The 55833-nt window shown below is 64.7% G+C and carries 52 protein-coding genes and 1 pseudogene (1 of these 53 only partly in view); 34 read left to right on the top strand and 19 right to left on the bottom strand.

Annotated elements, in window-relative coordinates; translation table 11 throughout:
* The 3 genes in view from rnc to A9K71_RS16030 are tightly spaced (at most 40 nt apart) and all read left to right on the top strand, a layout consistent with a single transcriptional unit that may run on beyond the window.
* Positions 1–123, top strand: partial view of a ribonuclease III gene (rnc, locus tag A9K71_RS16040; RefSeq protein ID WP_066997455.1) — the 3' end only. The gene continues 594 nt to the left of window position 1, outside the view; 123 of the gene's 717 nt are visible here — the last part of the coding sequence; its start codon lies off the left edge, out of view; its stop codon occupies positions 121–123.
* Positions 108–1040: a GTPase Era gene (era, locus tag A9K71_RS16035; protein WP_197504240.1), complete on the top strand. Its 933-nt coding sequence runs from the start codon at positions 108–110 to the stop codon at positions 1038–1040. Before rnc ends, era begins: the two co-directional genes overlap by 16 nt.
* Positions 1041–1080: 40 nt before the next feature.
* Positions 1081–1974, top strand: coding sequence for an aminoglycoside phosphotransferase family protein (locus A9K71_RS16030; RefSeq protein WP_066997452.1), 894 nt, complete (start codon positions 1081–1083; stop codon positions 1972–1974).
* Positions 1975–1993: 19 nt separating this feature from the next.
* On the opposite strand, the gene A9K71_RS16025 is transcribed toward A9K71_RS16030, so the two are convergent.
* Positions 1994–2803: a type II CAAX endopeptidase family protein gene (locus A9K71_RS16025; protein ID WP_066997449.1), complete on the bottom strand. Its 810-nt coding sequence runs from the start codon at positions 2801–2803 to the stop codon at positions 1994–1996.
* A gap of 286 nt (positions 2804–3089) precedes the next feature.
* Here A9K71_RS16025 and recO point away from each other — a divergent pair, with 286 nt between their 5' ends.
* Positions 3090–3842 (top strand): DNA repair protein RecO, encoded by a 753-nt coding sequence (gene recO / locus A9K71_RS16020; RefSeq protein WP_066997446.1) that lies wholly within the window; start codon positions 3090–3092, stop codon positions 3840–3842.
* Positions 3843–3851: 9 nt separating this feature from the next.
* On the opposite strand, the gene A9K71_RS16015 is transcribed toward recO, so the two are convergent.
* Positions 3852–4316, bottom strand: coding sequence for an NUDIX domain-containing protein (locus A9K71_RS16015; RefSeq protein WP_066997443.1), 465 nt, complete (start codon positions 4314–4316; stop codon positions 3852–3854).
* Between the two features lie 246 nt (positions 4317–4562).
* Here A9K71_RS16015 and A9K71_RS16010 point away from each other — a divergent pair, with 246 nt between their 5' ends.
* Entirely contained in the window at positions 4563–7307 is a 2745-nt protein-coding gene (locus tag A9K71_RS16010) for a DUF2339 domain-containing protein (RefSeq protein ID WP_066997440.1), read from the top strand.
* A gap of 3 nt (positions 7308–7310) precedes the next feature.
* Here the strand turns inward: A9K71_RS16010 and A9K71_RS16005 are convergent, their stop codons facing one another.
* Positions 7311–7739 (bottom strand): type II toxin-antitoxin system VapC family toxin, encoded by a 429-nt coding sequence (locus A9K71_RS16005; protein WP_066997437.1) that lies wholly within the window; start codon positions 7737–7739, stop codon positions 7311–7313.
* Complete coding sequence (locus A9K71_RS16000) at positions 7739–7984, bottom strand: type II toxin-antitoxin system VapB family antitoxin (RefSeq protein WP_066997434.1); 246 nt, start codon at positions 7982–7984, stop codon at positions 7739–7741. Before A9K71_RS16000 ends, A9K71_RS16005 begins: the two co-directional genes overlap by 1 nt.
* Before the next feature lie 245 nt (positions 7985–8229).
* Between A9K71_RS16000 and A9K71_RS15995 the strand changes: the two genes are divergently transcribed.
* From A9K71_RS15995 to A9K71_RS15975, 5 genes are all read left to right on the top strand, one after another.
* The gene (locus tag A9K71_RS15995; RefSeq protein ID WP_066998131.1) at positions 8230–8748 is read left to right on the top strand and encodes an RNA polymerase sigma factor; all 519 of its coding nucleotides are present in this window, start codon (positions 8230–8232) and stop codon (positions 8746–8748) included.
* Positions 8745–9539 (top strand): anti-sigma factor, encoded by a 795-nt coding sequence (locus A9K71_RS15990; protein WP_066997431.1) that lies wholly within the window; start codon positions 8745–8747, stop codon positions 9537–9539. Before A9K71_RS15995 ends, A9K71_RS15990 begins: the two co-directional genes overlap by 4 nt.
* A 207-nt stretch (positions 9540–9746) precedes the next feature.
* On the top strand, positions 9747–10844 hold the full coding sequence (locus tag A9K71_RS15985; protein WP_066997429.1) for a GNAT family N-acetyltransferase/peptidase C39 family protein: 1098 nt from the start codon (positions 9747–9749) through the stop codon (positions 10842–10844).
* 4 nt (positions 10845–10848) lie between these two features.
* Positions 10849–12312, top strand: a complete 1464-nt coding sequence (locus A9K71_RS15980; protein WP_066997426.1) for a RimK family protein — start codon at positions 10849–10851, stop codon at positions 12310–12312.
* 73 nt (positions 12313–12385) lie between these two features.
* Complete coding sequence (locus tag A9K71_RS15975) at positions 12386–12658, top strand: DUF3303 family protein (RefSeq protein WP_066997422.1); 273 nt, start codon at positions 12386–12388, stop codon at positions 12656–12658.
* Positions 12659–12661: 3 nt separating this feature from the next.
* Here A9K71_RS15975 and A9K71_RS15970 read toward each other — a convergent pair whose 3' ends face one another.
* Positions 12662–13576 (bottom strand): LysR substrate-binding domain-containing protein, encoded by a 915-nt coding sequence (locus tag A9K71_RS15970; protein WP_066997419.1) that lies wholly within the window; start codon positions 13574–13576, stop codon positions 12662–12664.
* Between the two features lie 107 nt (positions 13577–13683).
* Between A9K71_RS15970 and A9K71_RS15965 the strand changes: the two genes are divergently transcribed.
* The gene (locus A9K71_RS15965; protein WP_066998128.1) at positions 13684–14574 is read left to right on the top strand and encodes a fatty acid desaturase family protein; all 891 of its coding nucleotides are present in this window, start codon (positions 13684–13686) and stop codon (positions 14572–14574) included.
* A 13-nt stretch (positions 14575–14587) separates the two neighbouring features.
* Here the strand turns inward: A9K71_RS15965 and A9K71_RS15960 are convergent, their stop codons facing one another.
* The 3 genes from A9K71_RS15960 to A9K71_RS15950 form a co-directional block, all read right to left on the bottom strand.
* Entirely contained in the window at positions 14588–16600 is a 2013-nt protein-coding gene (locus tag A9K71_RS15960) for an EAL domain-containing protein (RefSeq protein WP_245299644.1), read from the bottom strand.
* 194 nt (positions 16601–16794) lie between these two features.
* Positions 16795–17433 carry an HD family hydrolase gene (locus A9K71_RS15955; protein ID WP_066997413.1) on the bottom strand — a complete coding sequence of 213 codons (639 nt, stop codon included), beginning with the start codon at positions 17431–17433 and terminating at the stop codon, positions 16795–16797.
* Positions 17433–18296, bottom strand: a complete 864-nt coding sequence (locus A9K71_RS15950; protein ID WP_066997410.1) for a folate-binding protein YgfZ — start codon at positions 18294–18296, stop codon at positions 17433–17435. The genes A9K71_RS15955 and A9K71_RS15950 overlap by 1 nt, the downstream gene beginning before the upstream one ends.
* An 85-nt stretch (positions 18297–18381) precedes the next feature.
* Here A9K71_RS15950 and A9K71_RS15945 point away from each other — a divergent pair, with 85 nt between their 5' ends.
* Positions 18382–19713 (top strand): dihydroorotase, encoded by a 1332-nt coding sequence (locus tag A9K71_RS15945; protein WP_066997407.1) that lies wholly within the window; start codon positions 18382–18384, stop codon positions 19711–19713.
* A 179-nt stretch (positions 19714–19892) separates the two neighbouring features.
* Here the strand turns inward: A9K71_RS15945 and A9K71_RS15940 are convergent, their stop codons facing one another.
* The 4 genes from A9K71_RS15940 to A9K71_RS15925 form a co-directional block, all read right to left on the bottom strand.
* The gene (locus A9K71_RS15940; RefSeq protein WP_066997404.1) at positions 19893–20687 is read right to left on the bottom strand and encodes a hypothetical protein; all 795 of its coding nucleotides are present in this window, start codon (positions 20685–20687) and stop codon (positions 19893–19895) included.
* Positions 20688–20839: 152 nt separating this feature from the next.
* Positions 20840–21097, bottom strand: coding sequence for a hypothetical protein (locus tag A9K71_RS15935; protein WP_066997401.1), 258 nt, complete (start codon positions 21095–21097; stop codon positions 20840–20842).
* Between the two features lie 337 nt (positions 21098–21434).
* Complete coding sequence (locus tag A9K71_RS15930) at positions 21435–21812, bottom strand: TIGR02301 family protein (protein WP_066998125.1); 378 nt, start codon at positions 21810–21812, stop codon at positions 21435–21437.
* Between the two features lie 69 nt (positions 21813–21881).
* Positions 21882–22310, bottom strand: coding sequence for an NUDIX hydrolase (locus A9K71_RS15925; RefSeq protein WP_066997399.1), 429 nt, complete (start codon positions 22308–22310; stop codon positions 21882–21884).
* Positions 22311–22423: 113 nt separating this feature from the next.
* Between A9K71_RS15925 and A9K71_RS15920 the strand changes: the two genes are divergently transcribed.
* Positions 22424–23185 carry an SOS response-associated peptidase gene (locus A9K71_RS15920; protein ID WP_066997396.1) on the top strand — a complete coding sequence of 254 codons (762 nt, stop codon included), beginning with the start codon at positions 22424–22426 and terminating at the stop codon, positions 23183–23185.
* Between the two features lie 101 nt (positions 23186–23286).
* Here A9K71_RS15920 and A9K71_RS30495 read toward each other — a convergent pair whose 3' ends face one another.
* The gene (locus A9K71_RS30495) at positions 23287–23442 is read right to left on the bottom strand and encodes a hypothetical protein (RefSeq protein ID WP_082953737.1); all 156 of its coding nucleotides are present in this window, start codon (positions 23440–23442) and stop codon (positions 23287–23289) included.
* Positions 23443–23831: 389 nt separating this feature from the next.
* Between A9K71_RS30495 and cysS the strand changes: the two genes are divergently transcribed.
* The 9 genes from cysS (at position 23832) to A9K71_RS15875 (ending at position 31612) form a co-directional block, all read left to right on the top strand.
* Complete coding sequence (cysS, locus tag A9K71_RS15915; protein ID WP_066997394.1) at positions 23832–25283, top strand: cysteine--tRNA ligase; 1452 nt, start codon at positions 23832–23834, stop codon at positions 25281–25283.
* Between the two features lie 267 nt (positions 25284–25550).
* Complete coding sequence (locus A9K71_RS15910; protein WP_245299643.1) at positions 25551–25895, top strand: endonuclease domain-containing protein; 345 nt, start codon at positions 25551–25553, stop codon at positions 25893–25895.
* Positions 25892–26278, top strand: coding sequence for a VOC family protein (locus tag A9K71_RS15905; RefSeq protein WP_066997387.1), 387 nt, complete (start codon positions 25892–25894; stop codon positions 26276–26278). Before A9K71_RS15910 ends, A9K71_RS15905 begins: the two co-directional genes overlap by 4 nt.
* Before the next feature lie 18 nt (positions 26279–26296).
* On the top strand, positions 26297–26788 hold the full coding sequence (locus A9K71_RS15900; protein WP_066997385.1) for a GFA family protein: 492 nt from the start codon (positions 26297–26299) through the stop codon (positions 26786–26788).
* On the top strand, positions 26785–27261 hold the full coding sequence (locus tag A9K71_RS15895) for a GFA family protein (RefSeq protein ID WP_082980548.1): 477 nt from the start codon (positions 26785–26787) through the stop codon (positions 27259–27261). The genes A9K71_RS15900 and A9K71_RS15895 overlap by 4 nt, the downstream gene beginning before the upstream one ends.
* Positions 27258–28223: a prolyl aminopeptidase gene (gene pip / locus A9K71_RS15890; RefSeq protein WP_066997379.1), complete on the top strand. Its 966-nt coding sequence runs from the start codon at positions 27258–27260 to the stop codon at positions 28221–28223. Before A9K71_RS15895 ends, pip begins: the two co-directional genes overlap by 4 nt.
* 64 nt (positions 28224–28287) lie before the next feature.
* A complete protein-coding gene (cimA, locus tag A9K71_RS15885; protein ID WP_066997376.1) occupies positions 28288–29904 on the top strand; it encodes a citramalate synthase in 1617 nt (538 codons plus the stop codon).
* 82 nt (positions 29905–29986) lie between these two features.
* Positions 29987–30916: an EamA family transporter RarD gene (gene rarD / locus A9K71_RS15880; protein ID WP_066997373.1), complete on the top strand. Its 930-nt coding sequence runs from the start codon at positions 29987–29989 to the stop codon at positions 30914–30916.
* A gap of 9 nt (positions 30917–30925) precedes the next feature.
* Positions 30926–31612 carry a glutathione S-transferase gene (locus A9K71_RS15875; protein WP_066997370.1) on the top strand — a complete coding sequence of 229 codons (687 nt, stop codon included), beginning with the start codon at positions 30926–30928 and terminating at the stop codon, positions 31610–31612.
* A gap of 4 nt (positions 31613–31616) precedes the next feature.
* Here A9K71_RS15875 and A9K71_RS15870 read toward each other — a convergent pair whose 3' ends face one another.
* Together A9K71_RS15870 and A9K71_RS15865 are read right to left on the bottom strand one after the other, a co-directional pair.
* The gene (locus A9K71_RS15870) at positions 31617–31925 is read right to left on the bottom strand and encodes a CorA family divalent cation transporter (RefSeq protein ID WP_066997367.1); all 309 of its coding nucleotides are present in this window, start codon (positions 31923–31925) and stop codon (positions 31617–31619) included.
* A gap of 41 nt (positions 31926–31966) precedes the next feature.
* Positions 31967–33319 (bottom strand): hypothetical protein, encoded by a 1353-nt coding sequence (locus A9K71_RS15865; RefSeq protein WP_066997363.1) that lies wholly within the window; start codon positions 33317–33319, stop codon positions 31967–31969.
* A 461-nt stretch (positions 33320–33780) separates the two neighbouring features.
* Here A9K71_RS15865 and A9K71_RS15860 point away from each other — a divergent pair, with 461 nt between their 5' ends.
* Genes A9K71_RS15860 through A9K71_RS15850 form a run of 3 tightly spaced genes read left to right on the top strand, consistent with a single transcriptional unit; the run spans position 33781 to position 41620 of the window.
* Complete coding sequence (locus A9K71_RS15860) at positions 33781–35274, top strand: efflux RND transporter periplasmic adaptor subunit (protein ID WP_066997360.1); 1494 nt, start codon at positions 33781–33783, stop codon at positions 35272–35274.
* Between the two features lie 29 nt (positions 35275–35303).
* Complete coding sequence (locus tag A9K71_RS15855) at positions 35304–38405, top strand: multidrug efflux RND transporter permease subunit (protein WP_066998122.1); 3102 nt, start codon at positions 35304–35306, stop codon at positions 38403–38405.
* On the top strand, positions 38402–41620 hold the full coding sequence (locus A9K71_RS15850; RefSeq protein WP_066997357.1) for an efflux RND transporter permease subunit: 3219 nt from the start codon (positions 38402–38404) through the stop codon (positions 41618–41620). Before A9K71_RS15855 ends, A9K71_RS15850 begins: the two co-directional genes overlap by 4 nt.
* Before the next feature lie 297 nt (positions 41621–41917).
* Here the strand turns inward: A9K71_RS15850 and A9K71_RS15845 are convergent, their stop codons facing one another.
* Positions 41918–42208: a muconolactone Delta-isomerase family protein gene (locus tag A9K71_RS15845; protein WP_066997354.1), complete on the bottom strand. Its 291-nt coding sequence runs from the start codon at positions 42206–42208 to the stop codon at positions 41918–41920.
* Positions 42209–42324: 116 nt separating this feature from the next.
* Between A9K71_RS15845 and A9K71_RS15840 the strand changes: the two genes are divergently transcribed.
* Positions 42325–43215, top strand: coding sequence for a LysR substrate-binding domain-containing protein (locus tag A9K71_RS15840; RefSeq protein WP_066997351.1), 891 nt, complete (start codon positions 42325–42327; stop codon positions 43213–43215).
* 70 nt (positions 43216–43285) lie between these two features.
* Here A9K71_RS15840 and A9K71_RS15835 read toward each other — a convergent pair whose 3' ends face one another.
* Positions 43286–43897: a TIGR00730 family Rossman fold protein gene (locus A9K71_RS15835; protein WP_066997348.1), complete on the bottom strand. Its 612-nt coding sequence runs from the start codon at positions 43895–43897 to the stop codon at positions 43286–43288.
* Positions 43898–44013: 116 nt separating this feature from the next.
* Between A9K71_RS15835 and A9K71_RS15830 the strand changes: the two genes are divergently transcribed.
* The 7 genes and pseudogenes from A9K71_RS15830 to A9K71_RS15800 all read left to right on the top strand — a co-directional run bounded on the left by A9K71_RS15830 (position 44014) and on the right by A9K71_RS15800 (position 51624).
* Positions 44014–45609 (top strand): LysM peptidoglycan-binding domain-containing protein, encoded by a 1596-nt coding sequence (locus A9K71_RS15830; RefSeq protein ID WP_066997344.1) that lies wholly within the window; start codon positions 44014–44016, stop codon positions 45607–45609.
* A 133-nt stretch (positions 45610–45742) separates the two neighbouring features.
* The gene (locus A9K71_RS15825; protein ID WP_066997341.1) at positions 45743–46090 is read left to right on the top strand and encodes a metalloregulator ArsR/SmtB family transcription factor; all 348 of its coding nucleotides are present in this window, start codon (positions 45743–45745) and stop codon (positions 46088–46090) included.
* A gap of 7 nt (positions 46091–46097) precedes the next feature.
* The gene (locus A9K71_RS15820; protein WP_066997338.1) at positions 46098–47981 is read left to right on the top strand and encodes an ABC transporter ATP-binding protein/permease; all 1884 of its coding nucleotides are present in this window, start codon (positions 46098–46100) and stop codon (positions 47979–47981) included.
* A 253-nt stretch (positions 47982–48234) separates the two neighbouring features.
* Positions 48235–48574: pseudogene (locus tag A9K71_RS15815) on the top strand (antibiotic biosynthesis monooxygenase).
* 149 nt (positions 48575–48723) lie between these two features.
* Positions 48724–49980 carry a DUF4375 domain-containing protein gene (locus A9K71_RS15810; RefSeq protein WP_179295184.1) on the top strand — a complete coding sequence of 419 codons (1257 nt, stop codon included), beginning with the start codon at positions 48724–48726 and terminating at the stop codon, positions 49978–49980.
* A gap of 87 nt (positions 49981–50067) precedes the next feature.
* Positions 50068–50805, top strand: coding sequence for a phosphatidylserine decarboxylase (locus A9K71_RS15805; protein WP_280940557.1), 738 nt, complete (start codon positions 50068–50070; stop codon positions 50803–50805).
* A gap of 75 nt (positions 50806–50880) precedes the next feature.
* A complete protein-coding gene (locus A9K71_RS15800; protein WP_245299656.1) occupies positions 50881–51624 on the top strand; it encodes a phosphatidylcholine/phosphatidylserine synthase in 744 nt (247 codons plus the stop codon).
* A 227-nt stretch (positions 51625–51851) separates the two neighbouring features.
* On the opposite strand, the gene A9K71_RS15795 is transcribed toward A9K71_RS15800, so the two are convergent.
* Together A9K71_RS15795 and A9K71_RS15790 are read right to left on the bottom strand one after the other, a co-directional pair.
* A complete protein-coding gene (locus A9K71_RS15795) occupies positions 51852–54074 on the bottom strand; it encodes an AMP-binding protein (RefSeq protein ID WP_066997326.1) in 2223 nt (740 codons plus the stop codon).
* A 306-nt stretch (positions 54075–54380) separates the two neighbouring features.
* On the bottom strand, positions 54381–54788 hold the full coding sequence (locus A9K71_RS15790) for a 4-oxalocrotonate tautomerase family protein (protein ID WP_066997323.1): 408 nt from the start codon (positions 54786–54788) through the stop codon (positions 54381–54383).
* 113 nt (positions 54789–54901) lie between these two features.
* On the opposite strand from A9K71_RS15790, the gene A9K71_RS15785 reads away from it, so the two are divergent.
* Complete coding sequence (locus A9K71_RS15785; RefSeq protein WP_066997319.1) at positions 54902–55756, top strand: LysR substrate-binding domain-containing protein; 855 nt, start codon at positions 54902–54904, stop codon at positions 55754–55756.
* The last annotated feature ends 77 nt before the right edge of the window (positions 55757–55833 follow it).

Genomic DNA, 55833 nt, shown 5'->3' with positions numbered 1-55833 from the left:
ACCGTCAGCGTCAAGGTCGGCTCTTTCGCGCCGGCGATCGGCAGCGGCCGTTCCAAGCGGGAAGCGGAGCAGGCGGCGGCGGCTGCGTTGCTGCTGCGCGAAGGCGTATGGAGCGCTGCATGACCGCCACCGAAACCTCCGAAACGCCTCCTACGCGCTCAGGCTTCGTCGCCCTGATTGGCGCGCCCAATGCCGGCAAGTCGACGCTGGTCAATCAGCTGGTCGGCGCGAAAGTGTCGATCGTCACCCACAAGGTGCAGACCACGCGAGCCATCGTGCGCGGCATCGCCACGCATGACAACGCGCAGATCGTTTTCGTCGACACGCCCGGCATCTTCAAGCCGAGGCGGCGGCTGGACACGGCAATGGTCACCACCGCCTGGGGCGGCGCCAAGGATGCCGATGTCGTGGTGCTGCTGATCGATGCCGAACGCGGCATCAAAGGCGACGCCGACGCGATCCTCGACCGGCTGAAGGACGTCAAGCAGCCGATGCTGCTCGTCCTCAACAAGGTCGACCGGGTCAAGCCGGAGACGCTGCTTGCTTTGGCCGCGGCAGCGAACGAAAGAGTGCCGTTCAAGCGCACCTTCATGGTCTCGGCGCTCACCGGCTCCGGCTGCAAGGACCTGCTCGACTATCTTGCTGAGACCCTTCCAGCCGGTCCCTGGTACTATCCGGAAGACCAGATCTCCGATCTGCCGATGCGCCAGCTCGCGGCCGAGATCACGCGCGAAAAGCTTTATCTGAGGCTCCATCAGGAGCTTCCCTATTCCTCGCATATCGAGACCGAGAAGTGGGAGGAGAAGAAGGACGGCTCGGTGCGCATCGAGCAGGTCATCTATGTCGAGCGCGAGAGCCAGAAGAAGATCGTGCTTGGCCACAAGGGCGAGACGATCCGCGCCATCGGCCAGGCCGCGCGTGCCGAGATCGCCGAGATCCTCGAGCAGAAGGTGCATCTCTTCCTGTTCGTCAAGGTGCGCGAGAACTGGGGCGACGACCCGGAGCGCTATCGGGAGATGGGATTGGAGTTTCCCAACTGATCCATGTCGCCCAAAGGCGACGCGGTTTTGGGATAACGACATGCACAGCCCGAAGATGGATATCGACACCGCTCTCGTGCGCCGGCTCGTCGACGCGCAGTTTCCCGAATGGCGGCATCTGCCTGTGAAGCCGGTCGCGTTCGGCGGCTGGGACAACCGCACCTTCCATCTCGGCGACGCGATGGCGGTCAGGCTGCCAAGTGCTGCTCCCTATGCGCTGCAGGTCGAGAAGGAGCATCGCTGGCTGCGCAAGCTTGCGCCGCTTCTGCCGCTGCCGATTCCCGAGCCGCTCGCCATGGGCGAGCCGGCGGCGGGCTATCCCTGGCACTGGTCCGTCTACCGCTGGATCGAAGGTGAGACGGCGAAAGCCGGTCACATCGCCGACCTTCGCGCGTTCGCGGTCTCGCTGGCTGAGTTCCTCGTAGCCCTGAAACGGATTGATCCGACCGCGGGGCCGGCACCTGGCCAGCACAATTTTTATCGCGGCGGCCCGCTGGCCGTCTATGACGACGAGGCGAGACAGGCCATCGCTGCGCTTGAAGGCCGGATCGATACGCAAGCCGCCACTGCCGTCTGGAAGGCGGCGCTTGCTGCCGGCTGGCACGGCTCGCCCGTCTGGTTCCACGGCGATGTCGCCTCAGGCAATCTGCTGGTCGAGGACGGCCGTCTGAGCGCTGTCATTGACTTCGGCACGTCGGGCGTCGGCGATCCCTCCTGCGATCTGGCGATTGCCTGGACGCTGTTCGAGGGCGAGAGCCGCGAGGCATTCCGCGCGCGCATCGCCGTCGATGACGCGACCTGGGCGCGCGGACGCGGCTGGACGCTGTGGAAGGCGCTCATCACCGTTGCCGGTCACGACGCCAACCAGGCCGAGGTCGGGAGGCAGCGCCGGGTGATCGAAGAAGTGCTCGCCGATCATCGCAAATGGGGATGACGGCGCCGAGCAGGCGCCCTCACCGGTCGAGTATCCATGCAGTGGCAAGTCGCTTCGCAGGCCGCCGTACAAAGCTTTCCGTGCCGTAATAGGCAACGATCGCGACCGCGATGACCGCCCAGATCGCGACGCCGAGCCATTGCTGCTGGATATAGTCGCCGTCGACGAACACCTTGGCGAGGAAGCGTACGCTGTTCTGGTGTGAGACATGCATCAGGATGGCCAGCAATACGCTGCCCGTGTTCTGGTAAAGCCAGGTGAAGACGATCCCGGCCAGCACCACGTTGATCGTGCTGTAGAGGCTGAGATCGCCAAGCAGGCCGAGCGGCAAGTGCCAGATTGCCCATATCACGCCGAGGATCAGGCTGCCGGCGAGTGCTGGGCGACGGCCAAGAAGATGCGGGGTCGCAAAGCCGCGCCAGCCGGGCTCCTCGCCCAGCGGACCGCTGAATACGGCATAGAGCGCGATCATGGGCGCCACCTCGGAGAAGGCCGGAATGTTCCCCCACGACGGCTCCGCCGAAGCGAGGAACGGATTGATCAGGATCGAGGCGAGCTGCGTCCCGAACGGCAGGCCGACCGCCACCAAATACCAGATCGGGCGAACGCGCCATTTCACCATCGAGGCGAGGATGGTCTTCACCGAGCCCCAGCCGCCGGCAAGTGCCGCGACGGTGAAGCCTGAGATTGCCGGTCCGAAGGTGAACCAGGGAATGCTCTGGCCATGCGACAGATAGAATGGAATGAACGCCAGCCACGTCAGGCCGAGCGCCAGCGAAAAGAAGATGGTCAGCTGGTGCCCGCGCACCACGCCCAGGAAGGAGCTCATAACGGTCCTCTCATCGGGCCATTGTAGCGAGTGGTCGCCTGCCCGAGAGGTCGACGCTTCGGGAAATAGCCAGCCGAGCCGCTCGGCGGTCTGCGCCGGTTCACCCGGTCAACGCGCCGATATTTGGCGTTGGCACGGCCGAAAAATCCCGAACGGTTTCTGAGAATTTTCCGATATTGCCGCCGCGGCGGCAGCGGCGGATGTTGCCTGCCATCACTGTCGGACAGATTTTGGGTTACGGGCGGCAATCTTGATTTCGCCGCCCAACAGGTGAAAAGCTCGACGTATGGAATGGCGCGACGAGGGAATCATTCTCGGCACCCGCAAGCATGGCGAAACCAGCGCCATCCTCGAGGTGATGACGCGCGCCCATGGCCGGCATCTCGGCCTGGTGCGGGGCGGCCGCTCGCGCAAGCAGCAGCCGGTGCTGCAGCCCGGCAATCGCGTCGACCTTTTGTGGCGGGCACGTCTCGACGAGCATCTCGGCATCTTCCAGGCCGAGGCGATCGAGATGAACGCCGCCCGGCTGATGGACAGCGCAGTCGCCGTCTACGGCCTGCAGACCATGGCCGCGCATCTCAGGCTTCTGCCCGAACGCGATGCCCATGGCGGCCTCTACGAGGCTCTTGCGGTGATGATCTCCCATCTGGGCGATGCCGATGCCGCGGGCGAGTTGGTGGCGCGCTTCGAATTGCTGATCCTGGATGAACTCGGCTTCGGCCTCGACCTCAGCCAGTGCGCGGCGACCGGATCACGGCAGGATCTCGCCTATGTCTCGCCGAAATCCGGACGCGCCGTCTCGCGCGCTGCGGGCGCGGCTTGGCACGACAAGATGCTGGCGCTGCCCGCCTTCCTGCAGCGCGGCACCGGCGTGCGCGCCGATGCCGCGGCGCTCGAGGACGCCTTCCGGCTGACCGGCTTCTTCTTCACTCGCCACGTCTATGAGCCGCGCGGCCTCGAGCCGCCCGACGCCCGCGCCGGCTTTCTCGCGGCTCTGCGCCGGCATCAGGCGGCGGTGAAGGTGATTGCCGGCGAATAAGGCGAGGATCTAGTCGGCTCGCCGTCGCTCCAGAAAATCGTCGAGGATGGGACGCTGGCCTTTCAGGATCTTGAGACCTGCCTCTGGGAGCGAGAACCAGCCGGCTTTGTCCACTTCGGGAAATTCCTTCATGGCGCCCGACCTTGGCGGCCATTCCATGGTGAACATGTTGCTCCTGACGGCATTCACATCGATGTCCGCTTCGACGCTCCAGGCGATCACGATTTTACCGCCCGGCTGCTTGTAGCTGCCGACTGGCTGGAAATCGCCGTCGATCGCGACGCCTAGCTCCTCCTCGGCCTCACGCCGAGCGGCCACGAGATCGTCCTCGCCATCGTCGATCAGCCCCTTCGGGATCGACCAGGCCCCTTCATCTTTCCTTGCCCAGAACGGTCCGCCGGGATGGATCAGCAGGAACTCGAACACACCGGCGGTTTGCTTGAAGATCAGCAGGCCCGCGCTTCGTTGCGGCATCGGTCATCCTCTTGTTAATTCCCGCTAGCGTTCGAGGATAGCACGAGTGGTCCGCGGCGAGCGGCCGGCAATTTGCGGCCCGAGCCTCAGCCGCTTCGACGTATCGCCGTTGGATAAAGCCTGCGGTCGCTGGCAATCGGCGCCGAAACATGCTCGATCTTGCAGGCCGGCAGGGCGCTGATTGGGTAGCCGTCTCATCGCCGCATTTGTCGGCCAAGACTGGCACGGTTTTGAGGGGAAACCGCCATGTTTTTCGGCCTGATCGCCATTGCCGCCGTCATCGCTCTATTCGTTATCATTTCACGCCAGCAGACGCGCATCGGCCTGATCGAGCGCGAGCTTGGCGCGCTGCGCAGCCTGGTGCTTTCGGGTGTCCCGCAGCCCGCGCCCCGAACTGGCGAGGCCGCGGGCGGAGCTGCTGGAAGTGAAGCTCCCGCAGCCGCCACGCCGCCGGCAGGTGAAGCAGCCCCGCAGGCCACAGCTGCCGCGACGCCCGACGAGCCAAAAGCCGAAGCGCCAGCCCAAGCGGGCGAGGGGACTCCGTCCGAACCCGTCGGAGAGGGACAATTGACGCAACCTGCCGCGCCGGCCGAAGCGGCAGTACCTACAAGGGCCGCCCGCGATGTCGAGACGGCCCTCGGCACGCGTTGGGCGGTCTGGGTCGGCGGCATCGCGCTGGCGCTGGGTGGCCTGTTCCTGATCCGCTACACGATCGAGGCCGGCATTTTCGGCCCCGGCGTGCGACTGACCATGGCCGGCGTTCTCGGCCTTGTGCTGCTTGCCGGCGCCGAGTTCATCCGCCGCACCGGCTTCCGGGTGCCGGTGCAGGGAGCTGCCGGCGCCTACATCCCGGCGATTCTGACGGGCGCCGGCGCCTTCATCCTGTTCGGCACCGTCTATGCAGCCTATGGCATCTACGGCTTTATCGGCCCCGCGCTCGCCTTCACGCTGCTCGGCGCGATCGGCGTCGCCACCATTGCCGTCTCGCTGGTCCACGGCCTGGCGCTGGCCGGCATCGGCCTCGTCGGTGCCATGGTGACGCCGGCCCTCGTCGCCTCGGAGGCGCCGAACCCGTGGGCGCTGTTCGTCTACCTGGCGATCGTGCTTGCCGCCACGGCGGCTATCGCCCGCATCCGCGATTGGAAGGCGCTTGTCGCGGCAGCCTTCGCCGGCACCGGCATCTGGACCATCGTCTACATGACCAATGCACCGGAGGTGAATCTCTCGACGGTGCTGTTCATCAGCCTGGCCTCGCTTGCCGTGCTCGCCTTCGTCTGGCTAGCCGATTTCTTGACTGCTGGCCGCGACGACGCGGAGCCCGGCTTCGACTGGCCATCGATCGCGCCCGGCTTCTTCGTTGCGCTGACCGCGCTCGGGCTGTCGGTCGATCCGGTGTTTGCCAAGGCGGGTTATGCCTCGCACGGCGCGGTGCTGCTCGCCGCGCTGCTGGCAGTGGCGCTCTACCGGCCGCGCGCCTTGCCGCTCCTCTTCGCCGCCGGCCTGGCGACCGCGCTGATCTATCTCGGCATCATCCCGCCCGCCACCATCGGCGCCGATGCGCTGGATGTCGGCCTGGGCGCCGAGCCGCTGGCGGCATCCGACACGCTGACCTTCCGCCTCGGCATCGCGCTTGCCCTGGTCTTCATCGCAGCCGGGTTCTGGGCCGCGCGCCGCTTTGCGGCTGCTGCGCCCATCCGCGCCGCGTCATGGGCGGCATGGGGTGTCATTGTGCCGCTGGTCGTGCTCACCGCGCTCTGGCTCACCTTCGGCGACATCGACCGCGATTTTGGCTACGCGCTGCCGGCCCTGCTTCTGGTGCTCGTCTTTGCCGCCGGCGGCGAGTGGATCGCGCGCGCCGAGGAACCGCCGCTCCGCGGCGGCCCCGCCGTCTCCTTCGCGCTCGGCGGCGGCGGCGTCGCAGGCTTGTTGATGCTGCACATGGCCTTCGGCTCCGGCTGGACGACGGTGCTGCTCGGCGCCGCCGCCGTCGTGCCGGCGCTCGCGACGCGCTGGCGCAGCTTCCCGGTGCTGGGCTGGATCGCGGTCGGCGCGGCTGTCGCCGTGCTTGGTCGCGTCGCCTTCGATCCGATCATCGTCGGCGCGGCGGCACTGTCGACGACGCCGGTCTTCAATTGGCTCTTGCCGGGCTATGGCGTTCCGGCGCTCGCCTTCGGCTTCGCCGCCTGGCAACTCGCGCGCACCACCAACGGACGGCCGCGTCTTGCCATGGAAGCGGCCTCGGCGCTGTTCGGCCTGCTCACGATTGCGATGCTGGTGCGCCATGCCATGCATGGCGGCGTCATCGACACCGGCCCCGTCACCCTTGCCGAGCAGGCGATCTACACGCTGATCGCGCTCGGCGCCGGCGCCATACTGGTCGCCATCGACCTGCGCTCGCCGAGCCCGGTGCTGCGCTATGGCTCGATGGCCGCCGGCGTGCTCTCGGTCGCCTTCATCGCCATCCGGCATTTCGTGGTGCTGAACCCGCTGCTGACGGATGAATCGACCGGCGCCGTCCCGTTCTTCAACCTGTTGTTACTCGCCTATCTGCTGCCGGCGGTCGCAGCAGGAGCATTGGCGCTTTATGTTCGCGAGAGGCGCCCGAGATGGTATGCCGCGATGCTGGCGCTGGTCGCTTCGCTGCTCGCCTTCGCCTACGCCACGCTGTCGGTCCGGCGCCTGTTCAAGGGCGAGTTCATCGGCCTGTGGAGCGGCCTCGGCCAGCTTGAGACCTATACCTATTCGGCGCTCTGGCTGGTCATCGGCGTGGCGCTGCTGACCGCCGGCGTCTGGCTGAGGTCGCAGGTGCTGCGCATCGCCTCGGCCGTGCTCATAGCGGTCGCCGTGCTGAAGGTCTTCCTCTTCGACATGTCGGAGCTGGAAGGCGTGCTGCGCGCGCTCTCCTTCATCGGTCTGGGCGCCGTGCTGATCGGCATCGGACTTTTCTATCAGCGTCTGCTGACAAGGGCGGCGAGGTTAGGAGCCGAATAAAGGTCAGGCCAGATCGGTCTGCGAGAAGTCGTTGCCTTTGTAGAGCAGAGGTACGCGATAGGCTTTGGCGCATGCGTAGCTGAAGCAGTCGCCGAAATTCAGTTTGGCTGGGTGGCCCACATATCGACCATAATCTTGCGCGGCCCTTACAGCGAGTTCTCGGATCCGCGTGTCCAGCGGGACCTCAACGGCCTTGAGTTCGGCCAGGAAACCCAAGACGATCATTTGACATCGTTCGATCAGGGCGGGTGGCGTCGGAAGCTGGTCGCCGTTTTCCGCTACGGATTTCCTGCGAGCTATCCCAACAATCGCCTCGAATGCGGAACTCGGCGAGAAATAAAGCTTCTCGGCGGCTTCCATTTTCCTAAGAAGGCGGTTCGCACCCGGCTCTTCCGATATGATAGCGATGATAGCGGAAGCATCGAGAAACATCAGAGGTCATCCCATCCTTCGTCCATGAATTTCTTCATGTCGAAGTCCAGGTCGTCCGGACCGAGCGCCCTCGCTGCGTCCTGATACTTTCTAATGCGCTCGCTTAGTGGGAGGACGGCATGTGCCCGTTCGAGCTCACGCTTGAGCGCGATCCGCACGGCTTCAGTCTTCGTGGGCGCCTTGATCGCGGACTGCAACTGACGAGCCAGCGCGTCAACCTCGTCATCGCGGATATACAAAGACATTGTCGAATTCCTCCGGCGTATATTCTAACATGAATATGCAAGATATTCAATGAGGAATATACAATGGCCAGAACCGGTATTCAACCTTGGTTCCGCCTCCGCTCGCGCCGGGAATAAACCGGCATCCGCCGGCGTTATTCAGGTGCTTGGGTACCGGAGCGGGTGGTCCGCTTCGTGCTGGCTGCTTGCGCCGCGCCGGGAAGGCGCGTTCAATCGAATGGAAGACGACCACGAAACAAGCGGTCATGGACGACAAGAAGGCAGCGATCCTGAGCGAGATACCGCGTCTGCGCCGCTACGCGCGCTCGTTGCTGCGCGACCGCGATTCCGCCGACGATCTCGTCCAGGACTGCCTCGAGCGGGCGCTTGTGCGGCTCGACAACTGGCAAACTGGAGAAAGCCCCAGGAGGTGGCTGTTTACGATCATGCATCATCTGTTCATCGACCAGATGCGCAAGGTTAACCGGCGAGGCGAGGCGGCAATGTTGCCTCTGGAAGCCGGCGAGGCCCAGGCCGCGCCCGCCGATCAGGTCGAAAGCATAGCCTCGCGCGAGATCATGGATGCCCTGCAGGCGATCGGCCCCGATCGCCGCGCGGCATTGGTCATGGTCGCTATCGAAGGCTTTTCCTATGCCGAGGCCGCCAACATCCTGGGCGTGCCGGCCGGCACGCTGATGTCGCGCATCGCGCGTGGCCGCGAGGAACTGCGCGGCCTGCTGGACGACTCCTCGCGCCGCCGCTCGATAAGGATCGTCGAGCGATGACCCGGCGCGATTTCACCGAACGCGATATCCACATGGCCCTCGATGGCGAACTGCCGGGCGAGGAGCGCATGGCCTATGACGCCTGGCTCGAAGCCAATCCCGAAATGAAGGCGAAGAGCGCCCGTTACATAGCCGACCGTGCGACGCTCCGCGCCGCCCTGGCCGACGTGATGGACGAACCGGTGCCGGCAAGGCTACGGCACGCGGTGCTTGGCGAAGCGCCGGCGCGGACGCCTGCCTGGCGCTCGCGCTGGTGGCTTTCGGCGGCGGCGGCAGCCGTGCTGATGGTCGGCGGGTTCGGTGGCTATCTCGCCGGCATCGACGGCATTGGCCGAAACGGTGAGAGCGACGACCAACTCGCGGAGCAGGCGATCGCCGCCCATCTCGTCTACGCCGCGGAGAAGCGTCACGCGGTCGAGGTGCCGGCAAGCGACAAGGACCATCTGCAGACCTGGCTGTCCAACCGGGTAGGGCTGAAGCTGGTGGCGCCCGATCTCGCGGCCGAGGGCTTCGCACTCGTCGGCGGCCGGCTGTTGCCGGCGGGCGAGCGTGGCAAGGCCGCGATGTTGCTTTACGAGGACGCCAAGGGCGAGCGCATCTCGCTCTTCGTCACCGCCGAATCATCGCAGACCACCAAGGGAACCTATACGGCCGAGGCTGACGGTCCGGAAGCGGTGTATTGGCTAGACAAGGGCTATGGCTGCGCCGTCGTCGGCACATTGCCGCCGGAGCGTCTGTCGGAGGTCGCCAAGAGCGCCTATGGCCAGCTTCTGGCCGGTGTTTCGAGCTGAGGAGGCGGCTGTTTTCAACGGCCTACGCTGTTTCGAATTAGTGGTTCGGTTCAAAGCCGTGGTGCTTTTCTGCCGCCGCGGAACCTGTCACAATTCGGCCCTAATCAAGGAGCGATAGCGCTTGATGAAGACCGGCGCTTCGGCCGGGGTGCTGCTTTTGACCGGGGCCGTTTCCTTTAATCCAATCGAGGTTCTCCCAAACCCCGCATGCCTGCCGAGATCCGCAAGGCCCGCGCGTCGGACGTCGATGACCTCGCCGCCATCGAGAAGGCTGTCTTCTCAAGCGATCGCCTGTCGCGCCGCTCCTTTCGCCAACTGATCGAGCGTGAGACCGCCGAGATGCTGGTGGCCGAGAATGACGGCCATGTCGCCGGCTACGCGGTGGTCTTGTTTCGCAAGGGCAGCGGCGTGGCCCGGCTCTATTCCATCGCCGTCGGTCCCTTCTTCGCCAATCTCGGCATCGGCCGCCAATTGCTGGCCGCGGCCGAAGAGGCGGCTTATGAACACGATCGCATGATGCTGCGGCTCGAGGTTCGCGAGGACAATCAGCGCGCCATCGGCATCTACGAGCAGGCAGGCTACCGAAAGATCGGCCGCGAGCCCGACTATTACGAGGACGGCGCCACCGCGCTGCGTTACGAAAAGACGCTGCGCGGCGATGTCCCGACCAGCACCGGGGTGCCGTTTTACCAGCAGACCTGCGAGTTCACCTGCGGTCCGTGCTGCCTGATGATGGCGATGGCCAACTTCGATTCCGGCTTCGTGCCCGATCCGATCATGGAAATACGCCTGTGGCGCGAGGCGACCACGGTATTCATGATGTCGGGGCCGGGCGGCTGCGAGCCTTTCGGCCTGGCCGTGGCCGGCTATGAAAGCGGGCTTGCCGCCGAGATCTTCGTATCCTTTCACGGCGCGCTGTTCCTGCAGTCGGTGCGCAGCGAGGACAAGCGCCGGGTGATGGAGCTCGCCCAGGTCGACTTCCGCCGGCGCGCGGAACTTTACGGCATCCCGGTGAATTACCGTCCTTTCGGCATCGACGACATCCGCGCCGCCCTTGCCGAGGGCAAGCTGGTGCTGGTGCTGATCAGCGGCTTCCTGATGTTCGGCAAGAAGGTGCCGCATTGGGTGCTGGCCATCGGCGACGACGGCGACCATATCCTCATCCACGATCCTTGGGTCGAAGACGAAAGGCAGGAAACCATCCTCGACGCCGCCAACATTCCCGTGCCCTATGGCATCTTCATGAACATGGCTCAGTTCGGCCGCGACGGGTTGCGCGCCGCCATCAACCTGGGAAAACGCTGACACAATGACCTGGGTCATCCTAACAGGCAGGCAGAACGATCTCGACCAGGTGGCGACGCCGCACAAGATCATCACCAACCGCGACTATCTCGCGCATCCGGCGCTGTTTCGCGGCCAGCGGCCGAAGGTGATCAACCTGTCGAACAACTACGGCTATCAGAGTCGCGGCTACTATGCCTCGCTGCTCGCCGGATCGCGCGGCCACAAAGTGATCCCGACCGTCGAGACCATGATCGATCTGTCGGAGCGCAAGCTCTATGAGCATGCGTTGCCGGAACTCGAGCTCGCGCTCAATAAATGCCGCAAGGATCTCGACGGAACCTTTCCGACGAAGGTCGCCGTCTTTTTCGGCATCGGGCCCTCAAAAGTTTGGGACCGGTTCACCAAGCTCTTGTTCGACTGGTTTCGCGCGCCGGCGCTCGAGGTCCACATCAAGGACAGCGCCGAATGGGCTTCGATCCGCAAGATCGGCTTCCTGCCGCTCGCGCGCATGAGCGAGGAGCAAGAAGGAGTCTTCCTGCAGTGCCTGGAGACCTACACCAACCGCGAGTGGCGCGACACCAAGGGGCGCACGCCGGCGCGCTACACGTTCGCGACGCTCGTCGATCCGCATGAGGAATTGCCGCCTTCGGAGATTTCGTCGCTGCGCTACTGGGCGAGGATCGCCGAGAAGATGGGCGTCGAGGTCGAGCCGATCACCAGGAAGGATTTGGCCAAGCTCGCCAATTACGACGCGCTGTTCATCCGCGAGACGACATCCATCTCCAACCACACCTACCGCTTCGCGCGCCGCGCCCAGCAGGAGGGCATGCCGGTGATCGACGACCCGCTGTCCATGATCCGCTGCACCAACAAGGTCTATCTCAACGAGCTGATGACCTACAACAAGGTGCCGGTGCCGCCGACGGTGATGATTGCCGGCACCTCCGATCTGGAGCTCGCCGCCCAGACGCTGGGCTTTCCGCTGGTGCTGAAAATCCCGGACTCATCCTTCTCGCGCGGGGTCAAGAAATGCGAGAACCTTGCCGATCTGACAAAGCTGGCGACCGAGTGGCTGGAGGATTCCGACCTCCTCATCGCGCAGAAATTCATCCCCACGGAATATGATTGGCGCGTCGGCGTGCTCGGCGGCCAACCGCTGTTTGCCGTGCATTACCTGATGGCCAAAAAACACTGGCAGATCGTCAACCACAAGGCCAACGGCAAGCCCGATCAGGGCGGCATCAAGACCTTCACGCTGAAGCAGACGCCGCCGCACGTGGTCGAGACGGCGGTCAAGGCGGCGCGCTGCATCGGCGACGGGCTCTACGGCGTCGACCTCAAGGAAACCAAGGACGGCGTCTTCGTCATCGAGGTCAACGATAACCCCAATCTCGACCATGGCTGGGAGGATTCCGGCGAGAAGGACGAGCTCTGGGTGCGGCTTACGCAATGGTTCCTGGAGCGGCTGGAGCGCACTGGTCGCTAAAGCATTTTGCATCCGGACGGGATCACCTGGCGTCGCTGAATACGGCTAAGACAATCAACTGAATGGGGGCAAGATGCTGTTTTTGGTGATCGAGGATTTTCGCGGCTGCGACCGCAAGGAAATCTACCGGCGTTTCCGCGATCGGGGCCGGCTGAAACCGGACGCGCTTGTCGTTCACCATAGCTGGATCGCAGGCGACATGAGCCGCTGTTTCCTGCTGGTCGAAGCCGATGACGTCACGCTGCTGCAGCGTTGGGTCATCGAATGGGCCGATCTGGTGGAGTTCGAGATCGTTCCGGTAGCCACCAGCAAGGACATGGTCGCGGCCCTGGCCGGGCATCTCTGACTGCTAGGCACCGAGCGCCGGCGAGCTGACTGCGCGCACGCATTCCGCGATCAGCCACTCGCGAAACGCCGCCACCACATCGCGCCTTGCGCTGCGTTCAGGGATCGTCAGGCAATAAGGCTGGCGCAATTCCAGCGCTCGGGCAACCGGCCGGACCAGGCTGCCGTCTTCCAGCGCTCGAGCGCAGTAGATGCCTTGCGCCAGCGCCACGCCCAATCCCGACATGGCGAGATCGAGTGCGGCCCGCGACGAGTTGGCCGAAAGCCCGCGCTGGGCCGACCGGCCCGGCGCGATGCCCGCCGCCTCGAGCCAGTTGCGCCAGGACGGAAAGGCGGCACCGGTCGGACCCCAATCGGTGTGGATCAACGGCAAGCCGGCGAGAGTTTCCGGCTTGGCTGCGCCGGCAAGGCTGGGCGCGCAGACCGGATAGACCGCATCCCGGGCGATCGCCCCGGTCGGGTGCTCGCGATAGTGCGGGCCGTAGGATAGCCGGATGTCGACCATCTCATGGTCGAACGGCACAGGGTCGTCCTCGCCTCTCAGCGAAATATCCGCGGCGCCGTGGCTGGCGACAAAGCCGGCGAGGCGTTCGGAAAGCCAGCCCATCGCCATCGAAGGCGGCACCGAGATGACGAGCCTCGGCCGGAACGCATCGCCGCCTACATCCCGCGCGACGCTGCCGATTTCCTGGAAGGCCATGGTAAGCCTCGGCAACATCTCGACGCCGGCTTCGGTGAGCACGACGCGCCGGTTGACGCGGTGGAACAACTTGCGGCCCATCTGTTCTTCCACGGTGCGGATGAGCTGGCTGACCGCCGCCGCCGAAATCGACAGCTCTTCCGCCGCTGCGGCAAAGCTGCCGCTGCGCGCCGCCGCCTCGAAGGCTTGAAGTCCGCGCAGGGAGGGAAGTGCGACCATGGCGACCCGAAAAGATAAGCTGAGCTTATCTATCTTGCAGAATTCCTCGTTTTTCGAAAGCTTTCTTTCTGCAGTACGGTAGCCTCATGAGCGCCATCGACCACACCATCGACCACCGCGACGTCATCGCCTCGCTGACCCATGAGGAGCGCAGCCGGCTGACCGGCAAGTCCGATCTGCCGGGCATCATCCAATTCGCCGTTCATCTCGGCGCCATTGTCGCTCTCGGCGCGCTGATCGCGGCCAAGGTGCCGTACTGGCCGGTTCTGATGCTGCCGCAGGGCATCCTGATCGTGTTCCTGTTCACGCTGCTGCATGAGACCGTGCACAGGACGGCCTTCGAGACGCAGTGGCTGAACGATGCCGTCGCGCGGCTCTGCAGCCTGGCGATCGCGCTGCCCGCCGACTGGTTCCGCTATTTCCATTTCGCCCATCATCGCTTCACTCAGGACCCGCAGAACGATCCGGAGCTGGCTTTCCCGAAGCCCGAGACCTTGCGACAGTACATCGTCCATGTCTCTGGCCTGCCGGTGTGGTGGGGTCATTTCAAGACGCTCTACAGAAATGCCAGCGGCCGCTGCCGGGACAGCTATGTGCCGTCGAAAGGCTTGCCGAAAGTCCAGGCCGAAGCGCGGGCGATGATCGCCTTCTACCTCGTCGTGCTGACGCTTGCGATCTGGCTCGAGGCGACCGTGATCCTCTACGTCTGGCTCGTACCGGCGCTGCTCGGGCAGCCCTTTCTCAGGCTTTATCTGCTGGCCGAGCATGGCCGCTGCCCCTTCGTCGCCAATATGCTGGAAAACACCAGGACGACGCTGACCAACTGGTTCGTGCGCAAGCTCGCCTGGAACATGCCCTACCATGCCGAGCACCACGCCTATCCGGGTGTGCCGTTCCATCAATTGCCGGCTTTTCATCGGCTGATCGCGCGGCATCTCAAAGTGGTAGAACCCGGCTATGTGATCTTCCACGAGAAATATTTCGAGACGCTGCGCTGACCGGTGCCCGGCATCAACCGGATCGGCGAAGCTTTTCCTGCGAGCGCAGCAGGCGGCTCATCTCCGAGGCCCTGGCCGGCGCGCCGATCAGAAAACCTTGCGCCTCGCCGCAGCCGGCCTTGCGCAGCATGTCGAGCTGCGCTTCGGCCTCGACGCCTTCGGCGGTGACGGTGATGCCGAGCTCGGCGCCGAGCCCGATAACCGTGCGCACGATCGCCGCCGTGTCGCGCTTGTCGAGATCGTGGATGAAGGAGCGGTCAATCTTGATCTTGTCGACCGGGAAGCGCCGCAGATAACCGAGCGAAGAATAGCCGGTGCCGAAATCGTCGAGCGCGATGCGCACGCCGAGCCCGCGCAATTGCCCGAGCGTCCTCAGCACGCTGTCGCTCTCGTCCATCATCACCGTTTCGGTGATTTCGAGTTCCAGCCGGCTTGCTGGCAGGCCGGAAAAGGCGAGCGCCGCAATCACGCTGCGGGCGAAGCCGCCGCTCTTGATCTGGGCCGCCGAGACGTTGACCGCCATGCGCACGTCCTGCGGCCAGCCCGCCGCCACGCCGCAGGCCTTGCGCAGCGCCCAGTCGCCGAGTTGCACGATCAGCCCGGTTTCTTCGGCCGCGGCGATGAAGTCTTGCGGCGGCACCAGCCCGCGCGACGGCGAGCGCCAGCGCATCAGCGCTTCAGCGCCGACGATCTCACCGGAGGCGATGTCGAGAATCGGCTGGAAATCCAGTTCGAACTCGCGCCTCGGGAGTGCAGCTTCGAGGTCGGCCTCGAGCGCCAGGCGCTCCCGCACCATGGCATCCATGCCCGGCTCGAAGAAACGGTAGATGTTGCGCCCCTCGCTCTTGCCCCGGTAGAGCGCCATGTCGGCATTGGTGAGCAGCGTATCCGCATCCTGCCCGTCGCTGGGATAAAGCGCGATGCCGAGGCTCACCCCGACATGCATTTCGCGGCCCTTGTCGCGATAAGGCTTGCCGATCACCTCGATAATGCGCTTGGCCAGCTTTTCGGCGTCGACCGCGTTTCTGATATTGGATTGAATGATGGCGAATTCGTCGCCGCCGAAACGCGCCACCACGTCCTTGTCGCTGCGCAGGCAGCGCTGCAGGCGCTCGGCCACCCTTTTCAGCAGCCAGTCGCCGGCCGGATGCCCGAACGTATCGTTGACGGCCTTGAAGCGGTCGAGGTCGAGCGAGAAGATCGCCACCGGCGTGGCCTTGGCCTCGCTCAATGCCTGGTCCAGGCGCTCGCGGAACATCGAGCGGTTCGGCAGGTTGGTCAGCGTGTCGTGATGCGCAAGATGCGTCATGCGCTCTTCGGCGCGGCGACGCTCGGTAACATCGTCGAAGGTCACGACCCAGCCGCCGCCGCTCATCGGCTGCCGGACCACCAGAAAAGTCCTGCCGTCGGCAAGATAGCGGTAAGCCGACTGCATTTTCCCTGCTCGCAGGCAGGCTTCGGTCCTGGTGACTTCGCTGTCGACGTCGATCTTGGTGTAGATGCCGAGTTCCAGCAGTCGTTTGAGCGCGTCGCGGTGTGTCGTACCAAAGGGGAAATCTGCCGCGGCGACTTTGTAGAGATCCAGAAAGCGCTGATTGCGCACGATCAGCTTGCCGTCGGCGTCATACATCAGCAGGCCTTGCGACATGTTGGCCAAAGCGGCGTCGAAGCGGCGATGCTGCTCCTTCAGTTCCTCTTCGGCGCGCCGCTGCACGGTCACGTCCTCGTAGATCGACACCCAGCCGCCGGAGGCCAGCGGCCGATGCGAGATGACGATGATGCGCCCGTCCGCCAGCCTCTCCTCATAAGTCGAGGGTTTGGCGCCGTCGATATAGGGTTTGCGGACGGCGTAGAGCTGCTCGGCGGTTTGCGAGGCGATGCCGATTTCGACGCTGTGCTGCAAGATGTCGAAGAAGCGAATGCCGGGCTTCGTGACTTTGGCGTCGAGGCGGAAGAGGTCGATATAGTTTCGGTTGCAGATGATCATGCGCTCGTCGGCGTCGAACATGCACAGGCCATGCGACATGTTCTCGACGGCGGCCGAAAACCGTTCGTTTTGTGCGCGAAGCTCCTCCGCTATTCGTCGAACCGGGCCAATACCGGTTGCCTTCCGCCTGACTGCGGCCGAACCAGCCTTGACATGAGCAACGGGCATGAGCGCGCCTGCCGACCGTGACTGAACAGTTTACTGTCGTGGCCGCCGGTTAATTTAGCGTTCTTTTATTTGACGGAATTGGCAGCAAGAAAAGGCTGGCGTTTAGCTTCCAGCGCCGCGAATCGTTTCAGAAATGCCGCCTGCGCCCAGGTCACCGAGCGTGGGGTGAAGTCGAAATGGTCGGCGGAAAAGCTGCGCGGCCGGCCGAAATATTCCGTCGCCTCCGCGGTCGAGAAGCCGGCAAGCAGCGTCGCCTCGTAATAGGCGGCGATCTGGTCGGCGCGCTTGATGTCCTTGCGCAAGGTGGCGCCGAGCTCGGCCGGCAGCGAGAAACGTTGATGGATGGCGCGCTGCAGCCTGAGCTCGCAGTCCTTGTAGGAGCCGCCCATCACCGATTTGAAGGGCGAGATCATGTCGCCGATGACATATTCGGGCGCGTCGTGCAGCAGCGCGGCGAGCCGCGCCTCGGCGGAGGCGGCCGGCACCAGCTCACCATAGAGTGCCTCGACCAGCAGCGAATGCTGAGCCACCGAAAACGCGTGCTCGCCGCTGGTCTGGCCGTTCCAGCGGGCGACGCGGGCGAGGCCATGCGCGATGTCGGCGATCTCGATGTCGAGCGGCGAGGGGTCGAGCAGGTCGAGCCGCCGGCCGGACAGCATGCGCTGCCAGGCGCGCGGCGGCGCTCCCGCCCTGTCGGCCGCCATCAGGCCTCCTCCGCGCTGACGGTGTCTTGCGGGAAGGAGAATTTCGCGCAGCTCGGGATGGCGAGCGTCACCTGGACATCGCCGGCCATGATCGGGTCGCGGGCATCGAGCGCTGCCTTGACGCGGTCGATGCGGGCGATGGCGAGGCCGCGTCCGCCGCTTGCCGAACCCAGCGTGCCGACCGGCCGGCCGGCGACGGTGAGCTCGGTACCGGGCGCAGGCAGGGAACCCCCGGCTGTGGCGATCAGCACGCGGCGTCGCGCGGTGCCGCGATGCTGCATGCGCGAGACGACTTCCTGGCCGACATAGCAGCCTTTCTTGAAGCCGACGCCGCCGGACTCGTCGAGCAGAACGTCATGTGGGAAAGCGTCACCGAGCTGGTAGTCGCTGCCGCTTTCGGCGATGCCGTTGGCGATACGCAGGGCCTGCCATGCGCCGGCATCACCGTCGTCCTGTGTTGCGCGGTCATAGGTGCGCCTGACCTCCACCTCGCGGAAGCGGATGTCGGCGAGCGAAGTTGAGTCGGCAAGTGAGGCGGTTGAATCATCGCCCCATGCAACCGTGACAAGCGCCTGATCCTGCTTGGCAATCTCGGCCTTTGCCCTCAGCCGGTAAAGCATCAGCCGGCGCACGAAGTCATCGGCTATGTCGGTCCGGCATTCCAGCCGGAAGCCGTTCTCGCCGACGCGAGAGATGAGAAAATCGAACAGGATCTTGCCTTGCGGCGAAAGCAGCGCGCCAGGCTTTGCCTCGCCGGCGCCGAGCGCATCGAGATCGGTGGTGAGGATGTTTTGCAAAAAATGTTCGGCATCCGGGCCTGACACGGAAATGAGCGCGCGGTCTTTCAGCAGGGCAAAGGGCATGGGCGTGAAGTCGGCCTGATCTTGCAAAAATGATGGTCATTACGTAAGCCGGCCACACTCCCCCCGCAAGAGATTGGACCAGTCCATGGCAACCACCTTCGACCTCATCCTGACAGGCGGCACGGTAGTCAACCATGACGGTGAAGGCCGGCGCGATGTCGGCGTGAAGGCCGGGCGTATTGCCGCGATAGGCGATCTCGGCCAAGCGTCGGCCGGCGAGACGATCGATTGCACAGGCCTGCACATCCTGCCCGGCGTCGTCGACAGCCAGGTGCATTTTCGCGAGCCGGGACTGGAGCACAAGGAAGATCTGGAAACCGGGTCTCGCGCCGCGGTTCTGGGCGGCGTCACCGCGGTCTTCGAGATGCCCAACACCAATCCGCTGACCACCAGCGAGGCGGCCCTTGCCGACAAGGTGCGGCGCGCCACCGGCCGCATGCATTGCGACTTCGCTTTCTGGGTTGGCGGCACGCGCGACAATGCCGGCGATGTCGGCGAGCTCGAGCGGCTGCCAGGAGCTGCCGGCATAAAAGTCTTCATGGGCTCGTCCACCGGCGACCTGCTAGTCGAGGACGACGAAGGCGTCGCCTCCATCCTTCGCAACACCCGCCGCCGCGCCGCTTTCCACTCCGAGGACGAGTTCCGTCTGCGCGAGCGGCTCGGTCTGCGCGTCGAAGGCGATCCCTCGTCGCATCCTGTCTGGCGCGACGAGATCGCGGCGCTGCGCTGCACCGAGCGCCTGGTGCGCATCGCGAGACAGACGCGCGCCCGCATCCATGTGCTGCACATCTCGACGGCCGAGGAGATCGTTTTCCTCGAGCAGCACAAGGACGTCGCCACATGCGAAGCGACGCCGCATCACCTGACGCTCTCAGCTGACGATTATGCGCGGCTCGGCACGCTGATCCAGATGAACCCGCCCGTGCGCGCGGCGCGCCACCGCGACGGCGTCTGGCACGGCATCGAGCATGGGATCGTCGATGTGCTGGGGTCCGACCACGCGCCGCACACGCTGGCCGAGAAGGCCAAGCCTTATCCTGCCTCGCCTTCGGGCATGACGGGCGTGCAGACGCTGGTGCCGATCATGCTCGACCATGTCAACGCCGGCCGGCTCACTTTGCAGCGTTTCGTCGATCTCTCCAGTCATGGTCCGCAGCGCATCTTCGGCATGGCGGGAAAGGGCCGCATCGCCGCCGGCTACGACGCCGATTTCACCGTCGTAGACCTGAAGCGCCGCGAGACCATCACCAACGCGCAGGCCGGCTCCAAGGCGGGCTGGACGCCCTATGACGGCAAAGAGGTCACCGGCTGTCCGGTCGGCACCATCGTGCGCGGCAACCGGGTAATGTGGGACGGCGAGATCGTCACGCCCGGCCAGGGCAGGGCGGTGGAGTTTTCCGAGGCGCTGGCGGCTTAGGCCACGTTGGATTTCTTAAGCGCGCCCTGCATTAACAGTGCCTGCAGCTGCGGGAACTTGCCCTCGTCGATTTTCTTCTCGAAATGCCGACGGTGGGAGCCGATGCGATTCCGGCTCTGCGAGAGGAGGCAAACCGCATATGGCCGCAGACCAAAATTGGCAAGGGATGAGCTTCTGGCTCAATCCCCGGCGACGAAGAACAGCCACTGGCCGGCGGGCGTGATGCCGACGCGGTAGAAGATATAGGCGCCGAACTGCTTCATGTCGTCATAGTCGCTTGCGGTGACGAGCTTGAACAGCTCGACGCGCTGCCTGGGATCCAGCTTGTCGAGCGGCAGCGCGAAGAAATACGGCCAGACATAGAGCTCCTGCGGGGTGCCGGTGTCGACATGGACATAGCCGGCGCTGAGCACCTCTTCCAAAATGGCGAGAATCTCCTGGCCGTCGCCGTCGCCGGAGAGTCCCTTGAGGAAAGCGACCGGGTCGCCCTCGATGTCGCCGAGCGAAAGCTGCGTCATGGATTCGCCCGAGCCGATCAGCGGCCGAAGTTTCTCGATATCGCCGCTCTTGCAGGCCTCGATGATCAGGCCGTGCATGCGTTTGACCGGCTCGGGAAGCTTGTCGAGGTCGTAGACGACGGGCGGCGGCGGCGAATCCGGGTCGGAGCGCGGGCTGGTGATGCCGCCGCTGCCGGTTGGCGCTTCCGGCGCGCTCTTGTCCGTCTCGTCGGCCGGCTGGCTGTTGTCGGAGGGTTTGGTGCCGGGCGCGGCCGGCATTGGCACGGTGGTCCCCGGAGCGGTCGTTTCGTCACTGGTGGGCGGAGTGACCGGCGAAGGCAAATCCTCGCGCTGGATCTCGCTTAGCGCATAGCAAGGCGTGCTGGCGAGGCAGATTGCCAATGGTCCGGCGCAGGAAGCAGTGATCCAGATGCTAAGAGCCAGCCCGCGCGGCCTGCCTGCCAACGAAAATCTCACCCCTTGCCTCTCCATGGTTCCGGGCTCGCTAGGGCAATTCCAGGAAACTGTGCAATGGTTTCCGTCCGGAATTGCGAAAAAGACTAATGGCTAGGCGGCGGGTATGATGCCCAAACGGCGCGTCGCCGTCAAAAGCAGCCAAAGCGGGCGGGCTAGTGCCTGAGCCGTTCCGGCTCGAAGGCGCCGGAGATCACCTTTTCGCGCATGCGGTCGAGCAGGGCCAGCGCTGAGGTCTCACCATTGGCGCGCAGCATCTCGCCGAAGGCGGTTTCCAGCGCAGCCTCGGCGATGATTTCGGGCTCGATGCCGGCCGACAATCCTTCCGCCCAGGCTTCACTGTGGCTCTCCACGGCGGTCAGGCGCTTTTCTTCCCTGACCAACGCGTCGATGTCGCTGACGCCATGTTCCATTGCGATGTCCACCTTTTCAAGCTCGGTCCGGCAAGGCACCGGGCTTGACTTGCCAGTTCATGCGCTGCTCGTACAAGTGCTTGTAAATACGACATTTCTGCAGTCGCAATCTACATATCGAGCAAGGCTGCGATCAATTCCGACCGAGCTTAGCCGATTAGACCAACTTGCGGCATTAAAACCTTCAGTTTGAGTTAATTCCGCATTTGTCCACTAACGTTTCATTAACATTGTTGCACAAGCGCAACAGATGATTGCACCAAGGCGCAGCCTGATACAATAAGGCCGGCCACATTGGAGCGATTTGTCGGTGGATAGTCGCGATCGATGCCGGTCCTCAATTCCCGTAACGGGAAGCGATATCGCGCGACAGCGTCTCGCCTTCCTTCATGTAGCGGGCAATGGCCTCGGTGGCCGAAGGCGTGCACTGCGTGTAGGTGCCGCTGAAGGAGCGGTAGCCGCGATTGAAGGAGGCGATGAAGCGGGCGCGCCGGTTGGGATCGGGATTTTCCGACTCAAGCAGCTTTTCCATCTCCAGCCGCCACTGGTCGCCTTTCTCGCCGCAGAGGTTGCGCAGGAAATGCAGCGAACCCAGCACCTCGGCAAGCCGCATTAGCCCGGGCTCGAACGGCGCCTCGGCCGGCGATGCCGGCTGCACCGTGACGGCCATGCTGATGGCGAGGCTTGCGGCGAGAAAGGGGGAGGCGCGGGTCATCAGGGCCTTGCGATGGAAGAGCAAGGCTTTGTGGCGAAACATTTTGTCGCCCGCAAGGCCATTCTGGGGTCACCGCTCGGCGGCTTGCACAGGGCCAAGCAACTCCTCGGCAACTTCAAACACATCGCCCGCCAGCGGCATCGCCGCCATTTCCGCCAGCGTGTAGAACGCCGCCGTCTCGGCGTCATCGCTCGCTGCCGGCTCGCCGCCGACATAGGCCGCGCCGAACACCGTCAGCAGATAGTCGACCGCGTGGTGCTCAGCGCGGCCGTCGATATGGATGTCGCGCAGCGGGCGGTAATCCGTCGCCTCGAGCCCGGTTTCCTCCTTGAGTTCGCGCGCCGCGGCTTGCGCCAGCGTCTCGCCCGGCTCGACCTTGCCGCCGGAATACGCGTAGAGCCCTTGCGAAGGCGGCCGCGCCCGCTTGACAAGCAGCACCGTCTTGCCGCGCACGACGGCGACGGAGACTGCCGGGATAATCTTGCGAACCTTGTTCATGCGTTGCGAATCGCGCCGGCTGCCGGCTTGGTTGTGGACCGGACAGCTTTAGCGGTTGCGGCGCGGCGGTTCCATCGCCACTTTCATGGCGATCCCGACCGAAGAGCCAATCCATGTGCGGACGCTTTGCCCTGACCGCCTCGCCGGACCAGACCGCCGCCATTCTTGGCCTGGCGGAGCTGGAGGCGTTTCCGGCCCGCTACAATATCGCTCCGACGCAGCCGGTGCTGATGGCGTTCGCCGGTCCGCCAAGAGCGCCAGGCTCCAACCTGCCAGACCGCCAGGCGATGCTGGTGCGCTGGGGCCTGATCCCGACTTGGGTCGAGGATACGAAGGAATTTCCGCTGCTCTTCAACGCGCGCTCGGAAGGCGTGCTGCAGAAGGCCTCGTTCAAGACCGCCATGCGCCATCGCCGGGCCCTTGTGCCGGCATCCGGCTTTTATGAATGGCAGCAATCGGGGAGCGCTAAGGGCCAGCCCTACTGGATCCGACCGCGCCGAGGCGGGGTGATCGCCTTCGCCGGTCTGATCGAGACCTATGCCGAGCCGGGCGGTTCCGAGATAGACACCGGGGCGATCCTCACCACGCGGGCCAACGCCGGCACCGCCCATATCCACGACCGCGTGCCGGTGGTGATCGATGAACGCGATTTCGCCCGCTGGTTGGATTGCCGCACGCAGGAGCCGCGCGACGTGCTCGACCTCCTCAAGCCCGCCGAGCCCGATTTCTTCGAGGCGATTCCGGTTTCCGACCTCGTCAACAAGGTCGCCAACACCGGGCCGGAGATCCAGGAGCGGGGCATGGTCGGGCCTCACCCCGACAAGGTCAGGCGCCAGAAACCCGGCGCGGACGAAAACCAGATGACCCTGTTTTAGCGAAGGCTGCTAGCAGAGGCCTTCCATCTCCCAGGGCGAGCATTGGCGTCGCCCTCATTGCCGGCACCCCGATCATCGGGGGCTGCGCCGGTCCTGCCGTTTCAAGCGGCGCGCGGCGAGATGATCTTCTGCGCCGGCTTCTTCTTCTTCGCGGTGTGAAGAAGGGCTGCGACGATGGCCGCAGGGCCGATCGCGCGGTAGTGGCTGGCGAGCGGCTGCTGCGCCGGTCGGCTTTGTTCTTGCTTACTTCGAGGCATTGTTCTCTTCCCTGGTAACGTTTTCGTGTCTGGGTTTGGTGGTCGATTCGGACCAAATCGTGACGTTTGGCGGTCTAGTCCGATAATGTTTCATCACTGTGCCGAGATGCTTAATAAAATGTTTCGGCCGGTTTTTACCTGTGATGGAACGACAGCTTTCCCGAGTTGAGCGACTTGACGGCAACACCTGCGGGCGCGATAAAGCCGGCCATGAAAACGTCTTTCGCCATTTGTGGCATTTGCATTATTGGCTAGCCTCGCGCTGGTCCGGACGTTTTCGCCTTATCTTCCCCTAGATTGGACAAACGCCCCGGCCAGCAGGCTGGAGCCCGATTCGCGCCCGCGCGCGGGGGAGGCTCCGTCCAACATAAGGGATCGGAAGAGCACGAATGTCTGACGCATCGAAGGGCCTCAGCCTTTACAACACGCTGACGCGGGCGAAGGAGCGTTTCGTTCCGATCGATCCGCAAAACGTGCGCATGTATGTTTGCGGCCCGACGGTCTACGACTTTGCCCATATCGGCAACGCGCGGCCGGCGATCGTCTTCGACGTGCTGTTCCGTTTGCTGCGCCAACTCTATGGCGAAAAGCACGTCACGTATGTGCGCAACATCACGGATGTCGACGACAAGATAAATGCGCGCGCCCTGCGCGATTTCGGCACCGAGATCGAAGCCGGGACGCTTTCGCTGAACGACGCGATCCGGCGCGTCACCGAAAAGACCGCCGACCAGTACCACAAGGATGTCGCGGCACTCGGCTGCCTGGAGCCGACCTACGAGCCGCGGGCGACCGAGTTCGTCGCGCCCCGCGCCGACGGCAAGGCCGACATGCTGTCGCTGATCGCGCAACTGATCAAGCGCGGCCACGCCTACGTCGCCGGCGGCGAGGTGCTCTTCGACACCGCCTCGATGCCCGATTATGGCGAGCTTTCGAAGCGCAATCTCGACGAGCAGCAGGCCGGCGCCCGCATCGCCGTCGACGCCCACAAGAAGAACCCCGGCGATTTCGTTTTATGGAAACTCTCGACTCCGGAAGAGCCCGGCTGGGAAAGCCCGTGGGGCAGGGGCCGTCCGGGCTGGCACATCGAATGCTCGGCCATGACGGCCGCCTATCTCGGCGAGGTCTTCGACATCCATGGCGGCGGCCTCGACCTGATCTTCCCGCATCACGAGAACGAGATCGCCCAGTCGCGCTGCGCCCACGGCACCAAAGTCATGGCCAATGTCTGGATGCACAACGGCTTCCTTCAGGTCGAGGGCCAGAAAATGTCGAAGAGCCTCGGCAATTTCTATTCGATCCATGAGCTCTTGGAGACCGAGACTTTCGGCGGCAGGAAGTGGCCGGGCGAGGTGCTGCGGCTGGCGATGCTAATGACGCATTACCGCGAGCCGATCGACTTTTCCGTGCGCAAGCTGGAGGAGGCGGAAAACACGCTGCGCAAATGGAAGCGTGCGGCCGATCTAGCGCCCGCGGCGGCGGGGGACCTGCCGGCAGACGTGCTGGAGGCGCTGTCCGACGACGTCGCCACCTACGCTGCCTTTCAGCGATTGACGCAGCTTGCCGGCGAAGCGGTGGAGTTCACTGGCGCCGGCGAGAACGCCGCCGCGGCTTCGCTGAAAGCGGCGCTTGCCTTTCTGGGTTTCGATGTCGGCGCGGCGAAGGTAGATGAGGAAGCGATCGCTGCGGCGATCGCCAGGCGCCTGAAGTTCATCGCCGAGAAGAATTGGGCTGAGGCCGACCGCATCCGCGACGAGCTTCTTGCGCAGGGCGTTCAGCTCAAGGACGGCAAGGATCCTCTCACCGGCCAGCGGGTGACGACCTGGGAGATCAAGCGGTGAGGGCGGCTGTTCACTTGACGGGAATGGAGAGGCTGGCGCCAGGCACCCCCCTCTGTCCTGCCGGACATCTCCCCCTCACGGGGGGAGATCGGACGTCACCCCGGCTTTCGCTAAACTCCGACGTTGAAGATTGGGCGCCGTCGGCGAAACCGCCAATCTCCCCCCTTGAGGGGGAGATGCCCGGCAGGGCAGAGGGGGGCGCCTCGCGATGACGCACTATCCAGTGCCTCCATCAATCGCGGCAACGCGCGCAAGATGCGCAAGCAAATGACCGATGCCGAATTGAAGCTCTGGAATGAAGTTAGAGCGCACAGGCCTATGGGCCTTTCCTTTCGACGACAGATGCCAATTGCGGGCTACATCGTCGACTTTGCTTGTCCGGCCAAAAAACTGATTGTTGAGATTGACGGGTCTCAGCACGCTCGTGCCGACGCTTCTGCATCCGATGCTGCGAGGGCCACGAAGCTCGAAGGCCTAGGCTGGACCATCCTGCGCTTCTGGAACGACGACGTGATCCGCGATATCGACAATGTCTGCCAGCACATCGTCATTGCGGCCGGCCTGGCCGGCGCCGAAGTGCCGGAGACCGCAACGCAGGAGCTCGTTCCATGATCGATCATCTCGGCATCAGCGTTTCCGATTTCGAAAAGTCCAAGGCGTTCTACGACAAGGCGATGGCGCCGCTTGGCGCTTCGCTGCTCTACATGGTGCCGGAGGAATATACCGCCGGCGCCAAGGTCGGCGGCTATGGCCGCGACCGGCCGGTGTTCTGGCTGAGCGCGGGCAAGGAGAAGCCGAAGGACCATCAGCATGTCGCCTTCACCGCGCGCAGCCGCGCCGAGGTCGACGCCTTCCATGCCGCGGCCCTTGCGGCCGGCGGCAAGGACAATGGCGGGCCGGGGCTGCGTCCGCATTACCACCCCAATTATTACGGCGCCTTCGTCTTCGATCCCGACGGCAACAATGTCGAGGCGGTCTGCCATGATCCGGAGTGAGCTCGATGGGAGGGATCGATGAGCCTTGATAACCGGCCGGTCTATACGGGCGGGTGCCAGTGCGGCGCCGTACGTTTCCGCGTTGAGGGCGCCCTGGGCGATGCCTCGGTCTGCCATTGCCGCATGTGCCAGAAGGCGAGCGGCAATTTCTATCTGCCGCTGGTCTCGGTGCGCGGCGCCAGGCTCGACTGGACGCGCGGCGGGCCGAAGCGCTTCCGCTCGTCCAGCGCGGCATGGCGCGGCTTCTGCGCCGAATGCGGCACGCCGCTGACCTTCGAGGCGCCGGACGGCGTGGCGCTGGCGATCGCCGCCTTCGACGACCCGGCCGGCATCGCGCCCACCATCCAGTGGGGCGTCGAAGCGAAGCTTCCCTATGTCGACGGCGTTTCGAGACTGCCGTCCGAGGAGACGATGGGCGATGTTTCGTCGGCGCCTTATCTCGCCGAGCTCGTCTCCTATCAGCATCCAGACCACGACACCGACCAATGGCCGCCGGAGGAAAAACCATGACCGATGAAATTCGAACCGGCGGTTGCCAATGCGGCGCCGTGCGCTTCCGCGTCCACGGCAAGCTCGGGCGCCCGTCCATCTGCCATTGCCGCATGTGCCAGAAACAGTTCGGCAATTTCTTTGGCGCCCTGGTAACGGTGCCGAAGGATGGCGTCGAATGGACCCATGAGGAGCCGAGCTATTTCCAGTCCTCGGTCAACATCGATCGCGGCTTCTGCCGCCGCTGCGGCACGCCGCTCACCTACCGCCAGCCGGGTGGGCTGGAGATCGCCATCGGTGCCTTCGACGAGCGTTCGGACCTCGCGCCGCAGATCCAGGTCAACTACGCGGTGCGGCTGCCCTGGGTGGAGAAGATCTTCGAGGCGCCGGTCCACGACGACCCCGACTACTATCGACCGCAGGAGCAGATCATCTCCTTCCAGCATCCCGATCACGAGACGGCCAACTGGCCGCAGCAGGGACTGAAACTATGACGATCCACAGCAGCTCCTTGCGCACGCTCTATCCCGAGATCGAGGCGTTCGAAACAGGCATGCTCGATGTCGGTGATGGCCACGCCATCTATTGGGAGCGCTGTGGCACCAAAGGCGCCAAGCCAGCCGTGTTCCTGCATGGCGGGCCTGGAGGCACGATCTCGCCCAAACACCGGCGGCTGTTCGACCCGAAACTCTACGACGTCATCCTGTTCGACCAGCGCGGCTGCGGCAAGTCGACGCCCAACGCCTCGCTGGAAGCCAACACCACCTGGCATCTCGTCGCCGACATCGAACGCCTGCGCGAGATGGCGGGCTTCGACAAATGGCTGGTGTTCGGCGGCTCGTGGGGCTCGACGCTGGCGCTCGCCTATGCCGAAACGCATCCCGAGCGCGTCAGCGAGCTCGTCGTGCGCGGCATCTATACGCTGACCCGCGCCGAACTCGAATGGTACTATCAGTTCGGCGTCTCCGAGATGTTTCCCGACAAGTGGGAACGTTTTTTGGCGCCGATCCCCGAGGCCGAGCGCGGCGACATGATGGCCGCCTACCGCAAGCGGCTGGTCGGCAGCGACCGCAAGGCGAAGGTCGAGGCGGCGCTTGCCTGGAGTCTGTGGGAAGGCGAGACGATCACGCTTTTGCCGGAGCCGGAAACCAGCACGCCTTTCGGCCAGGACGACTATGCCATCGCCTTCGCCCGCATCGAGAACCACTATTTCGTCCATGCCGGCTGGCTGGAAGAAGGACAGCTGCTGCGCGACGCCTGGAAGCTGAAGGATATCCCAGGCACCATCGTCCACGGCCGCTACGACATGCCGTGCCCGGCGCGCTATGCCTGGGCCCTGCACAAGGCCTGGCCGAAGGCGGATTTCCACCTCATCGAAGGCGCCGGCCACTCGTATTCGGAGCCGGGGATTCTGGATCGGCTGATCCGGGCGACGGACAAATACGCAGGCAAATAACCATGCAGGTTTGTGCTCTACGGCGCCCCCGGCGCGAAGGATCTCGACTTTTCGAGCTACAGCCATGACGAAGCAACGCCTCTACCTCTTCGACACCACGCTGCGCGACGGCCAGCAGACGCCGGGCATCGACTTTTCCGTCGAGGACAAGATCGCGATCGCCAAGCTGCTCGACGAATTCGGCATCGACTATGTCGAGGGCGGCTATCCCGGTGCCAACCCGACCGACACCGCCTTCTTCCATCAGAAGCGCACGCAAAGCGCGAAATTCGTCGCCTTCGGCATGACCAAGCGGGCAGGGGTTTCGGCCTCCAACGATCCGGGGCTGGCGGCGCTGGTGCAATCGAAGTCGGACGCGATCTGCTTCGTCGCCAAGAGCTGGGACTATCACGTGCGCGTGGCGCTCGGCTGCACCAACGAGGAGAACCTTGAGTCGATAAAAGTCTCGGTCCAGGCGGCGGTCGCCGTCGGCAAGGAGGCGATGGTCGACTGCGAGCATTTCTTCGACGGCTTCAAGGCCAATCCGGCTTACGCGCTGGCCTGCGCCAAGACCGCCTATGATGCCGGGGCGCGCTGGGTGGTGCTATGCGACACCAATGGCGGCACGCAGCCTTCGGAAGTGCGGGCCATCGTCGAGAAGGCGATCGCGAGCGGCATCCCTGGCGACCATCTCGGCATTCATGCCCATGACGACACCGGCCAGGCGGTGGCGAATTCCCTTGCCGCCGTCGAGGCCGGTGTGCGCCAGATCCAGGGCACGCTGAACGGCATCGGCGAGCGCTGCGGCAACGCCAATCTGGTCACAATCATCCCGACGCTCGCGCTCAAGCCGGCCTTCGCCGACCGCTTCGAGACAGGCATTTCGGCCGAAGCACTGACCGGCATTTCGCGGCTCTCCCGCGCTTTCGACGAATTGCTCAACCGCGCGCCGGAAGCTCAGGCGCCCTATGTCGGCTCATCCGCCTTCGCCACCAAGGCCGGCATCCATGCCTCGGCGCTGGCCAAAGAGCCGGCGACTTACGAGCATGTGCCGCCGGAAGCGGTGGGCAACCGCCGCCGCGTCATGGTCTCCGACCAGGGCGGCAAGGCCAATTTTCTGGCCGAATTGAAGCGGCGCGGCATCGACGTGCCGAAGGACGACAGCCGGCTCGACGCGCTCATCGCCGTCGTGAAGGAGCGCGAGGCCGAAGGCTACGCCTATGAGGGCGCCGACGCCTCCTTCGAGCTTTTGGCCCGCAAGATGCTGCACGGCCTGCCGGAGTTCTTCAACGTCACCTCGTTCCGCTGCATGGTCGAGCGCCGCTTCGATGCCAACGGCAACCTGAAGACCGTGTCCGAGGCGATCGTGAAGGTGATGGTCGACGGCGAGGAGAAGATGTCGGTGGCCGAAGGCCACGGCCCGGTCAACGCGCTCGACATCGCGCTGCGCAAGGATCTCGGCAAGTATCAGAACGAGATCGTCGACCTCGAGCTCGCCGACTTCAAGGTGCGCATCCTCAACGGCGGGACCGAAGCCATCACCCGGGTGCTGATCGAATCGCACGATTCCACCGGCGCCCGCTGGTGGACTGTCGGCGTCTCGGAAAACATCATCGACGCCTCCTTCCAGGCGCTGATGGATTCAATCATCTACAAGCTGATGAAGAACCGTGATATGGCTGGCTTAGTCGCGGCGGAGTAGGTTGAACCATCATCAAAAGTCCATTGATCCATCAGAATTTTGCGATGGTCTTGGACGGTCCCCTGGGCCATAGCGTTGGGCCATGGTCACCGCAACAGCCGATCTCGATCAAGACGCCAAGGCTCGCCGCGGCTTCCTTTTGGCGCTCGGCGCCTATTTTCTCTGGGGGCTGTTGCCCTTTTACATGAAAGCGGTGGCGCATCTGCCGCTGATCGAGGTGATCTCGCACCGGATCGTTTGGTCGGTGCCGATCGCTGCTGCCGTGCTGGTTTGGGCCGGCCGCACCGCCGACTTCAAGGCCGCGATCCGCTCGCCGAAAAGCCTCGCCATGGCGGCGCTGACGGCGACGCTCATCTCGGTCAACTGGGGCATCTATGTCTGGGCGATCGCAGTCAACCGCACGGTCGAGACGGCGCTCGGCTACTATATCAACCCGCTGGTCAGCGTGGTGGTCGGCGCCGTTCTCCTCGGCGAACGGCTCGACCGGCTGCAGATCGCGGCGGTGGCGCTGGCCGCCATTGCGGTGACCGTGCTTACTGTCGAGGCCGGCAAATTACCCTGGGTATCGCTGGCATTGGCCTTCTCCTTCGCCGCCTACGGCTTCTTCCGCAAGACGCTGCCGATCGGGCCGAGCCAGGGCTTTCTGCTCGAAGTTCTTTTGCTGTCGGTGCCGGCGCTTTGCTACATTGCCTACCTGATCGCCTCGGGACAGGACCATTTCATCTCCAGCACCGGCGCCGACACCGCGCTGCTGATCGGCTGCGGCCCGGTGACCGCGGTGCCGCTTCTGCTCTTTGCCTTCGGCGCTAGGCTTTTGCGCCTCTCCACGATCGGCATCATGCAATATATCGCGCCGACGATGGTGTTCCTGATCGCCGTCCTGATCTTCGATGAGCCGTTCGGCACCACGCAGGCCATAGCTTTCGCCCTTATCTGGACTGCGCTGGCCATGTACAGCTGGTCGATGTTCAGAGGGCGCGAGGTCCGCCAGGCGGGTCCCGCGACGAGGTGAGGGCGGCAAATGTACCAGCTTTATATCGGCAACAAGAACTATTCGTCCTGGTCGCTGCGGCCTTGGCTGCTGATGCGGACCCTCGACATTCGCTTCGAGGAGCGGCTGACGCCGTTCCCAACCGGTTCAAGTTTCAGCCTCTTCCGGTCATTCTCGCCGAATGGCCGCGTGCCCTGCCTGGTCGACGATGGCTGGGCGGTGTGGGATTCGCTCTCGATCGTCGAATATCTGGCAGAGCGTCATCGAGGCGTCTGGCCGGCCGATGCGAAAGCGCGCGCCTGGGCGCGCTCCGCCGCTGCCGAAATGCATTCGAGCTTTACCGCGCTGCGCAATGACTGCCCGATGAGCTGTGGGGTGCGCGTCAAGCTGGCATCGATGTCCGATGCGCTGAAGCACGATCTCTTCCGCCTGGGCGACTTGTGGAACGACGGCCTTGCGCGCTTCGGCGGACCGTTCCTTGCCGGAGACCACTTCACCGCGGTCGATGCTTTCTTCGCTCCGGTCGCTTTCCGGGCACAGTCCTATGGACTGGCATTCGAGGGCGCTGCCGCTGCTTATCCCAAGCGGTTGCTCGATCTCGCTGCCATGCGCGAATGGTATACGGCCGGTCTCGCCGAGACATGGCGCGAGCCGGACCATGAGGCGGAAGTCCGCGCGGCCGGTACTGTCGTCGAGGATCTGCGCGCAAGCGCATAGGACGCTAGACCCGGCCCAGCCGCCGCACGACCATGTAGACGATGCCGGCGACGACGACCGCTATCGCCGTTACCACCCAGAAGCCGAGCGCCGTGTCGACCAGCGGGAGCCCGCCGACATTCATGCCGAACAGGCCGGAGATGATGGTCATCGGCAGCAGCACCGCGGTCATGACGGAGAGGATGTAGAGCAGCTGGTTCAACCGCTCAGTCAGCTTCGCCATCAGTTCGTCCTGCAAAAGCCGGGTTCGCGCCTGCATCTGCTCGCCGTCGTGATGCAGCGTATGCGCGCGGTGCGAGAGCCTTGCCGCCATGTCGCCGGTCGCTTCCGCTATAAAAACACGACTGAACAGTCCTACTCCTGCTGTCCCGCCAACGCCGCCTGAACGGCCGCCATTCCGGGATCGCGACCCTTGAGCAGATCGTCGATTGACCATGGCGCGGCAATGTCGGGCTCTAGCGTCTTGAGCGCAACCGGCTTGCGGCCCTTGCCTTCGTCGATGGCGGCGACAAGCACGGGCGTCGTGCCGGTGGCGGAACTCGGTTGCGCCATGCCGACGAAACAGTCGGCGTAGGCCTTGCAGCCGTTTTGAAGGTCGTAGCGCTGCGTCGCGGACTGCAGCACGAGGCCCGAATGCGGCAGCGTCACCTGCTGCTGATCGGCGAAGAACATCATGCGGTCGCCGGGCGCTTCGCCGACCAGTGTGACCCTGTCCCCACCAGCCTGCTTGAGATAGGCGACGTCGACAATTCCCGCCGAAAAGGTAATCGGGCTTTCCAGAACGAACAGCCGTCCCGGCGGTTTGACGCGGGACGGCCAGGAACTGAGCGCATCGCGGGTCAGCATCAAGTTGCCGCCGGTGTTGAAGCGCATATCGAGGACGAGGTTCTTGCGGCCGAGACGGACCCGGGCGGCTTCGACCTCAGCCAGGAAATCGGCGATCTTCCCGGTCTTGCCATCGACGTTGCGCCTGATCTCGGCGACGACGCCATCGAGTTCGGGCGCATCGCGCCAGCGGAAAGGCTGTTCCTGATCCTGCAGCGGCCAGGGCGCGCTTCCCTTGGGAAAAATCTTCACCCAGCCGCGGCGTTGCGGCTCCGGGGCGAGCTTGCGGTCGATGATGCGGCCGTCGGGCGTCTGGAAACGAAAGGTCGCGTCGCCAGCGGCATTGGCGAGCCCGAGCGCATGGAGCAGATCGGGCCGGACGATCGCGTCGGTCGCCTCGATGTCGCGCCATGCCGCCACGCCGCCATGCAGGCTGCGCAGCGCCGAGGAGACTTCAGCAGCCGGATGGCCGTCGATGCCGGCGAGCCGACTGCCCAGCAGATCGCCGTTTTGGGGACTGGCCGCTATGACGTAGAAGGCGCCGTCGATCGGCAGCAAAGACATCGCCACACCGTTGGCGCGCGGCAGCTTGCAGGTCGTGTGACCGTTGTCGGCCAACGCCGCGATCTGGCAGAGATCGACAGCGAAGACGGCCGCGTCGGTCGGACCTGCCGCGGTTTCGAGCGCCTGCAGCCGCGATGCCGCTTCCACGCGGGCGGCGCTGGAAAAAGACTTGTCGACATCGAGGAAGTCGTGACGGAAGACTTTCAGATCCTCGACCTGTGCGTCATGCGAGGTGACCCCGTCCGGACTTTGCGCGGTCGCGTGGCCGAGCGCCAACAGGCTGAGCAGGGGCAAGGCGAGCAGCCGGGCAACGGTCATGGCTTCCCTCTTCGATCGCGATCCGGCCCCGCTGCCGATAAAGCTGAGGAATAGGGCAGCTTCGCACGTCGCTGCGTTCACATCTTTGCGAGCGGGATGGAGTGGCGTCCCGCTCGGACGCTGCGGTTCCGCCGGGACAGGAACGGGGCCCGCCCGTCAAAACGCGGTCCGCCGCACGGGCCGGATTCACCCCTTAAAACCTTGTCATCATTGGCCGGCGCGGCGCGGGTCGGTCACTCCCACGCGATGGAGGCACGTCCCCGAACAGCCCGCCCGGGCGTGCGTTTTTGAGTGTGGTCATCGACTAACCCATTCAATTCTTACGGGAATTTAATGTCAGGCTCAATTGCATGGCCGGGTTCCGGCGTTATGTTCCCGGCCGGACTGCCTCTTGGGCCTGTTACGCTGGCCAATGACGTGGTCGACCTGGCCGCATGCTGGTTCGATGGATAGGTGACACAGTGGACGACGAAGTCGCCAGCCGGCTACAGCCGCTCCGTGAGCCGACGACGGACGTCAAGCCCGGCGTCGTGCGTCGCCGGCGCCGCGGCTGGATGGTCGCGCTGCTGCTGGTCGCGGCTGGAGCGGGCGTCGCGTTCTGGCTGCATCCAGCACCGGTGCAGCAGCAAGGCGCGCGCGGCGGCGGGCGCTTCCGGGGCGGCGATCTCGGCGCGCAGCCGGTCGCCGTCGCCTCGGTGACGCAGGCCGACATCCCGATCACGCTGGAGGCGCTCGGCACGGTCACCTCGCTGTCGACGGTGACGGCGCGCCCACAGGTCAGCGGGCAGGTCACCGCGATCGCCTTCACCGAAGGGGAGATGGTGAAGAAGGGCGATTTTCTTGCCCAGGTCGACGACCGCACTCTCCAAGCCTCGCTGCATCAGCTGCAGGGGCAATTGAAGCACGACCAGGCGCTGCTGACCGATGCCAGGCTCGACCTCGACCGCGATCTGAAGCTGACCTCCAACGCCATCACGCAGCAGGCGATCGACCTGCAGCGCGCGACCGTGCAATCCGACGAGGGCACGGTCATGTCCGACCAGGCGCAGATCGAGGCCGTCGAGGTCAATATCGCCAACAGCCATATCGTTGCACCTGCCGACGGCCGCATCGGCCTCAGGCTGGTCGATCAGGGCAATTACGTCACGCCTTCCGACAGCACCGGCATTGCGGTGATCACCGAGATGCAGCCGATTTCGGTGCTGTTTTCGCTGCCGGAAGACACCCTCGCCGAAGTGCTGGAACAGACGCATGGCAATGCGGGGCTCAAGGCCACCTTGTTCGACCGCAACGACACCAAGCAGATCGCCGAAGGCACGCTGCAGACGATCGACAACCAGATCGATCCGACCACCGGCACCGTGAAGCTGCGCGCCGTGTTTGCTAACGCCGACGGCGGGCTTTATCCCAACCAGTTCGTCAACGTGCATCTCCTGGTGCGCACCCTGACCGGCGTGACGGTGCTGCCCAACGCCGCCATCCAGCACGGCGCTCCAGGCACTTTCGTCTATCAGCTCAACGACGACAGCACTGTCTCGGTAAAGACCGTTTCCCTTGGCCCGGGCGACGCCTCGGTCACGCAATTGCTGTCGGGCCTTCCGCCGGGCGCCAAGGTGGTCGTCGATGGCGTCGACCGGCTGAAGGACGGCGCCAAGGTGACCGTGCCTGACAACAGCGCCGCGCCGACCGCCGGCGCTGGATCTCCCGCGCAGCCGCAAGCCGCGGGTAGGGGCAGCGGGGCCGCCGGTGCGCCGGCCGCCGCGACCAGCAATACGTCTGCCGTCGACCCCGGCAACGCGCCCGCATTGTCGGGCGGCCAGGGCCGGGGCTCGGCAGGCGGCGGCGCGGACGCATCGGGCGATGCCGGCCGCAAGCACCACCGCCACCATCGTCGCGACGGCAGCGGCAATAGCGGCAGCAGCGGAAATGGCGGCGACAGCGGCGAAGCCCAATGAGCACGCCAAGCGGTCTCGTCTCCGGCTGGCTGAACCCGTCGCGGCCGTTCATCCTGCGGCCGGTGGCCACCACGCTGATCATGGCCACCATCCTGGTGGTCGGCATGATCGCCTATCTCTTCCTGCCGCTCTCGGCCTTGCCTGAGGTCGACTACCCGACGATCCAGGTGCAGACCTTCTATCCCGGCGCCAGCCCGGAGGTGATGACGACTTCAGTAACGGCGCCGCTGGAGCGCCCGTTCGGCCAGATGCCGGGGCTGGAGCAGATGTCGTCGGGGAGTTCGGCCGGCGCCTCCGTCATCACGCTGCGCTTCAGCCTCGACCTCAGCCTGGACATTGCCGAACAGGAAGTGCAGGCGGCGATCAACGCGGCCGGCAATCTCTTGCCCGCCGACCTCCCGGCGCCGCCCATCTACGCCAAGGTGAACCCGGCCGACGCGCCGATCCTGACGCTCGCGATCACCTCGAAGACGCTGCCGCTGACCGAAGTCGAGAACTATGCCGAGACGCGGCTGGCGCAAAAGATCTCGCAGCTTCCGGGTGTCGGGCTGGTCAGCATCTCCGGCGGCGAGCGACCGGCCGTGCGCATCCGCGTCAAGCTCAAGGCGGTGGCCGCCATGGGGCTCAACATCGACGATCTGCGCACCACCATCGGCACGCTCAACGTCAACACGCCGAAAGGCAGCTTCGACGGACCGGCGCGTTCCTACACCATCAACGCCAACGACCAGATCAGCGACCCCAAGACCTATGCCGACATGGTCGTCGCTTACCGCAACGGCGCGCCGGTCAAGCTGGGCGAGGTCGCCGATATCATAGAGGGGCCGGAGAACTCGAAGCTGGGCGCCTGGGAGAACCGCTCGCCGGCGATCCTGCTCAACATCCAGCGCCAGCCCGGCGCCAACGTCATCCGCGTCGTCGACTCGGTGAAGGCGCTGCTACCACAGCTTCGCGCCGGCTTGCCGGCGGCGGTCACCGTCGAGCCGCTGACCGACCGCACGACCACCATCCGTGCCTCAGTCCATGACGTCGAGTTCGAGCTGGCGACGGCGGCGCTTCTGGTCGTGCTCGTCACCTTCCTGTTCCTGCGCAACATTCCGGCGACGATCATTCCGAGCCTGTCGGTGCCGCTGTCGCTGATCGGCACGTTCGCGGTCATGTATCTGTGGGGCTTCAGCCTCGACAATCTGTCGCTGATGGCGCTGACCATCGCCTCCGGCTTCGTCATCGACGACGCCATCGTCATGATCGAAAACATCTCGCGTTTCATCGAGCATGGCGACGATCCGGTCACCGCCGCGCTCGAAGGCTCGGCCCAGATCGGCTTCACCATCATCTCGCTCACCGTCTCGCTGATCGCGGTGCTGATCCCGCTTCTGTTCATGGGCGACGTCGTCGGCCGCCTGTTCCACGAATTCGCCATCACGCTTGCGATCGCCATCGTCATTTCGGCCATCGTCTCGCTGACGCTGGTGCCGATGATGTGCGCCAGGCTCCTCAAGCCGCCGTCCGAACGCAGGCAGGGCGCGCTGGCGCGCGGCGCCGAGGCCGGCTTCGACGCTGTCGCGAATGGCTATGCCGCCGCCTTGCGGTGGGTGCTCGACCGTCAGGCGCTGACGCTGCTGGTCGCCGCAGCCACGCTTGCGCTCACCGTCTATCTCTATGTTGTCATCCCGAAAGGCTTCTTCCCGGTTCAGGACACCGGCGCGATTTCGGCGGTCACCGAGGCCGCGGGCTCGGCCTCCTACGCCGACATGGCAGCGCACCAGCAGGCGCTCGCCGATGTCATCCTGAAGGACCCGGATGTCGCGAGCCTGTCGTCCTTCATCGGCGTCGACGGCCAGAACATGACCGCCAACAGTGGCCACATGCTGATCAATCTCAAGCCGCGCGACGAGCGCGCGGCCGATGCCAGCGCGATCATCCGGCGGCTGGCTCGGGAGACCGACGTCGTGACCGGCATCGTGCTGCACATGCAGCCGGTGCAGGACCTGAGCGTGGACTCCACCTCCAGCGCGTCGCAGTACCAATACGTTCTGCAGGATTCGGATCCGGCCGAGCTGGCGACGTGGACATCAAAGCTCACCGATAGGCTGGTGGCACTTCCCGAACTCGCCGACGTGGCCAGCGACAGCCAGCAGAGCGGGCTTGCGGTCGACATCACCATCGACCGAGCGACGGCGGCACGCTTCGGGATTACGCCAGCGACCGTCGACAACGCGCTCTACGATGCCTTCGGCCAGCGCATCATCTCGACCATCTTCACCCAGTCGAACGAATACCGCGTCATCATTGAAGCCGACCCCTCGGTGGGACAGACGCCGGCTTCGCTGGGCTCGATCTACCTGCCGTCCTCCGGTTCCGGCCAGGTGCCGCTATCGGCGATCGCCAATATCAGTGTCCGGCAGGCGCCGCTGCTGGTGAACCACCTTGCCCAGTTCCCGGCCGCGACCATCTCCTTCAACCTCGCCCCGGGCGTGTCGCTCGGCGACGCCACCGCGGCGATCAGCAAGGCGGAACATGACATGCAGCCGCCCGCCGGCCTGGTCACCGGCTTCCAGGGCGCCGCGCTTGCCTTGCAAAGCTCGCTCTCCAACGAGCTGCTGCTGGTGCTCGCGGCAGTCGCCACCGTCTATGTCGTGCTTGGCGTGCTTTATGAGAGCTTCATCCACCCGCTGACGATCCTCTCGACGCTGCCCTCGGCAACCGTGGGAGCGCTGGTGGCGCTGATGCTCGCCGGCCACGATCTCGACGTGATCGGCATCATCGGCATCGTGCTCTTGGTCGGCATCGTCAAGAAGAACGCCATCATGATGATCGACTTCGCCCTGCAGGCCGAGCGCCTGCAGGGGCTGGACCCGCGCGAGGCGATTTACGAAGCCTGCTTGCTGCGGTTGCGGCCGATCCTGATGACGACGATGGCCGCGCTGTTCGGGGCGCTTCCGCTCCTGCTCGGCGGCCTTGCCGGCTCGGAATTGCACCAGCCGCTCGGCATCACCATCGTTGGCGGGCTGATCGTCAGCCAGGTGCTGACGCTCTTCACCACGCCGGTGATCTACCTTGCCTTCGATAGAGTGACGCGGTCGGGGGCGCGTGAAGCGAGAGCGCCGGCCGGCGGGCTCATGCCGTGAATCTCTCCGCGCCCTTCATCGCCAGGCCGGTCGCCACGACGCTGCTGGCCATCGGATTGGCGGCGGCGGGCCTGATCGCATACGTCAATCTTCCCGTCGCGCCGCTGCCCAAGGTGGATTTCCCGACCATCTCGGTGCAGGCTTCGATGCCAGGCGCCAGCCCCGACACGATGTCGACCGATGTCGCGGCGCCGCTCGAACGCCATCTCGGCCAGATCGCCGGCGTTTCCGAGATGACGTCGCGCTCCGGCACCGGCTCGACCAACGTGGTGCTGCAATTCGACCTCGATCGCGACATCAACGGCGCCGCGCGCGATGTTCAAGCCGCGATCAACGCCGCGCGCGCCGACCTCCCGTCCGATCTGCGCAGCAACCCGACCTACCGCAAATACAATCCCGCCGACGCGCCGGTGATGATCCTGGCGCTGACCTCGCGCACACTCACACCCGGTCAGCTCTACGATGCCGCCGCGACCGTGCTCCAGCAGCGCCTCTCCCAGGTCGAGGGCGTCGGCAATGTCGATCTCGGCGGCTCGTCGCTGCCCGCCGTCCGGGTGGAGCTCAATCCAGGCGCGCTGTTCCATTACGGCATCGGCCTGGAGGATGTGCGCGCCGCACTTGCCTCGGCCAATGCCCGCAGTCCGAAGGGCTTCGAGGAGGACGGCGCGCTCCGCTATCAGCTCTACACCAACGACCAGGCGAGCCATGCCGCCGACTATCGCGACCTGGTGATCGCCTGGCGCAACAGTGCGGCGGTGCGCCTCGCCGACATCGCAGATGTCGAGGACTCGGTCGAGGACGTGCGCAATCTCGGCCTCGCCAATGGCGTGCCGGCCGTGCTTTTGGTGCTCTATCGCGAGCCCAACGCCAACATCATCGACACGGTGGACCGCGTGCGCGCGCTGATCCCGACGCTGCAGGCTTCGGTGCCGGCGGATGCACGCCTCAGCATCGCGTCCGACAGCAGCCTCACCATCCGCGGCTCGCTGCGCGACACCGAGCTGACGCTGGTGCTGGCGGTGCTGCTGGTCGTGTTCGTGGTGTTCTGCTTTTTGCGCGACTGGCGCGCGGCGCTGATCCCGAGCGTGGCGCTGGTCGTCTCGATCCTCGGCACCTTCGGGGCGATGTACCTGCTCGGCTACACGCTCGACAATCTGTCCTTGATGGCGCTCACCATCGCCACCGGCTTCGTCGTCGATGACGCCATCGTGGTGCTGGAAAACATCATGCGCCACATCGAGGACGGCATGCCGCGCGGCCGGGCGGCGCTGGTCGGCGCTCAGGAGGTCGGCTTCACCGTTCTGTCGATGAGCGCTTCTCTCGTCGCCGTGTTCCTGCCGATTCTGTTGATGGGCGGCATACTCGGCCGCCTGTTCCAGGAATTCGCCATGACCTTGTCGCTGGCCATCGCCATTTCGCTGGTGCTGTCACTGACGGTGACGCCGATGATGTGCGCGCATTTTTTGCGCGCGGGTGCAGTCCGGTCGGAGCGCCGTTCCATCCTCGCCCGCTTCGGCGAAAGCGTCTTCGAGCGCGTCCGCGCCGGCTACGGCCGCTCGCTCGCCTGGTCGCTCGACAATGCCGAAGTGATGCTCATCCTCCTGATCGCGGCCGTCGCGCTCAACGTCTACCTCTATACGATCGTGCCGAAGGGCTTCTTCCCGCAGCAGGACACCGGCGAGCTGATCGGCGGCCTGCGCGCCGACCAGGCCATTTCCTTCCAACTGATGCGGCAGAAATTCGAGAGGCTGGAGACGATCCTGAAGAGCGATCCGGCGGTGGCGAACGTCGTCGGCTACATCGGCGGCCGCCAGACCAATTCCGGCTTCGTCTACGTCAACCTGAAGCCGAAGGGCGATCGAGCGCCGCTGCAAGCGGTGTTGGGGCGACTGCGCGCGCAGCTCAGGCAATTGCCCGGCGCGCAGCTCTTCCTCAACCCGCGCCAGGAGATCAGGGTCGGCGGCCGCCAAAGCCTCGCCACCTATCAATACACGCTGCAGGCCGATACGACCGCGGACCTCGACGAATGGGCGCCGAAACTCGTCGAATTGCTGAAACAGGCGCCGGAGCTAACCGACGTCAATTCGGACCGCGACGAGGCCGGGCTCGAAACCAACATCACCGTCGACCGCGAGAGCGCGGCCCGGCTCGGCCTGACGCCGGCGAGCATCGACAACACGCTTTACGACGCCTTCGGCCAGCGCCAGGTGTCGACCATCTTCAACGCCCGCAACCAATATCACGTGGTGATGGAAGTCGCGCCGCGCTATCTGCAGGATCCGAGCGCGCTCAACGGCATCTATGTCAGCACCTCGGGCGCGGCGGCGAGCGGCACGCAGAAGACCAACGCGCTGGCCGGCAGCCTGTCGGGCTCGCTGCAGAATCAGGCGACCAATGCGATCGCCGTCACCGGCCACGGCAGCGCCTCGAGCGGCGCCGCCGTCAGCACCTCGGCCGAGACCATGGTGCCGCTCGCCGCCTTCAGCACCTACGGTCCGGCGACCACGCCGCTTTCGGTCAACCACCAGGGCCACTTCGTCGCCACGACGATCTCGTTCAACCTTGCCGATGGCGCCACGCTCGGCGACGCCTCGGCGGCAATCGACCGCGCCATGGCGGAGCTGAAGATGCCGGTGTCGATCCACGGCTCGCTTGCCGGCACCGCACTCGCCTTCCGCTCCAACCTGCTCAACGAGCTCCTGCTGATCGCTGCCGCGCTCGCCACGATCTATGTCGTGCTCGGCGTGCTCTACGAAAGCTACGTGCACCCGATCACCATCCTGTCGACGCTGCCCTCGGCCGGCATCGGCGCGCTGCTCGCGCTCATCGTCACCGGCATGGAATTCGACGTGATCTCGCTGATCGGCATCATCCTGTTGATCGGCATCGTCAAGAAGAACGCCATCATGATGATCGACATGGCCTTGCAGGCCGAGCGCCAGGAAGGGCTTGCGCCGCGAGAAGCCATCCACAAGGCGAGCCTCCAGCGCTTCCGACCGATCATGATGACGACCTTTGCGGCTTTGCTCGGCGCCTTGCCGTTGGCGCTCGAGACCGGCACTGGGGCGGAGCTGCGCCAGCCGCTCGGCATCGCGATCGTCGGCGGCCTCATCGTCTCGCAGCTTCTCACACTCTACACCACCCCGGTCGTCTATCTCTATCTCGACCGGCTCAGCGCCCGCAGACCGACGCTGCGAGTGGCGCCGGCGGAGTGATCGGGCACCGCGACCTTGAGTTGTTCGACCGCGCGAAGCGAAACAGTTCGGCCCGGCGCGCCTTCATCTCCCTCAACGCCACCCGAGGCGGTTGATCGTGAGATCTGGGCCATCGCTTGGTGAACTGGCAAGATGCTTCATCATCGGATGCGCCCTCGAAGGGCGCGACCAGTTCCTGCTCACCCGGCAATTGCCCAAGCGCTATACAGGGGCGTCGCGGGCGGGCCTTTTGCGTCGCTTCCTTGGTCGCTCATAGGTGCTGCCGGGTGAGCGGCAGCACCTCTCTTCATCCCGGTCTCAACGCTTCGGGCCGAAGCCGGGATAGGGATTGAGCGGCACGATCGCCGCGATGTCCATCATTCCGGCCTCGACCAGCGGCAGGGTGGCGAGATGGCCGCGCACCTCCTTGTCGTCGGCAGCCTCGAACATCATGCCGCTGCCGGGGATGTCACCGCGGTTCCAGACCTGGCGCACGGCGCCTTGCGCATAGAGCGTGCGCCGCTGCTCGGCTTCGCCCGGAAGCAGCGGCGCGAAATCGCTATCGCTGAACTTTTCGGTGTTGCGGGTGAGAAGGGCAAAGAACTGCATGGCGGTCTCCTTTGTGGCCGGTTGATGCGGAAGATATCGCGCCGGCTGGTCAGACTGTCCAAGACTGATTAGGCTAAAGATCAGACCTTGAAGGACTTAAATCATAGAGACGCAGAATGCTTGACCTGCGGCAGATCCGCTATTTCGTTGCCGTCGCCGAGGCCGGCAATGTCGGCCGCGCCGCCGAGCAGTTGCATATCTCGCAGTCCCCCTTGAGCCGGCAGATCATGCACCTCGAGGAGCAACTCGGCGTCACGCTTTTCGAGCGATCGAAGCAGCGCGTCCATCTCAACGCCGAGGGCAGGGCTTTCCTTGCCGAGGCGCGCGCTCTGCTCGTCAATGCCGCGCGGCTGGAGGAGCTCGGCCGCAAGCTTGCAAGCGGCGCGACCGGCAGCCTCGCCATCGGCTACGTCGAGGGGGCGGTGCATGCCGGGCTGATCGCCGCGATGCTCAGGGAATTCCGCCGCGAGCGGCCGGATTTTCATCTGCAACTGAGAAGCCGCCGCACGGCCGCGCAGTTCGAGGATCTGCGCCAGCGCGTGCTCGACCTCGGATTCATCTACGCGCCGGCGCCGCAAGGCGATCCGGATATCGAGAGCATGCTGGTGCGGCGCGAACCGCTGGTGCTGGCGATCCCCGAAGGCGATCCGCTTGTCGATGCGAGCGACATCAGGCCCCGCCATCTTGACGCCCGCGTCTGGATCACCGTCGTGCGCCAACCCGATGACACCAACCGCGCGCAGTTCCTGGCGGCCTGCATGGAGGCCGGTTTCGTGCCCGACATCGCCTACGAGACGGCCGATCCCTTGACCTCGCTCGGCCTGGTCAGCGCCGGGCTGGGCCTGGCGACGGTACAGGAAAGCCTGCAAAGCGCTGCGCCGGCCGGCATCGTCTTTCGCGACCTGCCATGGTTCAAGCGCAGCGTTGAAATCCATCTCGCCTGGCGGCGCAATGACCGGAGGGCGGTGATTGAGGATTTGAGGAGGACGGTGAACGGTGAATGGTGAATAGCGAATAGTTACTATCTGGCGGTGGACAGATTTCGGCTCGCGCGATCCGCACTATTCACCATTCACCTTACATTTTGTCGATCACCGCCTGCACACCTTCCGTCGGCGCGTCGACCGACGAGCCCGCCACCATGATGGCGGCGACGATTGCCTCGGGGTCGTTGACCACCAGCGGCTTCACCCTATGTGCGGTGTGGATGAAGCCTTCGCCCGACATGTGCTCGATGAGCGCCAGCATCGGGTCCCAGAAGGCCTTGATGTTGGCGAACACGATCGGCTTGCGGTGATGGCCGAGTTGCGCCCAGGTCATGATCTCGACGATCTCCTCGACCGTGCCGATGCCGCCCGGCAGCGCCACGAAGGCGTCGGATTTCTCGAACATCCTGTGCTTGCGCTCGTGCATGTTGTCGGTGATCACCAGCTCGTCGAGCTTGTCGAGAGCGGTCTCGGTCGCCTCCTTGTTGATCAGGAAGCGCGGGATGATGCCGGTCACCTTGCCGCCGGCCTTGAGTGCCCCGTCTGCGACGGCGCCCATGATTCCCTTGGTGCCGCCGCCATAGATCAGGCGCAGGCCGGACTTCGCCAGCGAGCGGCCGAGCAGGTGGCCGGCCTTGACATAGGCCTCGTCGCGGCCCGGAGACGAACCGCAATAGACGCAGACGGATCGAATCGTGTTCATGTCATGATTGGTGATAGGGACGGTTGGCGCGGTCAAGCCCAAGGACGGGCTTTTTCTTGTGAGCTTGGTGAAAACACGCTAGACCGGCGTTAGGTGGCTAAGGGGCAGAAAAGATTATGGCTATCAATTCTTCCAAGGCGTTATTGTTCGCGGCGGGCGGCGTTGCCGTCGTCGCGGCGGTCGCCTACGGGTCGGGCGCGCTCGACCCATACATCAACAAGCAGAATCCGCCGCAGGTCGCGTCGCTGCCGCAGGCAGGCACGAAGCCGGCCGAATCCTCAAGCACCTCCACCGAGGCGCGCGTACCGCAGGCGCAAGCCCCGGCCAATACAATGGCGCCGGCCAACAACACGATGGCGCCGGCCAACAAGATGGCGCCCGCCAACAATTCAACGGCGCCTGCCAACAACGCGACGGCCCCGGCGGAATCCGCCCCGGCCACTCAGGCGCCGGCCGCCGCAGGACCCACGCTGCCAACCTTCGATGTCGTGCGCGTCGAAGGCAATGGCTCGATCGTCGTCGCCGGCAGCGCGGCGCCCAATGCCAAGGTCGAGGTCCTGAACGGCGGCACGGTGCTCGGCTCGATCGATGCCGGTCCCGATGGTGCCTTCGCCATCGTGCTCGACGATCCGCTGAAGCCCGGCGACTACACGATCACGCTGCGCTCGACCGCTGGCGGCGTCGCCGTCGCCTCGGCGCAGACCGCCGTCGTCTCGGTGCCGCAGAGCCCGACCGGCCAGGTGCTGGCGATGGTCGAGGAGCCGGGCAAGCCGTCCGAATTGCTGACCATTCCGCAGCCCGCGGCCAAGCCGGCGGCACCTGCCGCCACCGGTCAGGCAGCCGCCCCGGACGCGCAGGTCCCGGCCGCAACCGCGCCGGCGGCGTCTGCCTCGGCGGCGGCGCCGGCTGCAACGGCACCGGCAGCTACGGATCAGGCTTCCGCTCCGGCGACCCAGAACGCCGCCGCAGACGAACCGAAGATCGCCGTCGAGGCGGTTGAGATCGACGGCGGCAAGATCTTCGTCGCGGGCAGGGCCGATCCCGGCCGCAAGGTGCGCGCCTATGCCGACGATGTACTGCTTGGCGAGGCGAAAACTTCGCCTGACGGCCATTTCCTGATCGAGGCGGCGCGCGACATTCCGGTCGGCAACCACACCATTCATGTCGACGGCCTGGCCGACGACGGCGTCAAGGTCGTCGCCCGCGCCGCTGTCCCGTTCGAACGCGAGCCCGGCGAGTCGATTGCCGCCGTCGCGCCCAACCAGACCAAGCCCGCCGACAGCAAGCTCGCCCAGGGTGCGGGGTCCCAGCCCGCGGAGGCGAAGTCCGGGGCGGCCAATCCCGCCGAGACGACGGCGCCGGCCACCGCTACCGACGAAGCGGGCAAGCCCGCCGCGACCGCCGACACGTCGGCCGAGGTCGCCGAAGCGAATCCTGCGGCCGACGTGCCTGAAACCATGGCGCCGAAGCTCGAACACGTCGATGGAGCCGTCATCATCCGCCGCAACGATACGCTCTGGCGCATCTCGCGGCGCGTCTATGGCCATGGCGTGCGCTACTCGACCATCTATCTCGCCAACCAGGATCAGATCCGCAATCCCGACCGCATCTGGCCCGGTCAGGTCTTCAAGGTCCCCGGCAAGTCGAAGGAAGGCGAGCCGGCCGACATGAAGGCCATGGGTGACCAGATGACGGCGCCAAAGACGGAGTAAGTGCGCAATCCCCCTCGTGGGGATGCCCGGCAGGACAGAGGGGCGCTGCCCCGCCGGCGTTCGACACTTCCTACCGTGCTACTCATCCGCCTAGCTTGCCCTCTCATCCTCCATCGTTTATCGGCGATGAACGATGACCGAATCCCTATCCGTCAACCGCGCCCTCAATAGCCGAGCCCTCGACAGCCGCGGCATCGCCACGCGGTTCGCGGCGCTGTCGCATCCGGCACGCATTGAGATCCTGAAGCATCTCTCGGCCAGTAGCTGCTGCTCCTGCCGCGAGGTGGTCGATCATCTCGATCTCGCCCAGTCGACCGTTTCGCAGCATCTGAAGATCCTGGTCGAAGCAGGGCTCGTCCGCTTCGAGGCGGATCGCCAGCGTTCACGCTACGCGGTGGACCGCGCTACGCTCGCCGAAGTCTCGGCGTCGCTCGCGGCCCTGGTCGATTCCTGCTGCGGCAAAAGCATGAAAGAAAGCTAAGAACAAAATGGCCGACAAGACCGTCTCCGCCGAAACCGGCACCCTCACCACACTGCGCAATCTGTGGCCCTATATGTGGCCGGCCGACCGCGCCGACTTGAGAGCCCGCGTTACCTGGGCGACGCTGCTTCTCGTCGTCGCCAAGGTCACCCTGGTCGCCGGTCCCTATTTCTTCAAATGGGCAACCGATGCGCTCGCCCACGCCTCAAAGACGCCGCCGCCGCTGCCCGCCTTCATGCTCGCGCCGGTGATGCTGGTCATCGCCTATAATGTGCTGAGGCTGGTCCAGCTGGGCTTCAACCAGCTGCGCGACGCGCTGTTTGCCCGCGTCGGCCAATATGCGGTGCGCCAGCTTGCCTTCCGCACCTTCGTCCACATGCACCAGCTGTCGCTGCGCTTCCATCTTGAGCGCCGCACCGGCGGTCTGTCGCGCATCATCGAGCGCGGCACCAAGGGCATCGAGACGATCGTGCGCTTCGTCATGCTGAACACGGCGCCGACCATTCTCGAATTCGCGCTGACGGCCGGCATTTTCGCCTACACCTATGGCTGGAAATACGTCGCCGTGGTCGCGGTCACCGTGTGGATCTATGTCTGGTTCACGGTCAAGGTCAGCGACTGGCGCATCTCGATCCGCCGCGACATGAACGAAAGCGACACCGACGCCAATACCAAGGCGATCGACTCGCTCTTGAATTTCGAGACGGTCAAATATTTCACCAATGAGCGCATGGAAGCCGAGCGCTTCGACCGCTCGATGGCGCGTTATGAAACCGCGGCCACCAAGACCTGGACCTCGCTCGGCTGGCTTAACTTCGGCCAGGGTCTCATCTTCGGCCTCGGCACCGTCATCGTCATGTGCATGTCGGCGCTCGAGGTGCAGGCCGGAACGCAGTCGGTCGGCGATTTCGTCTTCATCAACGCCATGCTGATGCAGCTGTCGGTGCCGCTCAACTTCATCGGCTTCATCTATCGCGAAATCCGCCAGGGCTTGACCGATATCGAGCACATGTTCGACCTTCTCGACGTGCCCCAGGAGATCGTCGACAAGCCGGACGCCAAGCCGTTGAAGGTGAGTGCCGGCAAGGTCGAGTTCCGCGACGTGCACTTCTCCTATGATTCAAACCGCAAGATCCTGAAGGGCGTCTCCTTCGAGGTGCCAGCCGGCAAGACGGTCGCCATCGTCGGCCCCTCCGGCGCAGGCAAGTCGACCATCTCCAGGCTTCTGTTCCGCTTCTATGACGTGCAGCGCGGCCAGGTGCTGATCGACGGCCAGGACATCCGCGACGTCACCCAGGAGAGCCTGCGCGCGGTGCTCGGCATGGTGCCGCAGGACACGGTGCTCTTCAACGACACCATCGCCTACAACATCCGCTACGGCCGCATCGGCGCCAGCGAGGAGGAGGTGCGCAAGGCCGCCGAGCTCGCCCAAATCGGGCCGTTCATCGAAAAGCTCCCCGACGGCTACCGCTCGATGGTCGGCGAGCGCGGCCTGAAACTGTCGGGCGGCGAGAAGCAGCGGGTCGCGATCGCCCGCACGATCCTGAAGGCCCCGCCGATCCTGATGCTGGACGAGGCGACCTCGGCGCTGGACACCCAGACCGAGCAGGAGATCCAGGCGGCGCTGGACCTCGTCAGCAAGGGCCGCACCACCCTTGTGATTGCCCACCGGCTGTCGACGGTGATCTCGGCCGACGAGATCATCGTGCTGAAGGACGGGCAGATCGCCGAGCGCGGCACCCACGCCGCGCTCTTGCGCCAGCAGGGCCTCTACGCCTCGATGTGGGACCGCCAGCGCGAGGCCACCGAAGCCGAGGAGCGCCTGCGCATTGCGCGTGAAAGCGACGAGTTCGGTGTGATCGTACGGAGAAGGACGTCGGAGGTGAGCTAGCGCCTCTTCCTTCTCCCCTTGTGGGAGAAGGTGGATCGGCGCGCAGCGCCGAGACGGATGAGGGGTGTTCCAGGGAATGTCAGCGTCTCACCTCGCTGGAGCACCCCTCATCCGTCGCCTTCGGCGACACCTTCTCCCACAAGGGGAGAAGGAGAAGTCGGCGCAAAATCCCCTTGACCTCAACCTAGCTTGAGCTTGCAAACCGTCTCCGAACCCTGCGAAGCAAGCCTTCCAAGAACGGAGACCGATCGAAATGAGCACTCAAGATCAACGCGCTGGCAGCGTGTTCCGGGTCGACAAATTCGTCGTGCCGGCGGAAGCGCGCGACGAGATCCTCGGCAAGGTAAGGATGACGCACGAATTGCTGCGCCAGCAGGACGGCTTCGTCCAGGACTTCCTGCTCGAGCAGTTCTCCGGCCCCGGCGAATTCAACATCGTCACCATGGTCGAATGGGAAAGTCAGGCCGCGGTCGACAACGTCGTGCCGATCGTCAAGGCCGCGCACGAGCGCATCGCCTTCAGCCCTCAGGCAACGATCGCCCGCCTCGGGGTCAACTGATATCGCCAACTACCAGCGCGTGCCGGAGTTATGAGGTGTATCCTTCCGCAGCGGCGCCCGGCCGATACGGGCGTCGCTCATCCTATCAATCAATCGGGCGGGGGCTTTTATCTCCAACGGCTGCTGATATTGTTTCGGCAGCAATAGTTGCGCATTTTACTTTGGATGACGGAAAAGCGTTCGATGTTCGGGTTCTTCTCACGCAAATCCAAAGCAGCTTCCACAAAGAAATTGCTGGCTTCCGAACAAAAAGGAGGCGGCCTATTGATACCCTTGATTATGGTGCCTCGTTCGAAGATTGAAGGGGCTGGTGAACAGCCTTTTCAACTCGTCGTCGCCATTATGCAATTCGCCGTGACGATGATTTCCAAAGGGCTCTATCGCTACCCGGAGATCAACCCCAAGGCGATGCAGGTCTTTGACGCGGATTGGTATTCCTCGGAGGTAAAGAACGGCGGCCATAGTCAATTCATCCATAATGCAGGCAGCGAAATCGACACCACGATTGCCAATGCCAGAGCCGGACTCAGCGCGTGTGGGGCAAAAGGACAGCTGGCAACCTTGGAAAAGATGTCGGCTTGGGTTGCCAAACATCCCGACGAAGCGGCGAGACAAACGGGCTTCGAGGGTGGCCGCGACGATTTCCTGGATACGCTCGACGATGCGTTCTACGAAGCGGATGACGCCGTGCCGATGGAGCATTTGCTTGCGCGTTGGATCGCTTCTTGGCCCGATCTGCAGATTGTCGATGATGACGATTACGACGAAGCGATGAATCAACTCGTTATGGCCAACCCCCAGCGCGAAACTAGGCTTCTTCATGAGTCGGTTGGCAACCTGGTCAGCCAGATGTTGAGTCGGCGCGAAGTCGGCGCCGGCCTCGCCTGCGCGAAGATATCTCCATCGGAGATCAAACTGGCGTTCGGCATGGCGAGGATGCTGGATATCGAAGGCGAAAAGCAGTTGGTTTTCCAGCTTCGAACCAGTGCGAAAGAACTCCGGCTCTGTGCCGAAACAAAGGCAAGCGTTGCCGTATATGAACATATCGCACCCGAAGATCCACCAATCGTACGCCCGGGCGAGAACCCGTTGGGAGCGAACGCACCACGGATCGGCGTCCAGCTTGGTCATGCTGAAGGATCGGAGATCGACACGGTTATCGAATTGGCCGAGCAATTCCATGCTCCGGCCGCAGTCGACCTGCTGCTGCGCAAGGCCGGTTTCGACCCTGTGGATGCAGTTGTTTCAGCGAACTCGGTGGTGCAAACGGCGGAAGGGCAGGTCGTCAATTGGGTGGTGTTGGCGTCCAACCGGGCCTTCCTTTTCTTGTCTTCGCCGAATGGCGGTCTGCTCTTGCGGGGCAACGATGACGAAAGGGTCGCCGAGGCTACCATGTCCGAACTCCAAAATCACTTTGATCGCTCCGCTGCCGCCAGGTAGGTATCTGTTCGCTTTTCGCGGTGTTCACCTCCGGTGACACGTCCATCCTCTCCCATTGTTGCGTTGCGGGGAGGGGGGCTTTCGGCTATTGAGGCCGGACCTGAAACAGGGACCGCCCCAAGCCCTATGACGCTTCTCGATACGATCAAGAATACGTTCGTTCCGATCCATCGCGAGGGCTATCCCTTCATCGCCGCCTTCGGCGCGGCCACGCTGTTCCTCGGCTATTTCTCCTCGATCCTGTTCTGGCTCGGGCTGATCCTCACCGGCTGGTGCATCTATTTTTACCGTGACCCAGAGCGCGTCACGCCGGTCGACGACCGGCTGGTAGTCAGCCCGGCCGACGGCGTGGTTTCGGCGGTCGGGCCTGCCGTGCCGCCGCGCGAGCTTGGCCTGGGCACGGGCGAAATGACCCGTATCTCGGTGTTCATGAATGTCTTTTCCTGCCACATCAACCGCGCTCCGGTGCGCGGCAGGATCACGCGCATCGAGCATCGTCCCGGCAAATTCCTCAATGCCGAGCTCGACAAGGCAAGCTCGGAGAACGAGCGCAACGGGCTGGTCATCGACAGTCCCAACGGCACCGTTGCCGCCGTGCAGATCGCCGGCCTTGTGGCGCGCCGCATCGTCTGCTGGGCCGAGCAGGGCGGCTCGATCGGCATCGGCGAGCGTTTTGGCCTGATCCGCTTCGGCTCCCGCGTTGACGTCTTCCTGCCGTCGAACGCCGTGCCGCGCGTCGCCGTCGGCCAGACGGCGGTGGGCGGCGAGACGGTGCTTGCCGAGTTCGGCGGCACCGCCGTCGCCCCGCTGGTCAGGATTTCCTGAGCGGTGGGCGCGCCTTTCAAGAAGTTCGAGGCACACGCCAGCGGCGGCCCTCGCATCCGCGAAATACCGATGCGCATGGTGCTGCCCAATCTGGTTACCGTTCTTGCGATCTGCGCCGGCCTGTCCGGCATCCGCTTCGCCTTCGAGGACCGTTTCGAGCCGGCCGTCGTCATGGTGCTGCTCGCCGCCTTCCTCGACGGCATCGACGGCCGCTTGGCGCGCATGCTGAAGGCGACCTCGAAATTCGGCGCGCAGATGGATTCGCTGGCCGATATCGTCAATTTCGGCGTCGCGCCCGCGCTGGTGCTCTATGCCTTCCTGCTCGACCGCGCCGGCTCGCCGGGCTGGATCGCGGCGCTCCTGTTCACCATTGCCTGCGGCATGCGGCTCGCCCGCTTCAATGTGCTGGCCGACGACACCGACCAGCCGGCCTGGCAGACCGAGTATTTCGTCGGCGTCCCGGCGCCGGCGGGCGCGGTGCTGGTCATGCTGCCTTGCTATCTCTACTTCCTGCGGCTCGGCCTGGAACCGACCCGGGGGGCGGCCTTCGTTGCCTCTGGCTTCACCGTGCTCGTCGCCTTCCTCTTGGTCAGTCGCCTGCCGGTCTATTCGGGCAAGAGCGTCAAGGTGCCGGGAGACAGAGTGCTTCCGGTCATCCTCGGCGTCGTGCTCTACATCCTGCTGTTGATGGCCTATCCCTGGTACACGCTGACGGCATCGGTCGCCGGCTACCTCGTCTTCCTGCCGTTCTCGGTGCGGGCCTATTCGAAGCGGGCCATGCGCGAAGGCGAGAAGGTGCCGCCTTCCGATATCGGCTGAACCCGCTCGAGAGGCGCGACTTCGAGCCGCCGAGTTCCTTCGCGCCCCCCTCTGTCCTGGCGAACATCTCCCCACGTGGGGAGAAATTGGCAGCTTTCGTTCAAGCCGCGCATCCTGCAACGATGCTGATTGGCGAAAGCCGAGACGGCATCTGATCTCCCCCCGTGTGGGGGAGATGTCCGGCAGGACAGAGGGGGGCGCTGTCCCGCCAGCGCTTGCGATACGGCCTAAGCCGCCGCGCTCAGCCCAAGCCGGTCGATCGCCAGCTTCCGCGCCGACACGTAATCCGTCTTGCCGGAACCCAGCACCGGGATCTCTTCCACCTTGATGATGTCATTGGGCACCATCAACTCGGCGGCGCCCGCCTTCTTGCCGAACTGGCGCAGCTCTTCGGCATTGGCGTCGTCGGCCGTGGTGACCAGAACGATGCGCTCGCCGCGCCTTTTATCGGGCACCGCCACCGCGGCGTGGCGCTGTTCCGGCCACAGCGACTGCACCAGCATCTCGACCGCGCCCAGCGACACCATCTCGCCGGCGATCTTGGCAAAGCGTTTTGCCCGCCCGCGGATGGTGATGAAGCCGTCGCGGTCGACCGAGACGATGTCGCCGGTGTCGTGCCAGCCCTCGAGCGGCTGCAACTCGCCGGGGCGGTCGGCGGTCATGTAGCCCATCATCATGTTCGGCCCGTCGAGCCATAGCCGGCCGCCCTCGCTGATGCCCTCGACCGGCTCAAGCTTCATGCGGATCGCCGGCAGCAGCCGGCCGACCGTGCCGTCGCGATTGTGGATGGCGGTGTTCACCGCCACCACTGGCGCCGCCTCGGTCAGCCCAAAACCTTCGATGATCGATGCCTGGAAACGGTCGCGGTAGGTGCGCCTTGTCTCGGGCTTTACCGCTTCAGCGCCGGCAACAACGAAACGCAGGCTGGAGAAATCGCCGTCCTTGGCAGTGCGGGCATAGTTGGCGAGGAAAGTGTCGGTGCCGAACATGACGGTAGGCTTCACCTTGCGCGCGATCTCCGGAATGATCTTGTAGTGCAGCGGCGAGGGATAGAGGAACAGTTTCACGCCGGTTACCAGCGGCAGGATAGTGCCGCCGGTCAGCCCGAAGGAATGGAAGACGGGCAGCACGTTGAGCAGGATATCGGCCGGCGAGATCGTGATGCGCGCCTCGGCCTGCATGGCGTTGGCGAGAAGGTTGCGGTGCGACAGCACCACCGCCTTCGGCGTTCCTTCCGAGCCCGAGGTGAACAGGATCACCGCTGGTTTCGACGCCTGCTGCCGCTGCAGCGGAAAACGCCAGAAAAGCGCCGCCGCGACCTTGTCGAGCAAGGTCACGCTCTCGCGCACATCCTCCAGCCACAGCATCTTGGCGCCGCCCGCCTCGACGGCGGTGACGATGTCGTCGATGGCGGCCTTCTCGATGAACGCGCGAGAAGAGACCACTGTGCGAATGACCGCCGTGCGGATCGCGGCGGTGACGCTCGCCGGGCCGGCGGTGTAGTTGATCATCGCCGCGATGCGGGCCGCCGAGATAAGCCCGACAAAGGAGAGCACAATGCCATTGGCATTGGGCAGGAGCAGGCCGACCGCTTCGCCGGGCGCCGTCACCGCCTCGAAGCGGCGGCCGAGCACGCGCGCGCCGATGAACATCTTGCGATAGTTGAGCGCGCCCGAAATCACGTCCTCGATGATCGGATGCGAGGCACCGACGCGATCCGCCGCGTCGCGCATGGCCAGGAACAGGCCGCGGTCGAGATTGCTGCCGTAGAGCCGCGCCTCGGCAAACCGGTCGAACAGGGCGTTGGTGTTCGACGCCATGTCGGGGTTGCGCGCCACCAGCTCGGCGACGGTCATCGGTTCCAGCACGCTGAGCGACAGGCGCGGGAACCAGTGACGCGGCGCCTTGTCGGCCGGCGTCAGCGACATCGGCAGGTCGCGCGCACCGGCGACGAAGATCGGCACGATGCGGGCGTCGGCCTGCATGGCGATGCGGGTGATGGCGCGGAACAGGCGGAACGACTTGACGTCCGGCTCGACGTCGTCGGGCAGATAGACCGCAAGCCGGCCCTTGCCCTTCAAAACGCGCACCAGCCGCCGGCTCACGAAGAGATGTTCGGCATTGAAGGCGATGGTCCGGGCAAGCTCGCGCCACGGCTCCAGCCAGGGCGAGCGGGCCGAGGCCTCGTCCAGAATGTGCAGCGTGTCGTCCGGCAAGAGCGACAGCATCAGCGCCGGCTCGATGCGCGATTGGTGCGAAACGACATAGATCACCGGCGTGCGGGCATTGCGAGCAATGCGGATGCGATCGTCGACAATGCGGTAGGCGAGCTTGAACGGCACGTAGAGCAACGCCTGGGTAAAGCGCAGGTCGAGCCGGAACCTTTCGATCACGCCAATCAGCAGCCAGGCAAAGACAAGACCGGCAAGCAGCGCCAATGTCAGGATCATGCCGCTCTCTCCCAACGTCCTCCACGGTGCGGCTCTTTGCGCGGCCGCTTTGGTGGCAGAAGGTAGCGGAAGTGGGGGCAAGGTCAATGTGGGGCTGGTAGGGCGCTCCCTTCTCCCCTTGCGGGAGAAGGGGGCCGAGCGAAGCCCGGACGGATGAGGGTGTTGGACGGATCACTTCGCTGGATATGTAAGTGCCTGAAAGCAATCGATTCTTCGAGGCCGTGCTTCTTCCAGAACCCCCTCATCCGTCTCGACGCTGCGCGCCGACCCACCGTCTCGCACAGGGGAGCGGGGAAAGGCGTGCCGCTACGCCACCTTCAGTCTCCCGCTGATGAAGCGGAACTCCTGGCTCTTGCCGCCAAAGCCGTAGGCCGCCGCCGGAACCTCATGCACCAGCGCGTAGCTTTCCTCATGGACGCCGCCGAGCAGGCGGCCGAAGGCGTCGAAAATCGCCTTGAGATAGGCTTCGAGCTCGAGCTTGGTGTTGGTGCCGTCCACCACCTTGATGTCGAGCCAGAAGGTGCTCGTGCCATGCTCGGCCAGCGACTTGCCGCCGGCGAACCAGTGCTGCGGATCGACGTAGCTGACCGCAACCGCGGTGATGGTCGGGTCCTTGCGCAGATGCGTGGCCGTAATCTCGGTGATCTCCTTCGCGATCGCGGCGGAACGCTTTGCGTCGGGCTCGCCGGTGACGCTGACATTGATGATCGGCATTTTTCTCTCCTTCGCTTCTGACGGCTTCGCGCCGCCGATGAAGGGACCATGCCACTAGCCATGCATCAAAAAAATCGAATTGTCTTTGATAATTACTTCGATATCACCGAAGTATGGAAACTCTCGATCCCGACCTGCTCAAAACTTTCCTCGCCTTCGTCGATGGCGGCTCCCTGGCCAGGGCGGCGTCCGCTGTCGGCCGCTCCCCATCCGCCGTCACGGCGCAGATGCAGCGGCTGGAGGAGATCGTCGGCGAGCCGCTGCTCGCGCCCCAGGGCCGGGGCCGCGGCCTGACGCCTGCCGGCGAGGACCTTGTCGGCCATGCCAGGCGCATCCTTGCCGTCCACACTGAGGCCTGGTTGGCGCTGAAAGGCGCGCGCGTCGGCGGTCGCATCGCCATCGGAACCACGCAGGACTTTGCCGATCATGGCCTGCCGGAGCTGTTGCGCGCCTTCGCCGCCAGCCATCCGCGCGTTAGGATCGAGCTGCGCGTCGGCCGCTCCCTGGAACTCGGGTCAGCCTTGCAGGCTGGCCAGCTCGACCTTGCGATCACCATGCGCCATGCGCCATCCCCGGATGAAGCGTTCCTGATCAGCGAGCCGATGCTGTGGCTCTGCTCGGACAAAGGGCTGGCGACGCGGCAAGACGTGGTGCCGCTGGCGCTGCTCGATCCCTATTGCGGCTTCAGGGAGGCTGCGCTCAATGCACTCGACGCCGCCGGCCGCCGCTACCGCATCGCTGCCGGCAGCTCCAGCCTTGCCGGCCTGCGCAGCGCGGTCAATGCCGGCGTCGCGCTGACGCCGCGCACCCGGCGTCTTGCCCATTCCGGTATCGTGGAAGCGTCCCCTGATCTCGACCTGCCGCCGCTGCCAATGGCCGGCTTCGCCATCCGGCTCGGCCGCGAGGCGGCTCGTCCGGCGCGGGATCTCGCGGAGCTTCTGGGCAACGGCCTGGCGCTGCCGCCCTGAACGGCCAGGAACGCCCAAAGAAAAAGCCGACCTTTTTGCGGGTCGGCTTCTAGTCGGACGGGTCGAGGGGTTTGGGG

Origin of the sequence: Mesorhizobium sp. WSM3873, assembly GCF_001672445.1 — a bacterium.
Classification (GTDB): Bacteria; Pseudomonadota; Alphaproteobacteria; order Rhizobiales; family Rhizobiaceae; genus Mesorhizobium.
The sequence above is the reverse complement of the archived record's forward strand: the minus strand, read 5'-3'. Positions and strand labels throughout refer to the sequence as shown.

Bases quoted from the DNA above. Each gene is read 5' to 3' on its own strand.
- A9K71_RS16000 (WP_066997434.1), bottom strand. From the start codon at position 7,984: ATGTCTTTGTATATCCGCGATGACGAGGTTGACGCGCTGGCTCGTCAG.
- A9K71_RS15830 (WP_066997344.1), top strand. From the start codon at position 44,014: ATGGCTATCAATTCTTCCAAGGCGTTATTGTTCGCGGCGGGCGGCGTT.
- A9K71_RS15810 (WP_179295184.1), top strand. From the start codon at position 48,724: ATGTTCGGGTTCTTCTCACGCAAATCCAAAGCAGCTTCCACAAAGAAA.
- cysS (WP_066997394.1), top strand. From the start codon at position 23,832: ATGTCTGACGCATCGAAGGGCCTCAGCCTTTACAACACGCTGACGCGG.
- A9K71_RS15925 (WP_066997399.1), bottom strand. From the start codon at position 22,310: ATGAACAAGGTTCGCAAGATTATCCCGGCAGTCTCCGTCGCCGTCGTG.
- A9K71_RS15900 (WP_066997385.1), top strand. From the start codon at position 26,297: ATGAGCCTTGATAACCGGCCGGTCTATACGGGCGGGTGCCAGTGCGGC.
- A9K71_RS15930 (WP_066998125.1), bottom strand. From the start codon at position 21,812: ATGACCCGCGCCTCCCCCTTTCTCGCCGCAAGCCTCGCCATCAGCATG.
- A9K71_RS15980 (WP_066997426.1), top strand. From the start codon at position 10,849: ATGACCTGGGTCATCCTAACAGGCAGGCAGAACGATCTCGACCAGGTG.
- A9K71_RS15865 (WP_066997363.1), bottom strand. From the start codon at position 33,319: ATGACCGTTGCCCGGCTGCTCGCCTTGCCCCTGCTCAGCCTGTTGGCG.
- A9K71_RS15795 (WP_066997326.1), bottom strand. From the start codon at position 54,074: ATGATCCTGACATTGGCGCTGCTTGCCGGTCTTGTCTTTGCCTGGCTG.
- A9K71_RS15985 (WP_066997429.1), top strand. From the start codon at position 9,747: ATGCCTGCCGAGATCCGCAAGGCCCGCGCGTCGGACGTCGATGACCTC.
- A9K71_RS15960 (WP_245299644.1), bottom strand. From the start codon at position 16,600: ATGTCGCATGGCCTGTGCATGTTCGACGCCGACGAGCGCATGATCATC.
- A9K71_RS30495 (WP_082953737.1), bottom strand. From the start codon at position 23,442: ATGCCTCGAAGTAAGCAAGAACAAAGCCGACCGGCGCAGCAGCCGCTC.
- A9K71_RS15895 (WP_082980548.1), top strand. From the start codon at position 26,785: ATGACCGATGAAATTCGAACCGGCGGTTGCCAATGCGGCGCCGTGCGC.
- A9K71_RS15935 (WP_066997401.1), bottom strand. From the start codon at position 21,097: ATGGAACATGGCGTCAGCGACATCGACGCGTTGGTCAGGGAAGAAAAG.
- A9K71_RS16025 (WP_066997449.1), bottom strand. From the start codon at position 2,803: ATGAGCTCCTTCCTGGGCGTGGTGCGCGGGCACCAGCTGACCATCTTC.
- A9K71_RS15840 (WP_066997351.1), top strand. From the start codon at position 42,325: ATGCTTGACCTGCGGCAGATCCGCTATTTCGTTGCCGTCGCCGAGGCC.
- A9K71_RS15800 (WP_245299656.1), top strand. From the start codon at position 50,881: ATGGTGCTGCCCAATCTGGTTACCGTTCTTGCGATCTGCGCCGGCCTG.
- A9K71_RS16010 (WP_066997440.1), top strand. From the start codon at position 4,563: ATGTTTTTCGGCCTGATCGCCATTGCCGCCGTCATCGCTCTATTCGTT.
- A9K71_RS15920 (WP_066997396.1), top strand. From the start codon at position 22,424: ATGTGCGGACGCTTTGCCCTGACCGCCTCGCCGGACCAGACCGCCGCC.
- A9K71_RS16030 (WP_066997452.1), top strand. From the start codon at position 1,081: ATGCACAGCCCGAAGATGGATATCGACACCGCTCTCGTGCGCCGGCTC.
- A9K71_RS15785 (WP_066997319.1), top strand. From the start codon at position 54,902: ATGGAAACTCTCGATCCCGACCTGCTCAAAACTTTCCTCGCCTTCGTC.
- A9K71_RS15955 (WP_066997413.1), bottom strand. From the start codon at position 17,433: ATGGCGGCCGACAGGGCGGGAGCGCCGCCGCGCGCCTGGCAGCGCATG.
- recO (WP_066997446.1), top strand. From the start codon at position 3,090: ATGGAATGGCGCGACGAGGGAATCATTCTCGGCACCCGCAAGCATGGC.
- A9K71_RS15950 (WP_066997410.1), bottom strand. From the start codon at position 18,296: ATGCCCTTTGCCCTGCTGAAAGACCGCGCGCTCATTTCCGTGTCAGGC.
- cimA (WP_066997376.1), top strand. From the start codon at position 28,288: ATGACGAAGCAACGCCTCTACCTCTTCGACACCACGCTGCGCGACGGC.
- A9K71_RS16015 (WP_066997443.1), bottom strand. From the start codon at position 4,316: ATGCCGCAACGAAGCGCGGGCCTGCTGATCTTCAAGCAAACCGCCGGT.
- A9K71_RS15990 (WP_066997431.1), top strand. From the start codon at position 8,745: ATGACCCGGCGCGATTTCACCGAACGCGATATCCACATGGCCCTCGAT.
- A9K71_RS15870 (WP_066997367.1), bottom strand. From the start codon at position 31,925: ATGGCGGCAAGGCTCTCGCACCGCGCGCATACGCTGCATCACGACGGC.
- A9K71_RS15835 (WP_066997348.1), bottom strand. From the start codon at position 43,897: ATGAACACGATTCGATCCGTCTGCGTCTATTGCGGTTCGTCTCCGGGC.
- rarD (WP_066997373.1), top strand. From the start codon at position 29,987: ATGGTCACCGCAACAGCCGATCTCGATCAAGACGCCAAGGCTCGCCGC.
- A9K71_RS15975 (WP_066997422.1), top strand. From the start codon at position 12,386: ATGCTGTTTTTGGTGATCGAGGATTTTCGCGGCTGCGACCGCAAGGAA.
- A9K71_RS15790 (WP_066997323.1), bottom strand. From the start codon at position 54,788: ATGCCGATCATCAATGTCAGCGTCACCGGCGAGCCCGACGCAAAGCGT.
- era (WP_197504240.1), top strand. From the start codon at position 108: ATGGAGCGCTGCATGACCGCCACCGAAACCTCCGAAACGCCTCCTACG.
- A9K71_RS16005 (WP_066997437.1), bottom strand. From the start codon at position 7,739: ATGTTTCTCGATGCTTCCGCTATCATCGCTATCATATCGGAAGAGCCG.
- pip (WP_066997379.1), top strand. From the start codon at position 27,258: ATGACGATCCACAGCAGCTCCTTGCGCACGCTCTATCCCGAGATCGAG.
- A9K71_RS15825 (WP_066997341.1), top strand. From the start codon at position 45,743: ATGACCGAATCCCTATCCGTCAACCGCGCCCTCAATAGCCGAGCCCTC.
- A9K71_RS15910 (WP_245299643.1), top strand. From the start codon at position 25,551: ATGACCGATGCCGAATTGAAGCTCTGGAATGAAGTTAGAGCGCACAGG.
- A9K71_RS15970 (WP_066997419.1), bottom strand. From the start codon at position 13,576: ATGGTCGCACTTCCCTCCCTGCGCGGACTTCAAGCCTTCGAGGCGGCG.
- A9K71_RS15905 (WP_066997387.1), top strand. From the start codon at position 25,892: ATGATCGATCATCTCGGCATCAGCGTTTCCGATTTCGAAAAGTCCAAG.
- A9K71_RS15820 (WP_066997338.1), top strand. From the start codon at position 46,098: ATGGCCGACAAGACCGTCTCCGCCGAAACCGGCACCCTCACCACACTG.
- A9K71_RS15995 (WP_066998131.1), top strand. From the start codon at position 8,230: ATGGACGACAAGAAGGCAGCGATCCTGAGCGAGATACCGCGTCTGCGC.
- A9K71_RS15875 (WP_066997370.1), top strand. From the start codon at position 30,926: ATGTACCAGCTTTATATCGGCAACAAGAACTATTCGTCCTGGTCGCTG.
- A9K71_RS15845 (WP_066997354.1), bottom strand. From the start codon at position 42,208: ATGCAGTTCTTTGCCCTTCTCACCCGCAACACCGAAAAGTTCAGCGAT.
- A9K71_RS15945 (WP_066997407.1), top strand. From the start codon at position 18,382: ATGGCAACCACCTTCGACCTCATCCTGACAGGCGGCACGGTAGTCAAC.